At 42.8% G+C, this 57,671-nt stretch carries 47 protein-coding genes and 1 pseudogene (2 of these 48 cut by a window edge); 27 read left to right on the top strand and 21 right to left on the bottom strand.

The features are described 5' to 3' along the window. Positions 1 to 970 carry the 5' portion of a methyl-accepting chemotaxis protein gene (locus AC3CH4_RS08360; RefSeq protein ID WP_488542794.1) on the bottom strand. The gene continues 434 nt to the left of window position 1, outside the view, so only the first 970 of its 1,404 coding nucleotides appear in the window; its start codon is at positions 968 to 970; its stop codon lies off the left edge, out of view. Between the two features lie 88 nt (positions 971 to 1,058). Between AC3CH4_RS08360 and yccX the strand changes: the two genes are divergently transcribed. After that, positions 1,059 to 1,346 carry an acylphosphatase gene (gene yccX / locus AC3CH4_RS08355; RefSeq protein ID WP_171308305.1) on the top strand — a complete coding sequence of 96 codons (288 nt, stop codon included), beginning with the start codon at positions 1,059 to 1,061 and terminating at the stop codon, positions 1,344 to 1,346. Positions 1,347 to 1,404: 58 nt separating this feature from the next. Here yccX and AC3CH4_RS08350 read toward each other — a convergent pair whose 3' ends face one another. The 6 genes from AC3CH4_RS08350 to AC3CH4_RS08325 form a co-directional block, all read right to left on the bottom strand. Further along, the gene (locus AC3CH4_RS08350; RefSeq protein ID WP_004733621.1) at positions 1,405 to 1,734 is read right to left on the bottom strand and encodes a TusE/DsrC/DsvC family sulfur relay protein; all 330 of its coding nucleotides are present in this window, start codon (positions 1,732 to 1,734) and stop codon (positions 1,405 to 1,407) included. Between the two features lie 155 nt (positions 1,735 to 1,889). Then, entirely contained in the window at positions 1,890 to 2,555 is a 666-nt protein-coding gene (locus AC3CH4_RS08345; protein WP_016767698.1) for a Bax inhibitor-1/YccA family protein, read from the bottom strand. 295 nt (positions 2,556 to 2,850) lie between these two features. Beyond that, positions 2,851 to 3,615: an amino acid ABC transporter ATP-binding protein gene (locus AC3CH4_RS08340; RefSeq protein ID WP_004733637.1), complete on the bottom strand. Its 765-nt coding sequence runs from the start codon at positions 3,613 to 3,615 to the stop codon at positions 2,851 to 2,853. Positions 3,616 to 3,637: 22 nt separating this feature from the next. Next, a complete protein-coding gene (locus AC3CH4_RS08335) occupies positions 3,638 to 4,735 on the bottom strand; it encodes an amino acid ABC transporter permease (protein WP_004733636.1) in 1,098 nt (365 codons plus the stop codon). Between the two features lies 1 nt (position 4,736). Then, positions 4,737 to 5,942, bottom strand: coding sequence for an amino acid ABC transporter permease (locus AC3CH4_RS08330; RefSeq protein WP_004733635.1), 1,206 nt, complete (start codon positions 5,940 to 5,942; stop codon positions 4,737 to 4,739). A gap of 71 nt (positions 5,943 to 6,013) precedes the next feature. Continuing rightward, positions 6,014 to 7,042, bottom strand: coding sequence for an amino acid ABC transporter substrate-binding protein (locus AC3CH4_RS08325; protein WP_004733634.1), 1,029 nt, complete (start codon positions 7,040 to 7,042; stop codon positions 6,014 to 6,016). Between the two features lie 481 nt (positions 7,043 to 7,523). Between AC3CH4_RS08325 and AC3CH4_RS08320 the strand changes: the two genes are divergently transcribed. Next, complete coding sequence (locus AC3CH4_RS08320) at positions 7,524 to 8,465, top strand: precorrin-2 dehydrogenase/sirohydrochlorin ferrochelatase family protein (RefSeq protein WP_004733633.1); 942 nt, start codon at positions 7,524 to 7,526, stop codon at positions 8,463 to 8,465. A 181-nt stretch (positions 8,466 to 8,646) separates the two neighbouring features. Here the strand turns inward: AC3CH4_RS08320 and AC3CH4_RS08315 are convergent, their stop codons facing one another. Both AC3CH4_RS08315 and AC3CH4_RS08310 read right to left on the bottom strand, forming a co-directional pair. Beyond that, complete coding sequence (locus tag AC3CH4_RS08315) at positions 8,647 to 9,129, bottom strand: YajQ family cyclic di-GMP-binding protein (RefSeq protein ID WP_017074252.1); 483 nt, start codon at positions 9,127 to 9,129, stop codon at positions 8,647 to 8,649. A gap of 12 nt (positions 9,130 to 9,141) precedes the next feature. Then, positions 9,142 to 10,200, bottom strand: coding sequence for a 3-deoxy-7-phosphoheptulonate synthase (locus tag AC3CH4_RS08310; protein ID WP_488542793.1), 1,059 nt, complete (start codon positions 10,198 to 10,200; stop codon positions 9,142 to 9,144). Between the two features lie 207 nt (positions 10,201 to 10,407). Between AC3CH4_RS08310 and AC3CH4_RS08305 the strand changes: the two genes are divergently transcribed. Then, positions 10,408 to 11,295 (top strand): putative PEP-binding protein, encoded by an 888-nt coding sequence (locus AC3CH4_RS08305; RefSeq protein WP_171312409.1) that lies wholly within the window; start codon positions 10,408 to 10,410, stop codon positions 11,293 to 11,295. Positions 11,296 to 11,471: 176 nt separating this feature from the next. Continuing rightward, on the top strand, positions 11,472 to 11,957 hold the full coding sequence (locus tag AC3CH4_RS08300; protein WP_017082222.1) for a PaaI family thioesterase: 486 nt from the start codon (positions 11,472 to 11,474) through the stop codon (positions 11,955 to 11,957). A gap of 117 nt (positions 11,958 to 12,074) precedes the next feature. Here the strand turns inward: AC3CH4_RS08300 and AC3CH4_RS08295 are convergent, their stop codons facing one another. Continuing rightward, positions 12,075 to 13,430 (bottom strand): hypothetical protein, encoded by a 1,356-nt coding sequence (locus AC3CH4_RS08295; RefSeq protein WP_017077207.1) that lies wholly within the window; start codon positions 13,428 to 13,430, stop codon positions 12,075 to 12,077. A 28-nt stretch (positions 13,431 to 13,458) separates the two neighbouring features. Between AC3CH4_RS08295 and AC3CH4_RS08290 the strand changes: the two genes are divergently transcribed. After that, positions 13,459 to 14,367 carry a CvfB family protein gene (locus AC3CH4_RS08290; RefSeq protein ID WP_004733627.1) on the top strand — a complete coding sequence of 303 codons (909 nt, stop codon included), beginning with the start codon at positions 13,459 to 13,461 and terminating at the stop codon, positions 14,365 to 14,367. Positions 14,368 to 14,670: 303 nt separating this feature from the next. On the opposite strand, the gene rsmF is transcribed toward AC3CH4_RS08290, so the two are convergent. From rsmF to AC3CH4_RS08270, 4 genes are all read right to left on the bottom strand, one after another. Beyond that, complete coding sequence (gene rsmF, locus AC3CH4_RS08285; RefSeq protein ID WP_017086834.1) at positions 14,671 to 16,092, bottom strand: 16S rRNA (cytosine(1407)-C(5))-methyltransferase RsmF; 1,422 nt, start codon at positions 16,090 to 16,092, stop codon at positions 14,671 to 14,673. A gap of 169 nt (positions 16,093 to 16,261) precedes the next feature. Further along, the gene (locus AC3CH4_RS08280) at positions 16,262 to 18,919 is read right to left on the bottom strand and encodes an MlaD family protein (RefSeq protein WP_237290403.1); all 2,658 of its coding nucleotides are present in this window, start codon (positions 18,917 to 18,919) and stop codon (positions 16,262 to 16,264) included. Further along, on the bottom strand, positions 18,906 to 20,261 hold the full coding sequence (locus AC3CH4_RS08275) for a paraquat-inducible protein A (RefSeq protein WP_054547710.1): 1,356 nt from the start codon (positions 20,259 to 20,261) through the stop codon (positions 18,906 to 18,908). Before AC3CH4_RS08275 ends, AC3CH4_RS08280 begins: the two co-directional genes overlap by 14 nt. Before the next feature lie 78 nt (positions 20,262 to 20,339). After that, on the bottom strand, positions 20,340 to 22,136 hold the full coding sequence (locus AC3CH4_RS08270; RefSeq protein WP_114633583.1) for an ABC transporter ATP-binding protein: 1,797 nt from the start codon (positions 22,134 to 22,136) through the stop codon (positions 20,340 to 20,342). A gap of 89 nt (positions 22,137 to 22,225) precedes the next feature. On the opposite strand from AC3CH4_RS08270, the gene AC3CH4_RS08265 reads away from it, so the two are divergent. From AC3CH4_RS08265 to rmf, 14 genes are all read left to right on the top strand, one after another. After that, a complete protein-coding gene (locus AC3CH4_RS08265; protein WP_488542792.1) occupies positions 22,226 to 22,717 on the top strand; it encodes a GAF domain-containing protein in 492 nt (163 codons plus the stop codon). A gap of 97 nt (positions 22,718 to 22,814) precedes the next feature. Next, positions 22,815 to 23,438: an RNA chaperone ProQ gene (proQ, locus tag AC3CH4_RS08260; RefSeq protein WP_054547712.1), complete on the top strand. Its 624-nt coding sequence runs from the start codon at positions 22,815 to 22,817 to the stop codon at positions 23,436 to 23,438. A gap of 17 nt (positions 23,439 to 23,455) precedes the next feature. Beyond that, positions 23,456 to 25,450 (top strand): carboxy terminal-processing peptidase, encoded by a 1,995-nt coding sequence (gene prc / locus AC3CH4_RS08255; protein WP_065205174.1) that lies wholly within the window; start codon positions 23,456 to 23,458, stop codon positions 25,448 to 25,450. Positions 25,451 to 25,724: 274 nt separating this feature from the next. Then, positions 25,725 to 26,411 (top strand): hypothetical protein, encoded by a 687-nt coding sequence (locus AC3CH4_RS08250; RefSeq protein ID WP_054547714.1) that lies wholly within the window; start codon positions 25,725 to 25,727, stop codon positions 26,409 to 26,411. A 218-nt stretch (positions 26,412 to 26,629) separates the two neighbouring features. After that, positions 26,630 to 29,236, top strand: a complete 2,607-nt coding sequence (gene pepN / locus AC3CH4_RS08245) for an aminopeptidase N (protein ID WP_372244846.1) — start codon at positions 26,630 to 26,632, stop codon at positions 29,234 to 29,236. A gap of 221 nt (positions 29,237 to 29,457) precedes the next feature. Continuing rightward, complete coding sequence (locus AC3CH4_RS08240; protein WP_004733645.1) at positions 29,458 to 29,676, top strand: DUF2835 domain-containing protein; 219 nt, start codon at positions 29,458 to 29,460, stop codon at positions 29,674 to 29,676. 228 nt (positions 29,677 to 29,904) lie between these two features. After that, positions 29,905 to 34,746: an NAD-glutamate dehydrogenase gene (locus AC3CH4_RS08235; RefSeq protein WP_102492077.1), complete on the top strand. Its 4,842-nt coding sequence runs from the start codon at positions 29,905 to 29,907 to the stop codon at positions 34,744 to 34,746. 353 nt (positions 34,747 to 35,099) lie between these two features. Continuing rightward, complete coding sequence (gene pyrD / locus AC3CH4_RS08230) at positions 35,100 to 36,110, top strand: quinone-dependent dihydroorotate dehydrogenase (RefSeq protein WP_017077215.1); 1,011 nt, start codon at positions 35,100 to 35,102, stop codon at positions 36,108 to 36,110. A gap of 205 nt (positions 36,111 to 36,315) precedes the next feature. After that, positions 36,316 to 36,864 carry a cell division protein ZapC gene (locus AC3CH4_RS08225; protein ID WP_004733648.1) on the top strand — a complete coding sequence of 183 codons (549 nt, stop codon included), beginning with the start codon at positions 36,316 to 36,318 and terminating at the stop codon, positions 36,862 to 36,864. A gap of 547 nt (positions 36,865 to 37,411) precedes the next feature. After that, positions 37,412 to 39,532 (top strand): bifunctional 23S rRNA (guanine(2069)-N(7))-methyltransferase RlmK/23S rRNA (guanine(2445)-N(2))-methyltransferase RlmL, encoded by a 2,121-nt coding sequence (gene rlmKL / locus AC3CH4_RS08220; RefSeq protein WP_146454327.1) that lies wholly within the window; start codon positions 37,412 to 37,414, stop codon positions 39,530 to 39,532. A gap of 67 nt (positions 39,533 to 39,599) precedes the next feature. Then, positions 39,600 to 39,818, top strand: a complete 219-nt coding sequence (locus AC3CH4_RS08215; protein WP_004733650.1) for a glutaredoxin family protein — start codon at positions 39,600 to 39,602, stop codon at positions 39,816 to 39,818. Then, a complete protein-coding gene (locus AC3CH4_RS08210; RefSeq protein WP_488542791.1) occupies positions 39,796 to 41,712 on the top strand; it encodes an ABC transporter ATP-binding protein in 1,917 nt (638 codons plus the stop codon). The genes AC3CH4_RS08215 and AC3CH4_RS08210 overlap by 23 nt, the downstream gene beginning before the upstream one ends. Before the next feature lie 9 nt (positions 41,713 to 41,721). After that, entirely contained in the window at positions 41,722 to 43,482 is a 1,761-nt protein-coding gene (locus AC3CH4_RS08205) for a DUF3466 family protein (protein WP_237290406.1), read from the top strand. Positions 43,483 to 43,642: 160 nt separating this feature from the next. After that, positions 43,643 to 43,816 carry a ribosome modulation factor gene (rmf, locus tag AC3CH4_RS08200; protein WP_017074275.1) on the top strand — a complete coding sequence of 58 codons (174 nt, stop codon included), beginning with the start codon at positions 43,643 to 43,645 and terminating at the stop codon, positions 43,814 to 43,816. 249 nt (positions 43,817 to 44,065) lie between these two features. Here rmf and fabA read toward each other — a convergent pair whose 3' ends face one another. Together fabA and AC3CH4_RS08190 are read right to left on the bottom strand one after the other, a co-directional pair. Then, positions 44,066 to 44,581, bottom strand: coding sequence for a bifunctional 3-hydroxydecanoyl-ACP dehydratase/trans-2-decenoyl-ACP isomerase (gene fabA / locus AC3CH4_RS08195; RefSeq protein WP_010440782.1), 516 nt, complete (start codon positions 44,579 to 44,581; stop codon positions 44,066 to 44,068). 70 nt (positions 44,582 to 44,651) lie between these two features. After that, positions 44,652 to 46,304 carry an AAA family ATPase gene (locus tag AC3CH4_RS08190; protein ID WP_488542790.1) on the bottom strand — a complete coding sequence of 551 codons (1,653 nt, stop codon included), beginning with the start codon at positions 46,302 to 46,304 and terminating at the stop codon, positions 44,652 to 44,654. A gap of 188 nt (positions 46,305 to 46,492) precedes the next feature. Here AC3CH4_RS08190 and matP point away from each other — a divergent pair, with 188 nt between their 5' ends. The 4 genes from matP to AC3CH4_RS08170 all read left to right on the top strand — a co-directional run bounded on the left by matP (position 46,493) and on the right by AC3CH4_RS08170 (position 49,062). After that, positions 46,493 to 46,948 carry a macrodomain Ter protein MatP gene (matP, locus tag AC3CH4_RS08185; protein WP_004733655.1) on the top strand — a complete coding sequence of 152 codons (456 nt, stop codon included), beginning with the start codon at positions 46,493 to 46,495 and terminating at the stop codon, positions 46,946 to 46,948. A 23-nt stretch (positions 46,949 to 46,971) separates the two neighbouring features. Then, positions 46,972 to 47,280, top strand: coding sequence for a DUF3634 family protein (locus AC3CH4_RS08180; protein ID WP_488526386.1), 309 nt, complete (start codon positions 46,972 to 46,974; stop codon positions 47,278 to 47,280). A gap of 105 nt (positions 47,281 to 47,385) precedes the next feature. Next, positions 47,386 to 47,694 (top strand): hypothetical protein, encoded by a 309-nt coding sequence (locus AC3CH4_RS08175; RefSeq protein WP_488542789.1) that lies wholly within the window; start codon positions 47,386 to 47,388, stop codon positions 47,692 to 47,694. A 147-nt stretch (positions 47,695 to 47,841) separates the two neighbouring features. Continuing rightward, positions 47,842 to 49,062 carry a hypothetical protein gene (locus AC3CH4_RS08170; RefSeq protein ID WP_146454318.1) on the top strand — a complete coding sequence of 407 codons (1,221 nt, stop codon included), beginning with the start codon at positions 47,842 to 47,844 and terminating at the stop codon, positions 49,060 to 49,062. Positions 49,063 to 49,155: 93 nt separating this feature from the next. Here AC3CH4_RS08170 and AC3CH4_RS08165 read toward each other — a convergent pair whose 3' ends face one another. The 5 genes and pseudogenes from AC3CH4_RS08165 to AC3CH4_RS08145 all read right to left on the bottom strand — a co-directional run bounded on the left by AC3CH4_RS08165 (position 49,156) and on the right by AC3CH4_RS08145 (position 54,676). Continuing rightward, positions 49,156 to 49,758, bottom strand: a complete 603-nt coding sequence (locus AC3CH4_RS08165; RefSeq protein WP_146454316.1) for a DUF2971 domain-containing protein — start codon at positions 49,756 to 49,758, stop codon at positions 49,156 to 49,158. Positions 49,759 to 50,098: 340 nt separating this feature from the next. Further along, positions 50,099 to 51,004, bottom strand: a pseudogene (locus tag AC3CH4_RS08160) (ISNCY family transposase); the annotation flags it as partial. Between the two features lie 282 nt (positions 51,005 to 51,286). Continuing rightward, the gene (locus AC3CH4_RS08155) at positions 51,287 to 53,011 is read right to left on the bottom strand and encodes an ATP-binding protein (protein WP_488542788.1); all 1,725 of its coding nucleotides are present in this window, start codon (positions 53,009 to 53,011) and stop codon (positions 51,287 to 51,289) included. Further along, positions 53,011 to 54,195: an FIST signal transduction protein gene (locus AC3CH4_RS08150; RefSeq protein ID WP_488542787.1), complete on the bottom strand. Its 1,185-nt coding sequence runs from the start codon at positions 54,193 to 54,195 to the stop codon at positions 53,011 to 53,013. The genes AC3CH4_RS08155 and AC3CH4_RS08150 overlap by 1 nt, the downstream gene beginning before the upstream one ends. A 115-nt stretch (positions 54,196 to 54,310) precedes the next feature. Then, on the bottom strand, positions 54,311 to 54,676 hold the full coding sequence (locus AC3CH4_RS08145) for a hypothetical protein (RefSeq protein ID WP_488542786.1): 366 nt from the start codon (positions 54,674 to 54,676) through the stop codon (positions 54,311 to 54,313). A gap of 258 nt (positions 54,677 to 54,934) precedes the next feature. Between AC3CH4_RS08145 and ccoN the strand changes: the two genes are divergently transcribed. The 4 genes in view from ccoN to ccoP are tightly spaced (at most 11 nt apart) and all read left to right on the top strand, a layout consistent with a single transcriptional unit that may run on beyond the window. Continuing rightward, complete coding sequence (gene ccoN / locus AC3CH4_RS08140) at positions 54,935 to 56,362, top strand: cytochrome-c oxidase, cbb3-type subunit I (protein ID WP_032497766.1); 1,428 nt, start codon at positions 54,935 to 54,937, stop codon at positions 56,360 to 56,362. Positions 56,363 to 56,373: 11 nt separating this feature from the next. Beyond that, on the top strand, positions 56,374 to 56,994 hold the full coding sequence (ccoO, locus tag AC3CH4_RS08135) for a cytochrome-c oxidase, cbb3-type subunit II (protein ID WP_004733677.1): 621 nt from the start codon (positions 56,374 to 56,376) through the stop codon (positions 56,992 to 56,994). 9 nt (positions 56,995 to 57,003) lie between these two features. Beyond that, complete coding sequence (locus tag AC3CH4_RS08130) at positions 57,004 to 57,177, top strand: CcoQ/FixQ family Cbb3-type cytochrome c oxidase assembly chaperone (protein WP_004733679.1); 174 nt, start codon at positions 57,004 to 57,006, stop codon at positions 57,175 to 57,177. Next, positions 57,177 to 57,671, top strand: partial view of a cytochrome-c oxidase, cbb3-type subunit III gene (ccoP, locus tag AC3CH4_RS08125; protein ID WP_004733681.1) — the 5' portion only. Its footprint extends 480 nt past the window's final position; 495 of the gene's 975 nt are visible here — the first part of the coding sequence; its start codon is at positions 57,177 to 57,179; its stop codon lies beyond the right edge, outside the window. The genes AC3CH4_RS08130 and ccoP overlap by 1 nt, the downstream gene beginning before the upstream one ends.

The following is a 57,671-nucleotide window of genomic DNA, read 5'->3' as shown; positions in this document are numbered from 1 at the left end:
GTGCAGCCTCAATGGCAGCATTCAGGGCTAATAGGTTAGTTTGTTCAGAGATGCCATTGATGGTTGCGACCACTTCATCAATTTGCGCTGCGTTAGCATCAAGCTCTTCTACCGCTTGCGAAGCTGATTGAATTTCTTGAGATAGGCTTGAGATAGATTCTAATGTATTTGAAACTTTTACTTGGCCACTCTGTGCAACACCGCGAGCGTCCATAGTTTGAGAGCTAGACTCATGAGCAAGGGTAGCGACTTCACGAATCGTAGCTGCCATTTGTTCCGTTGCACTTGCTAAACTATTCAGGTGTTCTTGTTGGTTACCCGAGATGTCTGAGCTCTGTTGTGTCGACTGGTTTAAGTCAGAACTGATCTGCTGCATGAGTGCGACAGACTCTTGGATTGATAGAACCATGTTTTGTTCACGTTCTGCTACTTTATCAATAGTAATTGCGATTTCACTGAACTCATCACGAACAAGGAAGTAGTTCATACGGCAGGTGAGATCACCACTCGCTAGCGTGCTTAACGCTTTGTTCATAGAGAACATTGCGCCACCGATGAAAGTCATGATGTAGTAAACACCTAGCGCGATAAGCGTTAGGGTTACTGCGATAATTGAAACCTGAGTCGTAGATAGAGCTGACCATAAGTTTTGGTCATGGTTCGCAACCAAGCTGAATGCACCGTTCATAACTGAGACGGAACCAACACCATAGCCTAAAGAGATGGTTTCAGAATTACTGACAAGTTGAGCAACTTGATCTTTCGTCAGTTGACCCGCTTCGATAAGTCCTTTCATCAAGAGCATTTCTTCTTGATAAAGATGAGCAAGTAAAGAGTCTGCGGCGCTACCTAAAACAAGAGTTAATATAACCAGGGCGAGAAGAGGTAATAAGAAGAGTAGATAGAACTTTTCTTGGATTTTTAGGTGAATGAGATATTTGTCAATCCAACGAAATGGGATTTCTTTCATAATCGTTATACTCGAAGTAAGTCCACCAATAAGCGGTGAATGAATAGAGTCGCAACTATATCATTCATACAATTTATGAGGCAACGTTATGGAAAGTTCACAATATATTTTTGTCGTATCAGGCGTAGTTCAGTGTGTTGGTTTTCGCTATCACACCAGTAGGCAGGCACAAGCTCTGGGCATTTCAGGCTATGCAAAGAACCTAAATGATGGCCGAGTTGAAGTGTTAGCTGTCGGAAAGGGTAAGGAAATAGAGAAGTTCCACGCATGGCTCAATATTGGCCCTTCGAGTGCGACAGTAGACCAAGTAGTGATGCATCGAGTTAAAGAAAGTGAGCGACAGGATGTACGTATAGATGAGTTTAAAATACTGTAGCTAGCGCACTACAGTATTTGTCTTTTTACCTTGAGAGTAACCTAAAGCTGTTTAAGCTTTACAAGCATTTTGCTGGTTTAGGTAAACCCGCGAGCTTGGTTGCTTGTTTAGCGGGGCCTTTCTTGAACAATTTGAATAGGTACTTACTGTTACCTTTCTCTGGGCCGTGCGCTTTTTCCATCGCTTTAACGAGCATACGAACAGCCGGAGAGGTTTTGAACTCTTCGTAAAAGCTTCTTACAAAATGTACCACTTCTAAGTGCGCATCAGTCAGTTCAATCGCCTCGTCTTGAGCAAGAATCTCAATCATACCTTCTTCCCATTGTGTGTAGTCCAATAGGTAGCCTTGAGCGTCGGTTTCAATTTGTTTGCCATTATATTCAAACATGTTTAGTCCAGAATCAGTTTAACTCAGTAAATAGGGTACATGACCACGTTTGCCTTTCTCAAGAAATATCGTCGTTATCTCTAGGAATATTGCAACTATAGATACAAAAAAGCCCAAGAGACAGGCTCTTGGGCTCAATTTTGAATGAACTATGATTAGTCGTTGCTGTTCATAATACCTAAGATGCTTAGTAGGCTGATGAAGATGTTGTAGATAGAAACATACAAGCTAATCGTTGCTGAGATGTAGTTTGTTTCACCGCCGCGGATGATGCTTTGCGTTGTTAGCAAAATAACACCAGTCGAGAATAGGATGAACATACCGCTCATTGCTAAAGACAGTAGAGGCATTTGTAGGAAGATGTTTGCAACCATCCCTACTAGCAGAACAACAAAACCAGCCATTAGCATACCGTTAAGGAATGAAAGGTCACGTTTAGTCGTCAGTGCGTAAGCTGATGCACCCATAAATGCTAATGCTGTACCACCAAGTGCAGTAAGGATGACATCACCCATACCTGCGCCAACGTACATGTTTAAGATTGGACCAATGGTGTAGCCTAAGAAACCTGTAAATAGGAATGTGAAGACTAGACCCATGCTGTTGTCACGGTTCTTTTCTGTTAGGAACAGTAGGCCGTAGAAACCAACTAGCATAATGATAAGACCAGGGCGAGGAAGGTTCATCGCCATAGATACGCCTGCTACTACAGCAGACCAAAGTAGTGTCATAGACAGTAGTGCGTAGGTGTTACGCAACACTTTATTGGTTTGCAGAGCACTTTCTTGAGATGCTGTGCGTGAAAACATAGGGCTGTTCATAATCTTCCTCGTAAGGTGACTTCAATAGTTATTAGTACATTTATGGGGCTGAAAGTTCGAAAAATCAAGTCTTTCATTCCTTTTGTATACCTAAAATAATAATCAAAATAGTCGGTTAAGTGTTTCTTAAGGTGTAACAAAGTGTTTCTAATGACGTATAAAGTGTCGCTAATACTCGATGTTCAAATTTTTATAGTTACTGGCTAATGATTTATAACCTTTGAAAAACTATCTATAACCTTGAAAAATAAAGAGGCGACCTAAGCCGCCTCTATAACTTATGCATCATAACACATTAATGATGCAAGATTTGGCTCAAGAAGTTCTGCGTTCTGTCCGATTGTGGGTTTTCAAAGAAGTCGACAGGGTTGTTCTCTTCTATGATTTCACCTGCATCCATAAAGATAACGCGGTCGGCAACTTCTTTAGCAAAACCCATCTCGTGCGTTACACACAACATCGTCATGCCTTCTTCTGCAAGCTCAACCATAACGTCTAGTACTTCACGAACCATTTCCGGGTCGAGTGCCGATGTTGGTTCATCAAACAACATGACTTGAGGGTTCATGCATAAAGAACGAGCGATTGCTACACGTTGTTGTTGGCCACCTGAAAGCTGTCCTGGGAATTTATCCGCTTGCTCAGGGATTTTTACACGTTCGAGGAATTTCATTGCGATGGCTTCGGCTTCCTCTTTCGGCATCTTCTTCACCCAAATAGGGGCCAGAGTACAGTTTTCTAAAACCGTTAGGTGAGGGAATAGGTTGAAGTGTTGAAAACACATACCTACATCTCTGCGCACGGCTTCAATGTTCTTCAGATCTTCTGTCAGTTCATTACCTGAAACGAAGATATGACCTTTTTGGTGCTCTTCTAATCGGTTGATACAGCGAATCATCGTGGATTTACCTGAACCAGAAGGGCCACAAATTACAATTTTCTCGCCTTTTCTAACTTCTAAATTGATGTTTTTAAGAACGTGGAACTCACCGTACCACTTGTTCATGTCTTTTAACTCGATCATAAGACCTTGAGAGTTGTTTTCTGTTTGCTGCGTCATAATACGTCCTTGATCTTGTTAATTATCGTTTGTGACCGGTGTGAAGTCTGTTTTCTAGCCAAATCGAGTATCTCGACATGCCAAAACAAAACACCCAGAACACTAACGCGACAAATACATAACTTTCTGTTGAAAACCCAAGCCATTCAGGATCGGTATTCGCGGCTTGGCCAATTCCCAATACATCAAACATACCGATAATTAAAACCAGACTGGTATCTTTGAACAAACCAATAAAGGTATTCACAATTGAAGGAATCGTAATTTTAAGAGCTTGAGGTAGAATGATAAGCCCTGTTTTTTTCCAGTAGCTCAACCCTAAAGCATCAGCGGCTTCGTATTGACCTTTTGGTATTGCTTGCAAACCACCGCGGATTACCTCTGCCATATAAGCCGCACTAAATAGTACTACCCCAACCAATGCTCTGATCAGTTTATCGGTTTCCATCCCTTCTGATAAAAAGAGCGGAAGCATTACCGAGGCCATAAATAGAACCGTAATCAGCGGTACACCACGCCAAATTTCGATGTAAACAGTACACATACTGCGGATGATCGGCATCTCTGAACGACGCCCAAGTGCCAATGCAACGCCAATAGGAAGTGACACTACAATACCAACAAGTGCGATGATCAGCGTAACCAATAGACCGCCCCATTTATGGGTATCAACAACCTCTAGTCCAAATACACCACCGTATAGTAAGCCAGCAATGATAAACGGGTAGATGTTTACGAAGAACAACCAAATCCACGTGCGCTTAGGTGTTTTTTCGTAAGCTAACAAAACGACAAAAATAGCTAACGTTGCGTAGAAAAGGCGAGGGCGCCACAGTTCAGCTTCTGGATAGAAGCCGTACATGAATTGGTCCCAACGAACACTAATGAAAACCCAACATGCTCCATCACTTGTACAGGCATCTCGAGTTGTTCCTATCCAATCAGCATTAATGAATGCCCAATCTGCTATTGCCCACAATAAAGTGAAAGCAAAATAACCAAGGACCACAGTGACGACACTGTTAATTGGTCCATTAAATAGATTTTTTCTTAACCAACCGACAGGTCCAACAGTATTCGCTGGAGGCGGAAGATCAGGTTGAAATTGATGTGTACTCATCTTATCTCTCCACCAACGCTACTTTGCGGTTGTATATGTTCATTAGAGCGGATGTTAATAGGCTTAGAGTCAGGTAGACGCCCATTGTCATCGCGATTACTTCGATAGCTTGTCCAGTTTGGTTCAATGTTGTCCCTGCAAATACAGACACAAGATCGGGATAACCAATGGCCATCGCAAGTGATGAGTTTTTGGTCAGATTCAAATACTGACTGGTTAATGGTGGAATGATAATTCTTAATGCTTGTGGAATAATCACCAGCTTGAGGGTTCGTGTTCTTGGGAGACCTAGAGACATTGCAGCCTCTGTTTGCCCATGGTTTACCGCGTTAATACCTGAACGCACAATCTCGGCGATGAATGCTGCTGTGTAGATACTTAAAGCAAGCATCAACGCTGCTAGTTCAGGGATGATGCTAATGCCGCCTTTGAAGTTAAACCCTTTCAAAACTGGGTACTCCGCAGAGATAGGCATGCCCATAACAAAGTAAGTTACCAACGGTAAGCCCACAATCAGTGCCGCAGCAATTCGCAACATTGGTGTTTGTTGGCCGGTTAGCTTTTGTTTGTTATTAGCCCAGATGTTGATAACAAAAGTAGCGATTACACCAGTAATCAATGATGCGATCACAATGCTACTGCCTTGCTCTAACACTGGTGCAGGGAAGTACAAACCACGTACGTTCAAGAAAATGGCTTCACCAAGGCTCATGCTTTGACGAGCAGAAGGTAAGGCTTGTAGAACGGCGAAATACCAGAAAAAGATTTGCAACAGAAGAGGGATGTTTCGGAATATCTCAATATAGATAGCTGCAAATCGGCTAACTAACCAATTTGAAGAGAGCCTTGCAATACCCATACTAAAGCCCAGTACCGTGGCTAACATGATGCCGAGTACAGAAACCAAAGCGGTATTGAGAAGACCGATAAAGAAGGTACGACCGTATGAGAATGTTTCGTCGTATTCAATCAGTGTTAAGCCGATACCAAAACCAGCTTCTTGGGATAAAAAATCAAAACCAGTGGCGATACCACGGGAATCTAAGTTAGTGAGTGCATTATTTACAATCGTGTAAAAGAAAGCACAAAGCGCCCCGACGGCGAGAATTTGGAAAACAATTGAGCGAAAAGTGGGGTTGTAAAACAGGTTGGCACTTTTGGGCTGTGGCTTTGCCTGAGCTGGAGAAATAGTTTCATTAGGTTTCATACTGCTATAACCTCAAATCCATTTAATAAATAGGGCGGAAAAGTCCGCCCTAATTGATGCTTGTAAATTTATTAACGGATTGGTGGAGCGTACATAAAGCCGCCCGCATTCCATAGTGCGTTTACGCCACGAGAGATCTGTAGTGGTGAACCTGTACCAACAGTACGTTCGAAGCTCTCACCGTAGTTACCAACTTGTTTAATGACTTGGTAACCCCAATCGTCACGAATACCAAGGCCTTTACCTTTAGGACCGTCTACACCAAGAATACGTTTGATGTTTGGATCTTTTGACTTAAGCATTTCGTCAGCATTCTTAGAAGAGATACCGTACTCTTCCGCATTAATCATTGCTGAAAGTGTCCATTTAGCAACGTTGAACCACTTGTCATCATCTTGACGAACAACAGGGCCTAGTGGCTCTTTAGAGATGATTTCAGGAAGTACCTGTGCAGATTTAGGATCAGCTAAGTTTAGGCGAAGTGCGTATAGACCAGATTGGTCAGTCGTTAGCACATCACAACGACCCGCGTCGAAGCCTTTAGATGTTTGTGCTGCCGTATCGAATACCACTGGCTTGTAAGACATGCCACTGTTACGGAAGTAATCGGCTAGGTTAAGTTCAGTTGTTGTACCTGATTGAACACATACAGAAGCGCCATCAAGCTCTTGAGCACTTGTTAGACCAAGTTCTTTCTTAACCATGAAGCCTTGACCATCGTAGTAGTTAACGCCTACGAAGTTCAGACCTAGAGCAGTGTCACGATGTAGTGTCCATGTTGTGTTACGAGATAGTACGTCGATTTCGCCAGATTGAAGCGCGGTAAAACGTTCTTTAGCAGTAAGAGGTACATACTTCACTTTAGTTTTGTCACCGAGTACAGCCGCTGCAAGAGCTTGACAATACTCAACATCAATTCCTTCCCATTCACCTTTTGAGTTAGGGTTAGAGAACCCTGGAAGACCGGTACTTACACCACAAGTTAGAAAACCTTGAGATGTGACTTTGTCCAGAGTGCTTTCTGCCGCTGATGCTGATGTTGCCATCATCGCAGTTGATGCAGCTACTACTGAAGCAAGAAGTGTTAGTTTATTTGTCATTTGTATCCTTCCTTGTTAACCAGGTGACACCTGATACTCGTGCTCATTTGAGTTTTTCTATATGTGTTGCGTTTTCTATGACCTTGTTACTCAAATCAAACTGGTTGCATTTTGCAAATGAAACTGTGTGCGATTTAAACAACTATTTATAAGGTTAGGAAAGGATCCGTACTTTCACAAATGTATAATTTAAAAAGAATTTTGAATGAAATCACAAATCCGAACACAATTAGAATGACCAAATGTTAACTTAATGTAAATAGTGCAGCGCTTCACACTGTTGGTGCAACGAGATTTAGATTTTTATATTGACAATTGACTAGGTTAATATTCTGAATCAGTATCACAATGGTGAAACATTAAACTTCAGAAAGATTGAAATTTGGTGAATAAATATTTTTATTGCACTTGGATAGTTATTAATATGCTCCAAATTTGGTAGCATGGCTGAATAGTTATTGAAGTCACCTCAAGGAAGAACATGCGTTATTTCCCAATGTTTTTAGATGTAGAAAATAAGCCGATCTTAGTGGTGGGTGGGGGTGAGGTTGCTTGCCGAAAAGTCGATAGCTTGTTAAGAGCTGGGGCGGATGTCACGTTAGTGTCCCCAAAGGTAGAGCCTTACTTAAAGCAACTTGTCGATGAGAATAAATTACATTGGATTCAAAATTTTTACTCTTCACAACTTATCTCGAAAAACTACTTACAAGTGTGGGCAACAACAGACAACCCAAACCTAAATCATCAAGTACATAATGATGCAAAAAAAATGGGTATTCTTGTCAATGTGGTTGATGACTTACCCTATTGTGACTTCATCACTCCCTCAATGATAAATCGCGGAAGAATCCAAATTGCGATCTCAAGTGGGGGCGCATCACCTGTTTTGGTGAGAAATATTAGAGAAAAACTCGAAACGGTATTGCCACAAAACATAGGTTTGATTGCGGACTTTGGTGCATCAAAACGCAATTCGATTAAGGAGTCCTTTCCTACTGTTGATGAACGCCGCAAATTCTGGGAACGCTTTTTGTCATCCAGTTTTATCAATCAAGTGACGGATAGGGAGCAACTTGAATCGTATTATCAACAGTCGCTGACTGAGCAAGTTGATAGTGAAGGTCAGGTAACTTGGATCGAATTTGAGCAAGACGTTGAGTTATTGCCTATGAAGGCCCTACGTTTGATGCAAGAAGCAGAGTTAGTGCTTTCACCGAGCGATTGTCCATTTGAATTTGTTGACCTGTGCCGCCGAGACGCAGAAAGAGAAGGTTATGCTGACAGTGGAGAGCTGTCGACCAAGCTTGAGCAAGCGAGGGCCGAGAAATTGCGAGTGTGTGTCTTTATTCCACCAGCGAGTGTTGAGTTCAATTTACTGGCCGGCAAAGACCTTAAACTGTCTGTTGCCAAAGTGCTCAGTTGAGTTGATAGATTTTAGTTGAAGTGAGCGCTTTCTAGTTGTTTGAAATCGGCTAGAGACGCTGAATAAGACTGACCCGATAAATAAAAAGCCACTTCCCAAAGAAGTGGCTTTTTGATATTTCGAACACGACATTGTGCTGATGAATGAGCAACCCAAATAAGCGGTCGCTCAAACTCAAAAATTAGTCGCGGAAGTTGTCAAACTGGAAAGGTTGACCAAGCTCGCCGCTACGAACTAAAGCCATAACAGCTTGTAGATCGTCGCGCTTCTTACCCGTTACACGAACTTTTTCGCCTTGGATAGCAACTTGAACTTTCACTTTGTTATCTTTGATTAGCTTAACGATTTTCTTAGCAACATCCGCTTCGATGCCTTGCTTGAAAACAACCGTTTGGTGCCAAGTACGACCTGTTTGGTCAGCCGCTTTCGCTTCCATCGCATTCGGATCAACATTTCGCTTTGTTAGGTTGCTACGAAGGATGTCGCGCATCTGCTTCAGTTGGAAATCGTCTTGAGCACTCAGCTTTACTGATTCATCTTTGTAATCAAAGCTAGCGTCTACACCACGGAAATCGAAACGAGTCGAAAGTTCACGGTTAGCGTTGTCTACAGCGTTGCGTAGTTCTACTGATTCTACTTCAGAGATAATGTCAAATGATGGCATTGTGTTATGTCCTTAAGCTAAATTTCTATCTTTGATTGCCGTTGCAAGCATGTCTAACATTGTTGCAGTATCTTCCCAGCTTAAGCATGGGTCAGTGATAGACTTGCCGTACTCTAGGTTATTGATGTCTGTCATTGGCTGGTTACCTTCAACAATGAAGCTTTCCGCCATGATGCCTGCAATTTGATTTTTGTTAGATTTGATCTGTTCACAAATATCTTGTGCAACGTCTAACTGCTTACGGTGTTGTTTCTGACAGTTAGCGTGGCTAAAGTCGACAACTAAGCGCTCAGGAAGGTTAACTTCTGCCAGTTGCTTACATGCGTTTTCAACAGATTCAGCATCAAAGTTAGGGCCTTTATCACCACCACGTAGAATTACGTGACCGTATGGGTTGCCAGAAGTACGGTAAACCGTCATACGGCCGTTCTTATCTGGAGAGTAGAAGTAGTGTGATGCATGCGCAGCACGAATCGCATCAATAGCAATTTTGATGTTGCCGTTAGTTGCGTTCTTGAAACCAACTGGGCAAGACAGTGCAGAAGCCATTTCACGGTGAATCTGAGATTCAGTCGTACGAGCGCCAATTGCGCCCCAAGTGATAAGGTCTGCAATGTACTGACCGGTGATCATATCAAGGAATTCAGTCGCGGTAGCTAGGCCAAGCTTATTGATATCTAGTAGAAGTTTACGAGCTTTGTTCAAGCCTGTTTCAAGTGCATATGACCCATCAAGGTTAGGATCGGTAATCAAACCCTTCCAACCTACAACAGTACGAGGTTTCTCGAAGTAGGTTCTCATTACAACGAACAGTTCATCTTTGTACTGGTCTTGAATCTGACTTAGACGCTCAGCGTAATCAAGTGCCGCTTCTGTATCGTGAACAGAGCAAGGGCCTACGATAACTAATAGGCGGTTATCACGACCTGTTAGAATATCTTCGATTTGGCGGCGAGAATTTTTAATGCGCTCAGCAACGTCGTCAGTAATAGGATGTGCATTGCCTAGTTCGGCAGGAGTTGGCATAGGACCCAGAGCTTGGGTTCTCAACTCATCAGTTTTTAATGGCATGTGATGGCTTTTTTATTCTATTGCGAAGTGGTTAAGATAACGGAATTGAACAGAGGAATAAACTCTCTTAAGTCAAAGTTATCTCTGTTATTGCTAATATTCTTATTTTTATCAGCAGGCCAGCGTCAAATAAGGGATTTTCACTTGTATTAACAGGCAGCTATCGGTATTTTCGTTTGAACACAACATAAAAATGCTGGAGCAGCAATGACTCAAGAAAATCAAAGCACTTTGCACCCAGAACTAGTCTTAGGTGATGTGCTGCCTTCTTACAACGATAATAATAATTCTAACCACTTATACGTTTCATTATCTGAATTGGTTATGGATCGTATCTTCTATCACCCAAGTATTGAAAGTCACTTAGATACACTGACTGATATCGAAAAAACCTCTTTAGATGCGATCCTTGGCGATAAAACAGTCGATGAGCATTTTGTTTCGACCTTAGTGATTGCCATCCAAGCTGCCGTTCAGCCAAATCATACCTCTGTTCGTATCGCGTTAAGTAATGCTGACAGCTATGGCTTCCGTTCACTACTTGGTGGTAGTTGTGAAGCCGAAGAGATAAACCCGGCACTAGGTGTTCGAGGGGTTGCTCGTTATGCAACATCAGAGTACAGCAAAGCATTCGCTTTAGAGTGTCAGGTAATTAAAGCGTTGCGAGAGCAGGGTATTAACGTTGAAGTGGTTGTACCGTATGTACGAGCATTAAGCGATGCCGCTAAGATTATTGATTTGCTTGCAGAGCAAGGCTTACCGCGAGGCCTTAATGGTTTGAAAGTACTGTTCTCGTGCGATGTGCCGTCTGCAGTGCTACTGAGCGAAAGATTGCTGCATTACTTTGATGGTGTTGTAGTGAACGTTGATAGCTTAGCGTCTTTCACTTTAGGCGTAGACAAGCACAATGAAGCTCAGCAACATGCTTTTGATCCACAAAACGAGGCGGTTATTACCTTGTTGAGTATGATTGTTAAAGCAACGCTGAACGCGAAGAAGCCCGTCCTGCTTGTGACTCAAGGCTTGGTGGACTACCCGCGTCTACAAGGCTTTATCGCTGATCTTGACGGTGTTGAGACAGTCGTTACTGCATAGACCAGCTTATTGTCTAAATAAATCAACTTGCTGTATGAGTTTATTTAAAGCAATAAAGCTTTGAGAATGAAAGAGATATCATTATGCGATGATATCTCTTTTTTGTAACATTTTTTTGACATCTCGAGCGCTAATCGATTAACTGGTCTGATGACTTATTTGACTAGGTAACTCGAATGTTGACCCCTCTACAAAAAGCAAATTTCTACTTGAGCATGTTTGGCTTTTTCAAAGTGCCTCTGATCTGGCTATGCCGACCAAAACTGCTCGCGCTGGATAATCAACATGTTGAAGTGAAAATTCCTCTCAAAAGACGAACTAAGAACCACCTCAATAGCATGTACTTTGGTGTGTTAGCAGTAGGTGCTGATGTGGCGGGGGGCTTTCTTGCAATGAGTAAATCCCAGCAGCAAGGCGAAAAGATCTCGTTGGCATTTAAAGAGGTGACAGGTAACTTCTTGAAGCGCCCGGAAGGTGACGTACACTTCACTTGTAACGATGGTGAGCTGATCAACACTATGCTGGCTGAAACTATGTCTACTGGCGAGCGTGTGAATCAACCCGTGACCATAATCGCGACATGTCCGTCTTTGCATGGCGATGAACCAATGGCGGAGTTCACGCTAACGCTTTCGATTAAGAAAGTTCCTTCTAGAAAATAGCTCGGAAGTATAAGGTTGGTCGGAATCTAAATCTGAAGATCATAGTTCAACTGAAGGCATTCGTAGAACAAGTGGAAGAGCGGTATGTGAATCTAGTGTCCACATACCGTAACAACGCTATGACTCTTGGGTGATTTGCTCGATATCAACGATCTTTGAACGGTTCATTACGATTTTCCAACGGTAATAGGTCGGTTCAGTATCGTGATTGTTCTCTTTAATGATCAGGTTGAGCAGGTGACGCTTTTCGACAGACTCACGGCTTACTTGCCCTTCATTCAGGCGATATACGTTATTTGACCCCTTGTCCATCAAGCGTGTCAGCGCTCTCAGGCTGATCGATAACGTTTCACGAGTCTCCTCGTAACCACTCATGAATGTTGACGTCGACATCTCGGTATGTGAACGATAGTGCAAGACTTGCTCTTCACGCTGAACGACACGTTTCTTGCGTATTGATTGAATACGGTCAGCTAACTTGGAAAAGTTCGCATAGTCCAACCATTCAAGCTTGTGGCCGACAGATTTATTGGTTGTTGGGTCAAAGTAGCGACGCTTCCACTTGGGTTTGCCTTTACGAAGCCAACGCCAAAGGATGTCTCTCAAGTCATCTTTAAATATTTCACGCAGTGCGTAGATAAATGACATCGACACGATGAAAGAAGCGGTAATCTCTCCTAGAAAATCACGAGCCAATATGACGGTTGTCGTCACCACCACCATGACTAAGCCTGTCGCAATACCTTTAACGGCACGCTTAACGTTTTTACCCATGGAGGTGGTCCTCTCCTTGAGTACGATAGGGTGTTCTATCAAACGTCGCAGCAGTCGCATCTTGTTACTCAGGCGCGTTACGTCTTCACGAACTTTGGCTGAGTTATAGCGATTAAGTTTACGATGGGCTGTCTCTTTGTCACACAGCGTTAAGAGTCGCTCTTTTATCGTCGAGTACTCACTGCCACGCGGCATATGAGAGACCAGAGATAAGAATTTTTGCTCTGTGTACCAAGAAAGATAGTTATCAATGTTTGCGTAGTAGCGTTTGAGGTTTTCTTCATAAGGAATACTTCGGCGAAGCTTCTTCAAGATGTCTAACGCGAGCTCAATGACTTCATCAACCTCATCCGCTGTTACGTCGTCACTATCAGTCTTATTTAAACTGCTCACGGCTTTATCTAAAGCAATAACATATTGATATGCGAACAAACTCAAACTCACACGATACTGTGTCGTTGATAAGCGTCCACGTTTTGCCAAGCGACTGTGTACCAAAGGTAACAGTGTCTTGTCACTGTAGTAGGCGCGCTTTTGAGTAATTGAGCTGTAGAAAAAGGCACTTTCAGAAAGTACTTCGGGAGTGAGTCCGAGTTCACCGGGAATGAATAGATAAACGTCCATGTCGAGCTTTTTGGTCTTCGCCATTGCATGGTTAATTTTGAGTGTTATCGCATCTTGTTTATCAACGGTGATCAACGATGTCTCCTAGAATGTAAAAATATGAATGAAACTAGCGAAAGCATATCAGAGATCACGTATAATCACCGCCAAATTTAAAGTAGAGAAAATCTTGATGATTAATATTGGTCAAATAAACAACTTAGAAGTAGTAAAGCAAGCCGACTTCGGTGTATTCCTTGACGCTAGCGACTATGGAACCGTGTTGCTGCCAAAACGATTTACTCCTGAAGGTGTTGAAATTGGTCAAAAACTGGATGTTTTCTTATACATTGATTCTGACAACCAGATCGCTGCAACGACTGAAAAACCAATTGCTCAAGTGGGGCAGTTTGGCTTGATGACGGTTGAAGGCGTAAACAGCACCGGTGCATTCATGAGCTGGGGCGTGAAAGGTAAAGATCTTCTTGTTCCTTTCAGCGAGCAACGTGGCCGTTTAAACGAAGGTCAGTCAATCTTAGTATATGTGTATATTGATAAAGCATCTAGCCGCATTGTAGGTACAACAAAGTTCAACAAGTGGTTAGACAACACGCCTGCGACTTATAAGCAAAACGAGCAAGTGGATCTCATTATCGCTGAGCGCAGCCAGTTAGGTTACAAAGCGATCGTTAACGGTGAGCATTGGGGCATGATTTTCCCATCAGACATCATCGGTAAGCTGTTCATAGGTAAAGCGCTAAAAGGCTACATTAAAAACGTTCGTGAAGAAGACGGTAAGATTGACTTGTCTCTTCAGAAAATTGGTGTGGCTAAAATGGATGACCTAAGCACTAAGGTTCTCGATCTGCTTGAGAAGAAAGGTGGTTACTTACCTTTGAATGATAAATCTTCTCCGGAAGTTATTTTCTCTGCATTCAGAACCAGCAAAGGTACGTTCAAGAAGACAATTGGTGGTTTGTACAAGTCTGGCAAGATCACTATCGACAAAGAAGGCATCAGCCTAGTTAAATAAGCGAGCTTGTCGGTCAAAAAAAAGCCCAAACCTTCCTGTTTGGGCTTAGGGGAAAGGGCTCCGAAGAGCCTACGCTAATCGTTTTAATTCTTTGACTGTTAGACTGAAGTCTAGTTTAAATTCCCTAATAAGCGATTTTTGTTATTGGAAATAGCGACTTGAATTGATATTTGTGTAATTAAGTGTTGATTTTTCAGTGCTTCCCTTGAAATGAGCTAGCCGACAAGAATAGAAAAGCCCAAACAATGAAGGTTGTTTGGGCTTTTTGTTTTTCTCAGTACAGTGAGAGCTTTAATCGAACGACTAGAAAAGGTTTTTGTCGCGTACTAGCTCTCTCGGTAAGCCATTCTTCACTCGGTTACCTACCCATTTACCAAGGCCGATGATTGCGCCGTTGTATTTTACTAGCACTTCGCCTTTGCCTGACAAGCCTTCTGGGCGAACGTCTCGGCCCATGAACCATTCTCGAGCATCTTCGATGATGAGGTCTACAATGTTAGCTTCATTACCTGTCGCGAGCGTTGTCGCGACTTGGTGTTGCCATCGGTAACCTTTTTTATGGGTTTCAGCGATCTTGATGCCCATACGAGAGAAACGGAATGCACCGATCATAGGCTCAAGCGCCTCAGGGAATAGCCAAACGTCTTTATCTCGGATCCAAACTTGAGTATCACTTGGTAGTTCGATATCGAGAGCACTAAGAAGTTGTTCAGCGACTTCTTGCTGAGCTTTCTTTGACGCTTTTTCAAATGGGAACTTACCCATGCGTTTTTTAACTTCTGGTGGAGTCACAGACGCTAGTTTACGGATACGTGCAACAAAGAAACCTTCAGAGTCATACACCTGAGGGAAGATGTGAAGAAAGCCTTCTTCAGTCGTCGTTGCTTTTGCGTTGTCGAACAGTGATTCAAGAGATTCAAACTCAACCGCATCACCAAAGGTTTCTTTTAGGTGATGGCACACTTGTTGGTTCTCTTCAGTGCTTAACGTACATGTTGAGTAAACCAAAACACCATTAGGTTTAAGAGCATGGAATGCACTTTCAATCAGGTCTTTTTGCGTGTCGGCAATATCGACTACAGATTGATACGTCCAGTTCTTCATCGCATCAGCGTCTTTACGAATAGTACCTTCGCCAGAGCAGGGTGCGTCCAGCAAGACAGCATCAAACTGTTCTGGCAACCAACCACCGAAAACTCGACCATCGAAGTTACTGAGTGCGGCATTACGAACGCCACAACGTTCGATGTTGGCGTGAAGTACTTTCACGCGGCTTGCAGCGTATTCATTGGCAACCAACACGCCGCGATTATTCATTAGCGCAGCGATTTGCGTTGTTTTAGAACCGGGTGCAGCAGCAGTATCTAGCACGGCTTGGTAATCAGCTTCGCCTTGGAAAAGTGCAGAAGGTGGCATCATAGAACTGGCTTCTTGGATGTAGAAAAGACCAGACATGTGTTCTGCCGTATTACCTAGAGGCGCTTCACTTTCATCGGCTGTAATCCAAAAACCTGTTTCACACCAAGGTACAGGTTCCAGTTCCCAGCCTTTCTCTTTTGCTCGCACTAGGAAGTCTTCAACACTGATTTTCAGTGTGTTGACTCGAATACTTTTACGAAGTGGTTTTTGGCATGAGGCAACAAAAGAAGCCATATCTAGGTGACTAGGCATGATCGCTTCGATGTGCGTTAGGAATTCTTCAGGAATATATACGTTAGCGTGCAAAAGAGTATCTCGAATTATTGCATTAATGCGGGGAGTTTAAAGCAAAATGAGGTCGTCCTAAACCATATTTACGGCAAACAACAAAAATGCAGCCGAATGGCTGCATTTTGATGAAGAATTAATCTTCGTTAAGCTGTATTAATTTGCATGGAGCTTCTGAGGATTCACTCTATGGACGAGGAATCGCTGTTCTCCATGACTTCCACTCATCTTCTGCTTGTGGATATAGGTAGAAAGACTGATCTTCGCTTGCCACAGGCTGAAGTTCACTCGTCGGTGGCGTTGAGAAGGTAATTCCGCCTCTTAATAAACTGTCTACCGTTCCGGCTTTGATGTTTGCACCAGAGAGGCCGATAGAGACATCGACACCCGACACGTTCCAGAACACAGTGTTTGCGCGGATCAGATACGCGTAGTCAGGTTCTATTTGAATCGTAGAGATGATGCGATCAGCAAACTCGCCTAGTTGTACATCGATAACACTACCGATTTCTAGCTCACGGAATAGGATAGGTGTGCCTTCAGACACCGAGCCTCGCGTTTCGCTTTGTAGCTGGAATATCTTGCCTTCAGGCTGCACGGGTCCTTTGCTAAGCTTAAATTTCGTACTTCTGTCACCATTGCCCGGATCTACGTTGATGTGCTTAGAGAGAAGCGCAGAGACGTTTTTGATGCCATTAAGGCCGATCTCAGGTTCTGCCAACCAGAAGTGACTGTTCGCCACGGCAATCTTGCCAACGTACTCAGGTAAGATTCGCGCGGTAATTTCAATGCCGCCTTTATTGAAGTTAGGAATCACCAAAGTAACCTCACCAACAGTGACACCTTGGTATTTGATAGCCATACCCTTGCTGACTTCTTGATCGCCAGAAGAGGTAATCGTAATCGCGCGGCCAAACTTTCGAGCGGATTTAGAATCTTTGTACAGCTTCCACACATCACCAAGCTTATTGTCTATACCGGGAAGCGAATCAAAAGCAATACCACCTTGAATTAGCGTTTTAACGGGTGCCGCTTTAATACTAATACCCGATAGCGAAGCATCAATCTCAACGCCTGAGCGGTTCCAAAAAACGGTATGTTTATTGAGTAAGTGCGTGTAACGATTTTCGATCGTGACTTTGATTCTTACACCACCATCAGCAAGCTGAAAATCCGAAATACTACCCACTTGTAGGTTACGGTAGAGCAGTGGGCTGCCTTTAGAAATTGAAGGTAACTCACTAGCAAATAATGAAAGCGTTTTTGAGCCTGACTGATTAAACTTAGCGATTTCTGCTAACGATTTGCTTTGGAAAAGTTGGTAGTCAGTTCGAGCTTCAGGTTTACCTTCACTCACAAAGCTGATCGAGCCAGTAAGAAGCTGCTTTGCCGGTGGAACCGTAACACTTAAACCTGATTCGGTCAGCTCTGCGGTCGCACTGCCTGTCACAAAGAAACGGTTGTGACTTTTGATTAGGTGCGCATATTCGTTATCGATAAGCGCATCCATAAACACTTCGTGCTTGTCAGAGCCAGTGCCAACACCATCAACTAAGCCAACTTGAATGATAGAGCCAACGGCAATACCTTTGTAGAGCAGTTGTGTACCGACATCCAATCCGAATGAGTTGTTTGATGTTAAGCGAATCGCGACTGACTTTTCTTGTTCCTGACTGAACTCGTTTTTACGAATCGCAGTGAATCGACGTGCCTTTTCACCTTCGCCCGGTACCAAGGTTAAAAAGTTACCTGTCACTAAGTTGGCAATGTTTTTCATACCAGTGAGTGACAATTCAGCTTCTTCTAAAACGAATTTACTCCCGCTATTTAAAAAGTCGCTGAATGCCGGTTGGATAGCGGCAGATGCAACCACGTTTTCGCGACCTTCGCTTAAAGATAAATCAGTGATCTGACCGATTTCTATGCCTCGATACATGATCGGAGCGCCAGTTGCGCTGATCTTGTTGTCATCTGGCACAGCGATTTTGATAGAGATGCCACGACCGGCAGTTTTCAAATCTGGGTAGAGCTTGAACTTGGTGTTCATCTCGACGGGCTGACCTTCTCCGGGAGAGTCAACCGCAATTGAACCGCCAAGCAGCGCGCTTAGGCTTTCTAAGCGCACATCGACGCCTGAAAATCCAATACTGGCACCTAAGCCACTGACATTCCAAAAACGGCTTTGGTCGGTAATGATATGGCTGTATTCATCTTTAATCGACGCTTGGATCGTAACGGACTTCGCGTTGTCGTTTAATTGGTAGTTGTAAACCTCACCAATTGGAATTTTACGATAAACGATTTGAGAGCCAACAGACACACCGCCCAGATCTTTGGTCGTCAGTGAGATATTTAGACCTTCAGAGGCCAATAAATCAGAAGGGGAGGATTCTAGAGCTTGGAAAACGGTTTCTAGTTCTTCTTTGGTTTCGCTAGGATGAATAGCAATGTAGTTACCCGAAACAAGCGCGTCTAACCCTGAGATACCAGACAAACTCGCCGTTGGTTTTACGAGCCAGAAACGAGTGCCCTTTGAAAGTAGCTTCTTCGCTTCTGGGTAGATGTCAGCATCGACATAGATACTCGATAAATCTTTGGACAAGGTGATGTCGCGCACCATACCCACCTCTAAGCCTTGGTAACGAATTGTCGTTCGACCGGCGACTAAACCTGCGGCATCTGAGAAGTATATCTGCACACGTTGCCCTGCATCGTGTATCGATTTCATGACCAACCAACCGGCTAATGCGACGGTTAATATCGGCAGAATCCACAAAGGTGAAATGCCTTTGTTTTTCCTTACTTCTGGTGAATATGACGCTTGTGATTGGTTATCGTTGTTCATTCACTGACTCATCTTTAGAGGTGTAGTTATCCCAAATTAGCCTAGGATCTAAGCTTTCCGCTGCCAGCATCGTGAGAACAACAACGACACCAAAAGCGACTGCACCATAACCTGGTGTAAAGTTTAAAATCTGTCCACGGTCGACCAAGGTCATCATGATCGAAATAACGAACAGATCCATCACCGACCATTTTCCCACCCACTTCACAATGAAATAGATGGTCATGCGCTGCCTGTGGTAAACCGCGCGCTTCATCTTGATACAAATTAAGATGTACGTTAGGCCAAGTATTTTCGCAACAGGCACGACGATACTGGCAATAAAAATGATCGCTGCGATGCCATACATGTCGCTATTGATTAGCGAAGCGACACCAGAAATTATCGTGTCTTCTAGCCTTTGTCCGTTTGTAATAAGGATAGAAATAGGAATAACGTTGGCTGGTATGATAGCCACTGACGCAGCAAACAACAGAGCCCATGTCTTCTGTATAGAGTAGGGCTTACGGTGATATAAGTCATGGTGACAACGTACGCAAGTATGACCGTCAGGTTGAGAAAGATGGCAGTTGTGGCAGTGTACGTTCTTACTTTCTACAAAAGAGTAATCAGACTCTTGAGCCCAAGCTTCCCAATAGCGACGCACACTGATACGGCTTACCAGTAATACACTGAAAAGCTGCAGTAAAATCAATCCTACTAAACCAGGGCCGACAAAAATATCTGAGTAATCCTGCAGTTTGAAGCATGAGACAGCCAAACTTACCAGAAATACATCCAACATCATCCAATGCTTTAATGTTTGGATGATGGATAACGCATACCTAAATGGCGTGAAAATCTTAAAGCGCAGTGCTGCATGAGTGACGAGTACAGAGGTACAAACGAGTAACGGGGCGATCGAACTACAGAATAGGATGAGTAGGCCTAGTAGAGGGAAGCCTTCACCCATTAAAGTAAAGACACCTGATGGTAACGTCGCAGGTATCATGACGCCAATCAGACGAATACTGATAAATTCAAAAAAGTGTGAGGGGATAAATAGCAATAAGCAGGTAATCGCGATTGCTAGGTTTCCAGACAGGCTAGGTGTACCGCCTCGGTAAAGCTGAGTGCCACACCTTGGACAATATGCGGATTTCCCTAGAGGGATATCCATTTTATCAACGGGTAGTTCGCAGCCCTGACACAGACGTACAGAGCTGCTGTCGCACAGGTGCTTGGTTCTTAACGGAGACTTAGTTGCTAACGGAGACTTAGTTGTCAACGGAGACTCAGTTGACAACTGGTGCTGAGTCGATAAAGAGTTGGTTTCGGATGGGGAGGTCACGCGACCTCCCAAGTTGAAACACTAATCAAGCTGAAAACCTGATTTAAATGCCTAGAACTACACTGACTTAAATCTCTAGAACAATAAACATCAGGCGTGCGATTGCACACTGCCATAGAGTGTTTGATATAGTCCTTGTTGTTCAACCAATTCACCATGCGTTCCTGTCTGTGTGACTTGCCCATCTTCTAAAACATAGATTAGATCGGCCTGTTTCACCGCTGATAATCGATGAGCCACTATCAAAGTTGTGCGATCTTTCAAAAACTCGCTTAGTGCTTTATGCAGTGCTGACTCTGTTGCTGTATCCAAGGCAGATGTCGCTTCGTCAAGAATAACAAACTTAGGATTACTCAGCACCATGCGGGCGATCGCTAAGCGTTGTCGTTGACCGCCAGACAGTCGAACGCCATTCCTACCAATTTGCGTATCCAAGCCATTACTCAGCTGTTTGATTACATCTTGCATTTGAGAGACTTCAAGCGCGCGCCACAACGACATTTCATCGTATTCAGCACCAAGGGTCAGATTATGCCTTAATGTATCGTTAAAGAGTATAGGTTGTTGTAAAACAACGGCAATTTGACTGCGTATTATGTCAAAACTGATGTCGTCCGTTGTTTCACCATTAAAGCGTATACAACCAGAGTCCGCCTGATAAACCCCAATTAACAACTGGATCAACGTTGATTTACCACCACCGCTAGCACCCACTAGGGCGACTTTTTTTCCTGCTGGAATGTGTAGCGATAGCCTATTTAAAACAGTGTTTTCTAATGTGTAAGAGAATGTAACGTCTTCAATGTCGACTGTCACTTCTTTATGGTCATCAAAAGGGTTTACCTTGCTAACAGGGCGATGTTCTTCTTCTAGTTGCAGTAGGTCGTTAATACGTTGCAGCGCTGCTTTCGCGCTATACCAAGAGAATTGAATCCCTAGCAATTCTTGGACAGGGCCTAACATGAACCATAAATAGCCGAACACCGCAAAAATCTGACCTATCGTCAAGTCACTGAATAACACCATTAGCATTGCGACGGCACGGAATAGTTCAAAACCTAATAAGAACAGTAGAAACGAAACACGGCCGGCAGCTTCCGATTGCCAAGCGTATTTATCGGCATCAATTCTTACTTGGTTTGCTTGAACTTTAAGTTCATCAAGAAAGATACGCTCCTTATTAGCGGCGCGGAGTTGATAGATGCCATCCAAGGTTTCAACTAAGCGATTCTGAAAACGCTCAAAAGACTGGTTCTCATATTTTTTGAGGTGTTTAACTCGGCTGCCGAGTTTACGAGAAAAATAAATAACAACAGGATTGACGAGTAAAATAAATAGCCCAAGTCGCCACTCTAACCATAGTAGGACGATAGCGGTTCCGAATACCGTTAAGAAACTGATGATAAATTTAGAAAGGGTCGAGCCAATGAACTTATCAATGGTCTCTATGTCTGTAATTAGGTGGGCATTAATACCGCCGCTGCCCTTGGTCTCATATTGTCGGATGCTAATGCGGCCAAGTTTATCGATCATCTTGCTACGCATCTGGTAGGTGATCGTTTTGGAAACCAAAGTAAATTGGCGACCTTGTAGAATATTCAGCGCTTGGCTGGCCGAGCGCATTAAGATAACCAACAAGAGAGTAAGCGCAATATAACCAGTCGGCGTTTGCAATGAGACTGGAAGTAGCTGATTCATCATCTCTAACCCTGAAGCTGGCTTATCAAGCAAAACTTCATCGACCATGAGTGGCATAAGTAGAGGGATAGGGACGCTAATTAGGGTTGCAATAATGGCAACAAAGTTAGCAAACAGTAATTTGGACTTGTGTTTTTTTACTTGAGTTATCAACCAAGAACGGCTAATAGTGTCTTCTGAATTGTTCATTGTAATGAGAATAAGTCCTATTTAGTTTGATGACCGCATTTTACTGCGTTCTCTTGATAATGGAAGTCTCAATTTAATTGGAAGTTAATATGAAAATAGAACATTACCAACGCTTAACCAAACAAGCCGTTGCATTAATTGAATCTGAAACCGATCTAATTGCAAATCTTGCAAATATTAGTTCATTATTATTAATGGAATTGGATGAACTGAATTGGGCGGGTTTCTATTTAATCAAGCAAGATTTAGCTAAGGAAAAAGACGAACTAGTACTGGGCCCATTCCAAGGTCAACCTGCTTGTGTTCGAATTCCGGTAGGGCGTGGTGTGTGTGGAACTGCGGTTGCGACAAATACAGTTCAGCGTATTCATGATGTGCATGAGTTCGAAGGTCACATCGCTTGTGACGCTGCAAGTAACTCAGAAATCGTTATTCCATTCTCTATCGATGGCAAAGTTGTGGGTGTTCTTGATATCGATAGTCCAAATATTGGTCGTTTTTCTCAAATTGATGAAGACGGATTGACATTTTTTATGGCTGAAGTGGAAAAGGTGCTTAATTCGCACGCGAACAAGGCATAAATTATTCTCTTACTGTGGTTTTTCCCAAGCATCTCTCTATAATACGTAAAAATATTTTCTTAATGCTCGCGGAAAACCGCAAAAACCAGGAACCCACATGGAAAACACTGAAAAGTTAAAAAACAGCAAAGAAGTTATCGCATATATTGCTGAATGTTTCCCTAAATGCTTTACTCTAGAAGGTGAAGCAAAACCACTTAAAATTGGTATTTTTCAAGATCTTGCTGAACGTCTAAATGAAGACGAAAAAGTAAGTAAGACTCAGCTTCGTGCAGCGTTAAGACAGTACACATCATCATGGCGTTACCTGCACGGCGTAAAAGCTGGCGCAGATCGTGTTGACCTAGACGGCAACGCGTGTGGCACATTAGAAGAAGAGCACGTTGAGCACGCTAAGGCTACACTTGCAGAAAGCAAAGCGAAAGTTCAGGCTCGTCGTAAAGAACAAGCACAGAAAGCTCGTGAAGAAGGCAAAGCGAAAGCTAAGGCGAAGAAAGCTCAACAGCCTCGTCGTCAAGCGCCTAAAGCACCGAAAGTAGAAAAGCCTGTAGAAACACGCGCTTTGAACGCTGACGAATTCATCGCTGGCAAAGAAGTAAATGTGAACATGGGTACAGGAAACATGGCTGCGACCATTGTTGAAATCAATAAGGAAGATGTGCGTGTTCAGTTAGCAAACGGCCTACAAATGGTTGTTAAAGCGGAGCACTTGCGCGCTTAAAGGAGATACTCCTACGCATGAAATGCCGTTCAAAATTGACACTGATTGCTGCTAGCTTTTGTCTAGCAGCTTCAGCTCAGGCTCTTGAAGCCAAATTAGATCAGGACGATTTACCTTTACTCGTTCCTGAGGCCCAACACGAAACTGCTAGTAAACGTGTTACTTCTCGATTTACTCGTTCTCACTATAAACACTTCAATCTCAACGATGATTTCTCTCAAGCTATCTTTAATCGTTATTTAGAGATGCTGGATTATAATCGTAATATCTTCACTCAAGCTGATATTGACTCTTTCTCCTCATCATCTGTTCAAATTGATGATCAGCTGAAAGCGGGTAATAACCAGATTGCTTTCGATGTTTATAATCTTTCTATGCAGAAGCGTTTTGAACGTTTTCAGTATGCGCTGTCTTTGCTAGACACTGAGATTAAGTTTGATACCGATGAAAGTATTGAGCTCAATCGCAATGAAGCGAAATGGCCAAAAGATATCGCCGAAGTGAATGAGCTTTGGAGGAAGCGTGTTAAATACGATGCGTTGAACCTAAAACTTACTGGTAAAGAATGGCCAGAGATTCAAGAAGTTTTGGAAAAGCGTTACAACAATGCGATGAAGCGTATCACGCAGTCGCATAATGAAGATGCTTTCCAAATCTACATGAACGCATTTGCGCGTGAAGTTGATCCTCACACCAGCTACCTTTCTCCAAGAAATGCAGAGCAATTCCAATCAGAGATGAATCTATCTCTAGAAGGTATTGGTGCTGTACTTCAGATGACTGACGACTACACCGTTATTCGATCTCTCGTTGCTGGTGGCCCTGCGTCAAACAGCAAACAATTGAGCGACGGCGATCGTATTGTTGGTGTTGGTCAAGATGGCGAAGAGATTGTTGATGTTATCGGCTGGCGTCTAGACGATGTAGTGCAATTAATCAAAGGACCGAAAGGGACCAAAGTTAAGCTACAGATCTTGCCAGATGGTAAAGATGCAAAAAGTCACGTTGTCACAATTGTACGCGATAAGATTCGTTTAGAAGACCGCGCTGTTAAATCAGAAGTTATCGAGAAAGATGGCAAGAAGATTGGTGTACTCGAAGTACCAAGTTTCTATGTTGGTCTTTCTAAAGATACAGACAAACTGATCACTGAGCTTAAAGGGCAAGGTGTTGAAGGTATTATTGTTGATCTGAGAAACAACGGTGGTGGTGCACTCACTGAAGCAACTGAACTCTCTGGTTTGTTTATCAAAGAGGGACCCGTTGTTCAGGTGCGTGATAGCTACGGTCGTGTCAAAGTGAACAGTGATACTGATGGCGAAATTAGTTACCAAGGCCCACTAACGGTATTGGTCAATCGCTACAGTGCTTCAGCCTCTGAGATCTTTGCGGCAGCGATGCAAGATTACGGTCGTGCAATCATTCTTGGCGAAAACTCTTTCGGCAAAGGAACGGTGCAACAACATCGCTCTTTGAATCATATCTATGATTTATTCGATAAAGAGTTGGGCTATGTTCAATACACAATCCAGAAATTCTATCGAATCAATGGTGGCAGTACGCAAAACAAAGGTGTAGTACCTGATATTGCTTACCCAACGCCAATTGATCCTGCTGATACCGGTGAAAGTGTTGAAGATAATGCTCTGCCTTGGGACAGTATTGATAAAGCAAATTATTCAGTGTTACAGCGTAACGATGAAGAAATAATTGCTTTGACTGCCCAACATCAAGCTCGCATTGCTACTGACATGGAATTCGGCTTTATTGCGCAAGATATTGAAAAATATAAGGCAGATAAAGACGATAACGACCTTTCTTTGAATGAAAAGGTACGTCAGCAAGAGAGCGATGATGCGGATACGCTTCGTCTAGATCGTATTAACCAACGTCAAAAGGCCGCTAAATTAGAGGCATTTAAAACGTTAGATGATATTCCTAAAGACTATGAAGCCCCGGATGCTTATCTTGATGAGTCTGTTGCTATCATGCTGGATATGATCAAGAAATAGAGCAAATACCTGTTAAAGGTGATTGTTTAAAGATGCACAATTTAAAAAGCGAGCCTAGGCTCGCTTTTTTTGTGTCTATGATTTGACAGGAATACCTGATTGTAACCGTTGAGATTGTCGCAAAGAACACTCAATACTCAGGGTCATTTAGCTCTATTTTGCATCGAATAATGACACTTAAGTTACTTTGCACTTAAAATTTAGTGACTTGGATCATATTTTTTCGCTTTCTATTCATTACGTGCCTAAGCTTAAAGAAAACGAGGGGGCGCGTATGAAATGGATTCTACTATTTTTATCTTGTTTAAGTTTTGTTGCTTTTGGGAGTGAGGTAGCTGCTTCGAGCGATCAACAATCAAAAAGTGATAGCAATCTATCTCATTTTGACCTTCCTCTGTTGCTTGGTGATTGGTATTTGATGAACCCAGATCCTGAGCAAGGTACTGAAAACTTTAGAGCAATCAAACTCACTCTCGATTCAAACTACTCTTTCTCTATTGATATTCAGAAGAAAGACTATAGTGTCGACCATTGGGAAGGTTTGTATAACGCCAATGAAGACACGATTATTTTGGGTTTAAATACTTCTGAGCCTCAGGTTTACGCTTACAGCAGTAATCACAATATGCTGAATCTTAACGGTGTGATGTTCACCAAAGCCTTGCCCAACGCCCTGGCGGGAATATGGTCAAGCGCAGAACTTTCCGGGAGCGATTTGCGTGCCAGTAACATTCAAAAAATGGATTTAGTGCTTCAACCTGACTTTATCTTCATGTTCCGAGTGTCTGATGAAGAAGGGGGGGAAGTCATTCGTCGTGGAGTGTATTACACCGAAGGCGACCAATTAGTACTGCTGTATGAAAATGGCGAACACGGTACTCGTTACACACTGAACAGTGATGTGTTGACGCTTCAAGGTGAAGAAGGAGACATGTTTGCGGTGCTCAATCGCATTCGTTAAGCACTATATCTTGCTGTTAAGTCGGGCTCGTTGATAATATGGTTCACAGTTCATTTCTTAGCCGTTCCTGTCTGATTTGATTGATAAAATAGTAAAACATGGAGGCATTTTCCTACAATGCCTCCTTTTTTCAATATTCCCCTTGTTTTATTGGCGCTCAACCTTTAGATATATACAGTTAAAAAATAATTACGTATAACGATCAAAAGGAACCCGTCATGGCACATACACCTCAAGCCAAGTATCGTAAAGATTATCAATCACCATCTCACACTATTTCTGAAATCGATCTTACTTTCGATTTGTACGATTCGGCGTCCATTATTACCGCTGTTTCTAGTGTTAAGCAGGAGAAAGAAAGCTCGACATTAGTACTTGATGGTGAAGGCTTGAAGTTGGTGTCTGTTCTGGTTGAAGGTACGGAGTGGACGCAGTACGAACAGTCTGAAACTCTACTTACTTTGAATTACCTTCCGAAAGAATTTACGCTAACGATCGTGACTGAAGTCGACCCTGAAGGAAACAGTGCACTTGAAGGCTTGTACAAATCGGGTGGTGCGTTCTGTACTCAATGTGAAGCTGAAGGTTTCCGCCGTATTACATATTACATGGACCGCCCAGATGTATTGGCGAAATTCACGACAACGGTTATCGCAGACAGAGCCGAAAATCCATTCCTACTCAGTAACGGTAACCGTGTAGACGAAGGCGAAGCTGAAAATGGTCGTCACTGGGTGAAATGGCAAGACCCACATCCAAAACCTGCGTATCTGTTTGCTTTAGTTGCGGGTGACTTCGATGTACTTCGTGACGCATACACCACACAATCTGGTCGCAATGTCGATCTAGAAATCTTTGTCGACAAAGGCAACCTCGACCGCGCAAACCACGCGATGGTTTCTTTGATTAACTCAATGAAGTGGGACGAAGAGCGTTTCAATCTTGAGTATGACTTAGACATCTACATGATCGTAGCCGTTGATTTCTTCAACATGGGTGCGATGGAAAACAAAGGCCTGAACGTATTCAACTCTAAGTTCGTTTTAGCAAATGACCAAACAGCAACTGATACAGATTACCTAGGTATAGAAGCGGTTATCGGTCACGAATATTTCCATAACTGGACTGGCAACCGAGTAACGTGTCGCGATTGGTTCCAGTTAAGCTTGAAAGAAGGTTTAACGGTATTCCGTGACCAAGAGTTCTCTTCTGATCTTGGCTCTCGCGCAGTTAACCGTATCAACAATGTTCGCATTATCCGCGGGCCACAATTCGCTGAAGATGCGAGCCCAATGTCTCACCCAATTCGCCCTGAAAAAGTGATAGAAATGAACAACTTCTACACGTTGACAGTATACGAAAAGGGCAGTGAAGTGATCAGAATGATCCACACACTGTTGGGTGAGGAAGGTTTCCAAAAAGGCATGAAGCTGTACTTTGAACGTCACGATGGCACGGCTGCAACATGTGAAGACTTCGTAGCGGCAATGGAAGATGCATCGGGCGTTGACCTGTCTCAGTTCCGTTTATGGTACAGCCAATCTGGTACGCCGACGCTTTCTGTTGAAAGCCATTACGATGCAGAGAAAGAAGAGTACACGTTAACGACTCGCCAAGTAACAGCGCCAACTCATGAGCAAACTGAAAAGCAGGCTCTGCATATTCCTCTAGATATCGAGCTATACACAGCGTCAGGTGAAGTGATTGAGTTACAATGTAACGGTCAGCCAGTTCACAATGTATTAGACGTGAAAGAAGCGGAACAAACGTTCGTGTTTGAAAACGTTTCAGAGCAACCAGTTCCATCTCTGCTGCGTGAGTTTTCTGCGCCAGTGAAACTTGAATACAATTATTCAGACGAAGAGCTGATCTTCTTGATGGTGAATGCTCGTAACGAATTCTCTCGTTGGGATGCAGGGCAAATGCTGCTAGCGAAATACATCCGTAGCAACGTAGATAACGTTCAGCAAGGTCAAAAGTTTGCACTTTCTTCTGAAGTCGTTGATGCATTCCGTGGTGTATTACTCAGCGATTCGTTAGAACCTGCGTTTATTGCAGAGATGCTTTCTCTACCAAGTCATAATGAAGTGTCTGGTTGGTATGAGCGTGTCGATATCGATGCGGTTGCATCTGTATTGAAAGCGATGAAAGTGACGCTAGCGAAAGAGCTCGAAGATGAACTTGCTGCGGTTTACCACAGTCACGCATTAACAGAATACACGATTGACCATGATTCAATTGGTAAGCGAACTCTGCGTAAAGTTTGTCTAAGTTACTTGGCTCATACTGAAAAGGGTGATGACTTGGTTGTCGCTATGTACCAGCAAGCAAACAACATGACAGACACAATGGCAGCAATGGGCGCGGCGAACATTGCACAACTCCCATGTCGTGAAACTTTAATGGCGGATTACAGCGACAAGTGGAAACATGATGGTCTTGTCATGGACAAATGGTTTGCTCTTCAAGGAACAAACCCAAGTTCAAATGCACTTGAGGTGATCAAGGCGTCTATGTCACACCAAGCATTCAGTTTGAAGAACCCGAACCGTACTCGCAACTTGGTTGGTTCGTTCTTAAATATGAACCCGGTCCAATTCCACAACAAGTCAGGACAAGGTTATGCGTTTGCTGGCGAGATCCTACGTGAGCTGAATAGCAGCAACCCGCAAGTGGCTTCGCGCTTGATTGACCCGCTGCTTAAGTTCCGTAAATATGATGATGAACGCCAAGCTCTAATCAAGAAAGAACTTGAGACGCTGAAGAACATGGACAACCTAGCGAATGACTTATTCGAGAAAGTGGCAAAAGCACTAGAGGCTTAAGCTCGCGCTCATTCACGTAACTGTTTGTTAATAAGCGGCTTGCTAACAAACGGTTTACTAATAACAAAAAGTCATCAGTGGTAGATAATATCTGCCACTGATTTTTTTGTTTCTGGGTTATCGAATTTTCGATAAGCTAGAGCAGTTTCAAGCTCAGTTGTACAGTCAGACATCGTTAAGTGCCAAAAAGTACTGGTACTGTATATTTACACAGGTATTGTATGAATCGCTATATTTTCCAACTTAACATCTCATATCAGCAGTTTTTGGCCAGCTATTCTGGTGCGGCAAGTAAAGTCCAAGTGATAACGACTACTGGATTACGCCTACAGTTACCTGCAACTCGGTTCAGACCTTTTCTTACACAAATAGGGGTTAGAGGGCAGTTTAGACTGACAACTGACCAAAAAAATAAGTTTATTAAGTTGGAAGCTCTGTAAACCTTGGCGTGCCTAGTGAGTTAAAAGGAATCTTAATCACATAATCAAACATTTCACCTCTTACCACCTCCAAAACAATTAACTATTTATCAATAATGCTTTTACAATAAATGAATGCATTACCTTTGCTTAACTCGTTAGTAGGAAAGAGCTCAACGGCTCAATTCAAACACTAGCTTAAGTAAGCCCCCTAATAATAAAATATAATTCTAATTGTGGAGTGTGACTATGACCGCACGTGAAACTGTGGTTCCAGTTTTACTTGAAAAAGTGTACAAACTGATTCAAGACAAACTTGACCTTGCTCATCGACCTCTCGTAACTCAACTTGCTCAACACTTGTTTAGTAACGTTTCTCACGACGACCTGACTCAGAGAAACGAATCCGATTTATACGGTGCTGTAGTTAGTTTATGGCATCACATCAATGAAAAGAAAGCCGACGAAATCTCTGTCCGTGTTTTTAACCCGACAGTAAGTCGCCAAGGCTGGCAATCTACTCACACTATCGTCGAGATAGTGGTACCAGATAGCCCATTCCTCGTTGATTCTGTAAAAATGGCATTAACTCGCCTCGACCTCTCTTCTCATCTTATGCTTCACAACCCAACACAAATCTCCCGTTCTGATAAGGGAAGTGTTGTTGGTGTCAGTAACAATGAAGGTGCATTCCAATCGCTTTTCCATATTGAGGTTGACCGTCTTAGTAGCAAAGCTGAAATGACAGCGCTTAAAACCGAGCTGCTGGATATCTTTACCGATACTGGCCTTGTTGTTAATGACTGGCTACAAATGGTAGAAAGACTTGAAGAAGTAACCAATCAAGTTGAACAGCAAAAAGAGACGATCCCAGTTGATAGCCAGCGTTTTGATGAAACTCTGGCGTTCCTTCGTTGGTTAGGCGAGCACAACTTTACGTTTATGGGCTACAAGGAATATGACCTTGTTTCTGTAAATGGCGACACGGAACTACAACCTACCAAGGAGCAAGGCCTTGGTTTGTTCGCAAATTCAGATCGTGTACGCAACGTTAAGCTGTCTGAGTTTTCTGACTCGGCACGCTTAGAAGCAAAAAAACCGTATGTATTGATCGTAACCAAGGGCAACACGGCTTCACGCATTCACCGCCCAGCTTACAATGATTACATCGGTATCAAGAAGTTTGATAAAAACGGCAAGGTTATTGGTGAGCACCGCTTTACGGGTCTTTACACTTCTGCCGTTTATAACCAAACCGTTGAAACCATTCCTCTAGTTCGCGAGAAAGTTGAGCGTATCTTAGATGCAAGTGGTTACCGTAAGGGTTCATACTCTTACAAAGCTCTGCACAACATTCTTGAAAACTACCCACGTGATGAACTGCTTCAAGCTCGAGAAGAGGAGTTACTCGAAGTGGGTACGGGTGTAGTACAAATGCAAGATCGCGACCTTCTGCGTTTGTTCGTTCGAAAAGACCCGTTTGGCCGTTTCTTCAGCTGTATGGTTTACGTAACAAAAGATCGTTACAACACCGAGCTTCGTCGTCAAACCCAGCGCATCTTGAAGCAATACTTCGGTTGTGAAGAAGAAGTCGAATTCACGACATACTTCTCTGAAAGCCCACTGGCAAGAACGCACTATATTGTTCGTGTTGATAACAACAACATGGATGTGGACGTGAAAACAATTGAGCAAAATTTAATGGAAGTATCGTCTACGTGGGATGACCGCCTGTCTGAATCAATCGTTGCTAACTTCGGTGAGAGCAAAGGTCTTCCATTATCGAAAGAATACATGCGTGCATTCCCACGTTCGTACAAAGAAGACATGATGCCTGGTTCTGCTGTTGCAGACATCGAGCGTCTAGAAGCACTGAGTGAAGATAACAAACTTGGCATGCTTTTCTACCGTCCTCAAGAAGAGGCGGCAGACTCTAAAGCCGTTCGTTTGAAACTGTTCTACCACAGTGATGAGCCGATTCACCTGTCTGATGTTATGCCAATGCTTGAAAACTTTGGCCTGCGCGTTATTGGTGAATCACCTTATGAAGTGCGCAAGACCAATGGGGTGACTTATTGGATCCTTGATTTCTCGATGCTGCACAAGAGTGACAAGACGATTGATCTTCGTGAAGCTCGCGATCTATTCCAACAAGCCTTTGCTGCGATTTGGGCGGGTGAGTTAGACAGCGATGGTTTCAACCGTTTGGTATTGGGTGCAGGTCTTTCTGGACGTGAAATCTCAATCTTACGTGCGTATGCGCGTTACATGCGCCAAGTTGGTTTCCCATTCAGCCAACAATACATTGAAGACACACTGTCTCATTACCCAGATCTAGCGAAAGGATTAGTGAGCTTATTCGGCAAGCGTTTTGATCCTAAATTGAAGGGCAGCGCGAAAGGCCAACAAGATCTTATTAAGAAGATCACTGAACAGTTGGATCATGTAGAAAGCTTGGATGATGATCGTATCATTCGTCGCTACATGGAAATGATCACAGCAACGCTTCGTACTAACTACTATCAGTTAGACGACAACAAACAGTCTAAACCTTGGTTGGCTCTGAAAATGAGACCAAGCGAGATTCCAGATATTCCAGCGCCGGTTCCTGCGTTTGAGATCTTTGTTTACGCACCAGACATTGAAGGTGTGCATCTACGTGGCGGTAAAGTCGCTCGTGGTGGTTTACGTTGGTCAGATCGCCAAGAGGATTTCCGTACTGAGATTCTAGGCCTAGTTAAAGCACAACAAGTTAAGAACACTGTAATTGTACCGGTTGGTGCAAAGGGTGGTTTCGTTTGTAAGCGTCAGCACATGATGTCTGGCCGTGATGAAATCTTCGCTGAAGGTCAACGTTGTTACAAGCGTTTCATTCGTGCGCTACTAGATGTATCAGACAACATTATTGAAGGTGAGGTTATCCCACCGAAGAGTGTTGTTCGTCACGATGAAGATGATCCGTACTTGGTTGTTGCTGCCGATAAAGGTACAGCAACGTTCTCAGATCTCGCAAACTCAGTATCTGATGAGTACAACTTCTGGTTAGGCGATGCGTTTGCCTCTGGTGGTTCTAACGGTTACGACCATAAAGCCATGGGTATCACGGCGAAAGGTGGTTGGGAATCTGTTAAGCGTCACTTCCGTGAAATGGGCATCAACTGTCAAACAACGGACTTCACTGCTATTGGTGTAGGTGATATGGCGGGCGATGTGTTTGGTAACGGCATGCTGTTGTCTAAGCATATTCGTATGCAAGCTGCGTTTAACCACATGCATATCTTCATCGATCCGAATCCAGAATCTGCCTCTAGCTGGGTAGAGCGTGAGCGCTTGTTTAATCTACCTCGCTCAAGCTGGGAAGATTACAACAAAGACCTGATTTCTCAAGGTGGTGGCATCTTCTCTCGTCGAGCGAAGTCTATCTCTCTGACACCTGAAATTCAGAAAATGCTGGGTACTAAGAAAGCATCAATGGCACCGAATGACTTGATCAAAGCGATCTTGTCTATGCAGGTTGATCTTCTTTGGAATGGCGGTATTGGTACTTACGTTAAGTCTTCAAACGAGACTCATACTGATGTTGGTGACCGTGCAAATGACGTGCTTCGTATCGATGGCCGTGACCTGAAAGCTAAGGTTGTTGGTGAAGGCGGTAACTTGGGTATGACTCAACTGGGTCGTATCGAATACGCGCTAACGGGTGGCCGCGTTAATACCGACTTCGTTGATAACGTTGGTGGTGTTGACTGTTCGGATAACGAAGTAAACATTAAGATCTTCTTGAATGGTTTAGTTTCTAACGGTGATCTAACCGTTAAGCAACGTAACCAAGTGCTTGAATCGATGGAAGATGAAGTGGGCGAAATCGTACTAGACGACGCATATTGCCAAGCTGAGTCTATTTCGGTTACTGAGCATCAAGGTGTTGGCTTAGTCAAAGAGCAAATCCGCTTCATCCATACTATGGAAAAAGCAGGATACTTGGATCGTGGTTTGGAATACATCCCAGACGACGAAACATTGCTTGAGCGTGAAAAGCAGGGCCAAGGCCTAACAAGACCAGAGCTTTCTGTACTTGTTGCTTACGGAAAAATGGTGCTTAAAGAAGATCTTGTTAGTGATGATATCGCTAATGATGAATTCCATGCTCAACAGCTTATGCAATACTTCCCAACAGCGTTACGTCGTAACTATTCTCAGCACATGGATAACCATCCACTACGCTCTGAAATTATTGCGACGGCACTGGCTAACCAAATGGTTAACGAAATGGGTTGTAACTTTGTTACTCGTCTGCAAGAAGAGACGGGTGCAAATATCGTTGATATTGCAAATGCTTACGCGGCATCACGTGAAATCTACGGTCTTGGCCATGTTCTGAAGAGCATCCGTGAACTGGATAATGTTTCAAGTTCTGAAGCTCAATATGAATTGATTTACCATGTTCGCCGTACACTTCGTCGCTTGGCTCGTTGGTTGCTAAGAAACCGTACCGGTAAACAGTCAGTGAAAGCACTGATTGAACTTTACCAAGGTGATGTTCTAACTATCACAGAGAAACTGGATGAAAACCTAGTGGCTTCTGAAGTAGAAGAGCATAACGCAATGGCACAGCTATGGATTGACCAAGGCGTAAACGCTGAGTTGGCTAATTCAGTTGCACGTTTGTCTAGCTTGTACTCGGCACTGGATATATCCACAGTGGCTCGTGAAACAGGTAAAACAGTACAACAAGCGTCCAAGCTTTACTTCAACCTTGGTGACCGCTTGTCTTTGCACTGGTTCTTGAAGCAAATCAATGGCCAAGCAGTAGACAACAACTGGCAAGCATTGGCACGTGCCGCATTCAGAGAAGATCTGGATTGGCAGCAACGTCAGTTAACTGGCCAAGTACTTAACTGCGGTTGTGCTTCAGATATTGATGTGATTAAAGCGCTTGATGATTGGATGGAAAGCAACTCGGTTTCTCTGCATCGTTGGGAAAGCATCTTGAACGAATTCAAAGTAGGTTCGGTTCATGAGTTTGCTAAGTTCTCAGTAGCACTACGTGAATTGATGCTACTGAATCTAAATTGCATGTCGACAGACTAGCGATTAGATAAAAACTAAAAGAAACAAGGGCAGGCCATTAGGTCTGCCTTTTTTGTTTGGCAGAACAGTGTTATTTGGCTGAATAGTCAATGACGTGTCCAATTATTTCGTTGAGTCACTTATACTCGGTCAAGTTAGCTTCTAATTGGTCGAGCTGGCTGATGCTCGTTACATAAATGATAGTCAAATGGACCATCCGTTGGAGGATACGGTAACGTTTGCTTAATAATAAACCTCTTTCGTTAGCAAACTCGATTATCTTACCCTTACAGACAGTAATAGATTGAATAGTTGGGTAAATAAGTAAATAATATCGCCCCGTTTACACGGCGCTTTTTTCTATCGGAGGCACAATGCTTTACCGTCTAGCCAGAACTGGCTTTTTCCAACTTGATGCCGAAAAGGCTCATGATCTTGCAATTCAAAATTTCAAACGCTTCACTGGCACACCTATTGATCTTTTGTATCGCCAACAATTACCTCACCGACCTGTAGAGTGCATGGGTCTTACTTTTAAAAACCCAGTTGGCCTTGCTGCCGGCCTAGACAAAAACGGCGAATGTATTGATGCATTTGGCGCAATGGGTTTTGGCTTTGTAGAAGTAGGGACTGTGACTCCTCGTCCACAAGCAGGTAATGACAAACCACGTTTGTTCCGTCTTGTTGAAGCCGAAGGTATTATCAATCGTATGGGTTTTAACAACCTAGGCGTAGATAACCTAATTGAGAATGTTAAGAAGTCGAACTATGACGGCATCTTAGGCATCAATATTGGTAAGAACAAAGACACGCCAATTGAAAAGGGCGCAGAAGATTACATTATCTGTATGGAGAAGGTTTACCAATACGCGGGTTACATTGCGGTAAATATCTCTTCACCAAATACTCCAGGACTTCGTTCGCTACAATATGGCGAAGCACTTGATGATCTGTTGTCTGAACTAAAAACCAAGCAATCTGAATTAGAAGCGAAGCATGGCAAATATGTCCCGCTTGCTCTTAAGATCGCGCCGGATCTAAGTGATGACGAAATCAGTCAGATTTGCGAATCATTGATCAAAAATAAGATCGACGGTGTGATCGCAACAAACACAACATTAGATCGCAGCATTGTTGAAGGCATGAAGCATTGCGATGAAGCGGGTGGCCTTAGTGGACGTCCGGTTCAATCTCGCAGTACTGAAGTTGTTCGTAAACTTCACGAAGAGCTGGGTGACCAATTACCGATCATCGGGGTAGGCGGTGTTGACTCTTACGTTGCTGCAAAAGAGAAAATGATGGCGGGCGCGAAGCTTGTACAAGTTTACTCTGGTTTCATCTACAAAGGTCCAGGCCTTGTAGGCGACATCGTCAAAAATCTATAGTTCGTAAAAACGATCTTAGTCCAAAGACTACAATCCGGCCTCGTCTTAATAAAAGAGACACTGTAACTCACTGAGTTGTAGAGAAAAGCAATAAGAAAGAGGAATTCATTTCCTCTTTTTTTTTGCCTATCGCACAGTAAAATTACTGTAATTGAAGGTAATTTTGCGTTTTACCTAATGGAATGGTTCAACAGTGTGAGACGAAATGATGCTTAAACCTAGCGATACATGGAGTTGGTATTACGATGAGCAGCAATGTTCATTGATGCTAAACCTCGGAGAGGATATGATTTTTAAAACGAATCTGGTCCGCAATAAGCTGGTGGACTGCGCTTTTAAAGATAATGAATTCACTGTTGATGATGCATCTTCCTACCAAACCTTCAAAGAACAAATTTCTGGCTTAGAACTGTCTGAGCCACGACAAGCTGAGCTTGCACTTTATTGTGTGGCTGCAAAGCGTTTCCATAAGCCTGTGCAGCCTAAAAGCTGGTTCTTCGACTCACAAGGCGCTGGCCATGAATATCCTCAAGAAGGGGATATTGTACAAATGAATAACGAGCATAGTCTTGGTTACTTCATTGTATTAGAAGTAGGAGAGTGTGCGAGCTTATGTGCATTTGTAGACTTAGAAGAGTTCCTGTTAACGCCTTCAAAAGGGTTACGCTTTGGAGACTCGATTAAAGTCATGCACGATAGAATGACTGACGCAAATGCCATCCTTCATCAAACGCATATTGCGATGGTGGGTTAATCTCTAATCTCTAACCTAGAGCATCACTAGAGCATTATTTCACCCAACCATCGCTACGAATAAACCTGTAATACCTTCCCCATAATCGGCTTAATAGCCGATTTTTTTGTGCCTAAAAAAGCCTATCTCAATAAATACGACGTAGTTCATTCATTTGAATGACGTTGTTCACTTATTTAATTTGTAAAAAACGTATCTTTTTTAACCTCAATTTCGACCGATTCTCTTATTATCGATGGTGGATTTCCTCTGTTTATTCCCTGTTTGGGGTCTTTTGTTGCTAAATTTCAACTTAAATTTACCTCTGGTATATACCAGATTTGGGGTGAATATAAATGCACTTAATGATTTAAGCCTATCGATGAGTGTTATTTCTGTGAGATTGAGAGTTGTTGTGTTGTAAGGGGATGCGAGTAAGCGATCGCTTCATGACTGACCATTTGCTAAGCAGTTAGTAGAAAGATTCAATGAAAAGACGAGTTTAGTGTGATGCTCTAATAGCAAATTCAGGTATAATCGAGCTCATTTTTATCAATAAAAGAACACTATGAATCAATATCTAGCGGTTACCTCAAATGGCCTTGAGAATTTATTAGTTGAAGAACTAACCCAACTAGGGATTACAAACGCAAAACCTGTTCAAGCAGGTGTTAAATTCAAAGCCACCAATGAGCAAATTTATCGTTGTTGTTTGTGGAGCCGTTTGGCTTCTCGATTTGTACGTGTCCTTTCAGAATTCACTTGTATGGATGACATGGATCTTTACCTATCGACCACTGCGGTTAACTGGGTAAATCAATTCCATAGCACCAAGCGTTTCGTTGTTGACTTCAATGGTACGAACAACGAAATCCGTAATAGCCAATACGGTGCGATGAAAGTAAAAGATGCCGTTGTAGATTGCTTCGAGAAGAAGTCTTTACCGCGCCCATCTATTAGCAAAGAAAATCCAGATATTCGTATTCACGTTCGTCTGCATCGTGACAAGGCGATCCTTGGTGTAGATATGGTAGGCAGTGGCCTTCATCAACGTGGCTACCGTCCAGAATCCGGTCGCGCACCATTGCGTGAAACTCTTGCTGCAGCGATTCTTCTTCGTAGTGGCTGGGATGCAACCAAACCTTTCCTAGATCCTATGTGTGGTTCAGGTACGTTAGTAATTGAAGCTGCGATGATGGCTGCAAACATGGCACCTGGTGTGAAACGTCAGAAATGGTGTTTTGAATCACTAGAAGATTTCGAACCTGAGCTTTGGGCTGAAGTTAAAGCTGAAGCGAACGTTCAAGGCCGTCGTGGCGTTAAGAAAGTAGGATGTAAGTTCTTCGGTTATGATAATGACGAACGCATGATCAAAACGGCGCGTGACAATGCACGTCGTGCTGGCGTTGAAGAGTTGATTGAATTCGAAGTAGGTGACGCTGCAAAGCTTAAACGTCCTACAGAGTTCAATGATGGTGTGATTGTGTCAAACCCGCCTTATGGTGAGCGTTTAGGTACAGAGCCTGGCTTAATTGCACTGTACACAGCATTTGGTGCTCAACTGAAGGCTGAGTTTGGCGGTTGCAACGCTTCTATCTTCTCAAGTTCTGATGAATTACTTAGCTGCTTGCGTATGCGTGCAGACAAACAGTTCAAACTGAACAACGGTGCGTTACCGTGTCACCAGAAGAACTACTCAATTTCAGACCGTCCTATGTCTGAACGTCCAACTGGCGAACAAGAACAACTGATTGCACCTGATTTCGCGAACCGTCTTAAAAAGAACATCGGCAAAATCGGTAAGTGGGCTAAGAAAGAGCAGCTAGATTGCTACCGTATCTACGATGCTGACTTACCAGAATACAATGTAGCGATTGACGTATATCCGGGTCACCTTGTGATTCAAGAATACGCAGCACCTAAAGATGTGCCGGAAGACAAAGCTAAGCGTCGCTTAACCGATATCATCCGTGCTTCTATCCAAGTGACTGGCGTTGAAGCGAACAACGTCGTGCTTAAGGTTCGTCAGAAGCAGAAAGGCCGTTCTCAATACCAGAAGATGGCTCAAGACTCTTCGAACCTAGAAGTAAACGAATATGGCGTTAAGCTGATTGTTAACCTTCATGACTACCTAGATACAGGCTTGTTCTTAGATCATAAGATCACTCGTCGTCGTATTGGTGAGATGGCTGGTGGTAAAGACTTCTTGAACCTGTTTGCTTACACAGGCAGTGCTTCTGTTCATGCTGCAGTCGGTGGCGCTCGCTCTACAACGACTGTAGATATGTCGAACACGTATCTTGAGTGGGCAAAAGAGAACATGGAGCTGAACGGCCGTGTTGGTCGTCAACATCAATTCGTTCAAGCTGACTGCTTACAATGGTTGGCGAAAGAGCAAGGATCTTACGACTTGATCTTTATTGATCCACCGACGTTCTCAAACTCTAAGCGTATGGATCAATCTTTTGATGTTCAACGTGACCACATCCAGTTGATGGAAGATTTAAAGCGTCTTCTAAGAGAAGAAGGCACGATTGTATTCTCTAACAACAAGCGTCATTTCAAGATGGATATGGAAGGGCTGGAAGAACTGGGTCTTAAAGCTCAGAATATCTCGTCTAAGACGTTGCCTCTGGATTTCTCTCGCAACAAGCACATTCATAACTGCTGGTTGATTACTCATAAGTAATTAAGAGATTGTATAAGGATATATAGTGCTGACTCTCTACAGTACAGAAGGGTGCCATCTATGTGAGATGGCATTCAAACTCACGGAACAGCTGAATATAAGTCATCAGATCAATGTGGTGGATATCGCATTGGATGATGAGCTCTTCTCCCGTTACGGGGTCACTATTCCGGTACTCAAATTTGAAAGCTCTGACTTGTCTAAACACTCAGAGCTTAACTGGCCTTTTGGCTTGTTAGAACTTAACGATTGGTTAAAGAAGAATGGCATTACTTACAATTCATAATGGGCAATTAGCGTTTGGTGATCACCCATTATTAGATGGTGCGGATTTCGCACTGCAAGAAAACGAACGTGTGTGTTTGGTTGGCCGTAATGGTGCAGGTAAATCAACGTTGATGAAGATCTTGTCTGGTAACATCATCATGGATGACGGAAAGATGCAGATCACACAAGATGTGGTTGTATCTCGTCTAGAGCAAGATCCACCGCGTAATGAGCAAGGTTCTGTTTACGAATACGTCTCGGGTGGTTTGGCTGAGGTAGGTGAGTTGCTTAAGGAATACCACAACTTACTTGATGTGATTGCAGAAGATCCTAGCGAGAAGAATTTAAATCGCCTTACTCGCGTTCAAGAAAAATTGGATCATGCAAATGCTTGGCGTTTTGAAGATCGCGTAAGTAATGTTCTTGCTGCACTTAAACTCACAGCAAATACTAAACTGACGGAACTGTCAGGTGGTTGGCAACGTAAAGCCGCACTTGCACGTGCGCTTGTATGTGACCCAGATGTATTACTGCTTGATGAGCCTACCAACCACTTAGACGTAGCAACGATCGAATGGTTAGAAGCTTTCTTAAAAGACTTCCGTGGTTCAATCATCTTTATCTCGCATGACCGTGCTTTCATCAAATCAATGGCAACACGCATTGTTGATCTTGACCGTGGCAAGCTAAGTTCTTTCCCTGGTGATTACGACAACTACTTGCTAGAGAAAGAAGAAGCACTACGTGTTGAAGAGATGCAAAACGCAGAATTTGACAAAAAGCTAGCGCAAGAAGAAGTTTGGATTCGTCAAGGCATCAAAGCGCGTCGTACGCGTAATGAAGGCCGTGTTCGTGCCCTTAAAAAGCTTCGCGAAGAGCGTCAAGATCGTCGTGAAGTACAAGGTAAAGCGAATATCCAAATCGATACGTCTGCACGTTCAGGTAAAATCGTATTTGAAGCTGAGAACCTTAACTTTGCATTTGAAGGCAAAGAGATCGTTACAGACTTTAGCTTCAACATCATGCGTGGCGACCGTATCGCCCTTATCGGGCCAAATGGCTGTGGTAAGAGTACGGTGCTTAAACTGCTTCTTGATCAACTTAAACCCGATTCAGGTCGTTTGCATTGTGGTACTAAGCTTGAAGTGGCTTACTTTGACCAATACCGCGAAATTCTAGACCCTGAGAAGTCGGTGATTGATAACCTGGCTGATGGTAAGCAAGAAGTAACAGTAGGCGGACGTGAGCGTCATGCACTGAGCTACTTACAAGATTTCTTGTTCTCTCCTAAACGTGCTCGTACCCCTGTTAAAGCACTGTCTGGTGGTGAGAAAAACCGATTGTTATTGGCTCGTATCTTCCTTAAATCGAATAACTTGTTGATTCTCGATGAGCCTACCAATGATTTAGATATCGAAACATTGGAACTTTTAGAAGATTTGCTTGCCAACTATGAGGGTACGTTGCTTCTCGTGAGCCACGATCGTCAGTTCGTTGATAATACGGTAATGACGAGTTGGATATTTGAAGGTAACGGTGTAGTTGAAGAGTTTGTTGGTGGTTACCACGATGCTCAGAAACAAAGAGCACAAGCACTGGAGTATCGTCAGGCTGAAAAGCCAGCAAAGGCGGAGAAAGTTGTTGAGGAAACTCCCAAAACTGCGCCAGTTAAAGCTAAACCTAAGAAGTTATCGTATAAGCTACAACGAGAACTAGAAGCGCTACCAATGCGTTTAGAAGAATTGGAAACCGAAATTGAAACTCTGCAGCAAGAAGTTAATGATCCAGACTTCTTCTCAAAATCTGTAGAGCAGACACAACCAGTTTTAGATAAGCTATCTGCAGTAGAGCAGGAGCTTGAAGTTGCTTTTGAGCGCTGGGAAGAGCTCGAGGCACTACAACAGGAAAGTTAAGAAGTAATAATGACTTGTACTAAATTTAAATTAACAACAGTTGCAGCATTAGTATTTGCTGCAACTAACGCGAATGCTGCGCTTTACAAGGTAGTTGAAGTAACGCCTTCTTTTGCTGATGAACCTGAAATATCTGAGATATTTGGTGTTGCAATTCAGCCAGGTAAAGCTGTCAACGTTAACGCAGTATTGCCAGCATTACCTGATGATGAGTTACTTCTAGGTTGTTTTGATTCTAATGCAACTAACTGTGCCGATAGTACATTTAAACTCGCAGGCGAGACACGTAACACCGTTGAAGCAATTAGCTACCGGGAAGAAGTTCCATTCGCAATGGATGCTCGATTTCAATACATCCAAGAGCGCGATGATTTCGAAAACTATTGTGATCGAGAGCTGCGATACTCTACGTGTGAAAGTTGGGCATCCATCCGCTGGTATGACACTTGGAATAATGAACGAAATGACCTAAGTTATGTAAATGCAAAAGCATTTGTAGAAGGTGGTGATACTTTTGAAGCTCGCAATACGGTAATCAACTCCCTAGATGATAATGCTAAACCAGTGGGGGTTAAATCTGAAGGTGACATTCGCAATAATGCATTGTTTACGACGACAGCTGCGCCTGCCGGAAGTTCAGAAACTCGTGTATGGAAAGCTATAACAGCAAGTAACGGTACTGTTTATAACGTAGGTAGTGTATCTACGAAAGGCCCTAAAACAGACACTTCAAATACAACGTTTAGTTCAAAAGCAGCAATCTGGGATGGAACTAATACAGAAGAAATTGATTGGGTCAGAGGTGGCAACGCCCAACAAGGTGATTACTTTGCCCAAGGCAGCATGCGCTCAATTACCGAGTCAAACTCTCTTTTTTACGGTGTAGGCTATAACACTGTAGATGGTAATGGCGATTTACAAGACATGAATGCCAGTGTTTTTGTGAGTGACTCATTAGATCTGACTAGTGCCAAATGGACTACTACACAGGTTAGTGGTGCACAGGTGAATTCTGGCTCATCTAATGATGATGCTAGATACAGTAATTCTGTAGTTACAGATATAAACAAGAACTTGTTGGCTATAGGTTACGCGAAGCGAAATGGATATGTTCCTGAAAGTGGAAGTGCAGCCAACAAAGCTTTCTTTGTTAAAGATGCTTCTAATCCTAGTGCAACATTCTTATCCGGTGGTATTTTCTTTACTGGATCTGGTGGTGAAGCAAAAGCGGTAAACAACTTTAATGAATTTGTCGGGCAGATTGATGCTGAGCCGATTCGAGAAGTAGATGGCAGTGAGCGTCGACACCGTGGTTTTATTTATCCCTATAAATCTGATGATGTCTCAGGTACGTTGACGGAACGTTACAGTGGGGTTTTTCGCAGCAAATCGTGGTGGTTAGATGACTTAACTAATGGTGCTAATACTGATGGTCAGGATTATTCTAACGCTAATAATTATTTCCGTGTGATCGATGCGACAGACATTAATGATGCAGGTGTTATATCGGGAACTGCCATTAAGTGTACTGTAAATGGCACAGCGCAACCTTATGACACAACTGCACATAACTCCTACTGTGGCGGAGCTGCTTCCAACGCAGTTGAAGAGGTTGTCGCGGTTAAGTTGATTCCTATTAGCGGTGCTACTGAAGAAGATATCCAGACTCGCAGCACAGACACAGAAAAAGTTGACCGCCAAGGTGCAGGCTTAGGTTGGTTAGGTTTGACTGTACTTGGCTTGTTAGGGTTCCGTAGAAAATTTAAATAATTTTATCTCTTGAGCCCGAGTTCACAATTTTGAACTCGGGCTTTTTTTCACCTTGAGAAAAGTGAAAAGTTGATCGATTCTTAAAGTTGGAGTCACAAAAACTCCGCTAAGTTGTAATCATTGTATGTTAGTAAATTAACACCCGTATGAGGACTGCACTATGAAGAGACAAAAGCGTGATCGCCTAGAACGAGCACAATCTCAAGGTTACAAAGCTGGTTTAAACGGCAGGTCACAAGAAGCTTGCCCATACAGCCAAATGGATTCTAAATCGTATTGGTTAGGTGGTTGGCGTGATGCCAAAGATGATAAGCATTCAGGTCTCTATAAGTAGATAGGGCGAACATATTCAAAGGTCAAGGCTCCATGCTGTATAACAGCTGGAGCCTTGTTAGTATCTGAGAATTATACAAGGCCTTATAAACCGAGAACTGGCTGATTAGAAAGTGATTTAAGGTTGTTTCGCTGGTGGACATATAATTGATGACGGTTACTTAGTTACATCTTAGTGCACTATAACTAAATATGTTGGAATAAAAATAAAGCAACCATTAGCTGCTTTATTAAAAATCTAACTATTAGACTAGAATGCTGATGTGTCTTGGAAAAGACCAACTTTCAAATCTTTAGCAACATAGATCTCTTTACCATCAACAAGAACGCGACCGTCTGCAAGGCCCATTACTAGGCGACGGTTAACAACACGCTTCATGTGAATTTCGTAAGTTACTTTTTTAGCCGTAGGTAAGATTTGGCCAGTGAATTTAACTTCACCAACACCTAGAGCACGGCCTTTGCCTTTGCCGCCAACCCAACCAAGGTAGAAGCCAACAAGCTGCCACATTGCATCAAGGCCTAGACAACCAGGCATTACTGGGTCGCCAGGGAAGTGACAGTCGAAGAACCATAGGTCAGGAGTAATATCCAGTTCAGCAAGAATCAAACCTTTACCGAAATCACCTTCAGTCTCAGACATTTTAGTGATGCGATCCATCATCAACATGTTCGGTGCTGGTAGTTGAGGACCTTCTGGCCATAGCTCGCCTTGGCTTGATGCTAGAAGATCTTCGCGAGTGTAAGAATCACGTTTGTTTTGCATTATCAATTACTCCGATTTTTGATAGGTGCATATTAGTGAACAGGTGTACGCTAAACAAGTCCGATCAGTACTAGACAAACCAGTTTTTAATGCGTCCAACGATTCCAATAGGGTGCTCATGTCTTTCAAAATGTTCAATACGTTCCGCGATTTTACTCAGAACGCTTTCTTGTTCTTCGTCCCTAAATGGTGCGTTCATAATAAGAGGAATCGCTTCATCTACATTAGACACAGACCAGATATGGAACTCTTTGTTTTTGATGCTTTCAATTAGGTCTGGCTTCAGAGCAAGGTGTCTTAAGTTAGATCTTGGAAGGATCACACCTTGTTCGCCAGTTAGCCCGTTGTGTTTACACACATGGTAGAAGCCTTCGATTTTCTCGTTTAGCCCACCAACGGCTTGTACACGGCCGAATTGGTCAACTGCGCCTGTTACCGCTATTTGTTGATTGATAGGGTATTCCGACAAAGCACTTACCAGAGAGCAAAGCTCAGCAAGAGAAGCACTATCGCCATCAACTTCGCAGTATGATTGCTCAAACACAACAGAAGCAGCATATGGCAACGGATCTTCAAGGTTTAGCGCGCTACTTACAAACGCTTGCATGATCATCATGCCTTTAGCGTGAAGGTTGCCACCAAGCTCTGCTTTTCTTTCTACATCGGTAATGTCACCATCGCCAAAGTGAATAACACAGGAAATACGAGCTGGTTCACCATAAGAAATAGGGTGTCCAGGAACGTCAATAACCGTCAGGCCGTTAACTTGTCCTACTTGCTCACCCTCTGTTTCGATGATGACTTGGCCATCTCGAATATCATCGAGAGCACGTTCAGGAAGGTAAGACTCGCGGTTGTATTTGTGTTGTTGAGCTTGCTGAATATGGTGAATATCAATGTCACCATTGTCCGCTTCAACCAAAGCTTCGCTCAATAGCGCATTGTGCCAAATAGGGCATAAAGGGATATAGCTCTGATCTTCAGTCTCACGCGCGCCAGCGGTAAGAATCCCAATTAGTGCTTGTTGCGTAATATATGGGAGGTTATAACGTTGCTGAAGCCATCTTAGATACCCAAGATATTGGGTCAAAGTATCGTGTGAAAGCTTAATATCTTGTTCTATTTCACTGAATAGGCAAAACCCTGTTTGAATATCGCCATCTAGATAATCCAGATCACCAAGTTGAGCGCGGTCTCCGACAACAATCAACTTAATGTTGTATGTCAGTGCAGCGATAGGCGTTTGATTTAGATGCTCTGGAAAACTGCTAATTGGTTCGACTGCTTCACCGAGAAGTGCGGATTTCAATAACAACCAACTTCCTGGATTTGCAAGAATCATATTCGCTGAGACAACGAGGTAACCATTGTTCGCTCTAGAAAGTAGACCTGGCTTTGTCGCTACAATTTCACCATTTTTAGACTGAACTTGGTCAAATAAAGCGGCTGCATTTAAAGATTCGGTTTTTATAACAGGCTGAGCATCGTCTTTTAACTCTGTCGTCAAAGATTCAACGATAAGTTGACGATAGATTGAGTTGTCAGGCGCATTAACAAGTAGAACTCGTGAAAGATTGGATAGGCGTACAAAACGGGTTAGCGCATCTCTAAATCTATGTTGAATATCTGAGAATGTGAAAGGAGATATGTCAGGGAATTGCTCTAGTTGAGCGCTATATTCATCGTACTGAGGCGTAACATGTCGCCAATCTACTTGAGTCATTTAAATGTCTGATTATGATAATAAGGTAGGGAGTATATAGAAAAACCGAGGACTCATATAGGTCTATGTTGTAGTTACTAAACACTAAGCTAATATAAGTATGATCTTGGTCTATTCTTTCAAGACAATAATTGTTAAGTGACCTATTATGGGTTACGCTGTCACTAGGTTAACTCTCGAGATTAGACATGAAATATCAGCAGCTTGAAAATTTAGAATGTGGTTGGAAATGGAACTACTTGGTAAAAAAATGGAAAGAAGGTGATTCGATCACTTGCCATATTGATTCAAGTGAAGCTGATGTTGCCGTGAAAGCTTTGTTGGAGCTAGAACACCAACCTACAGGGGTTCTTGAGTGGATCTCAAATAACATGTCGCCTGAGCTTGATAACAAGCTCAAGCAAGCGATCAGAGCCAAACGTAAGCGCCATTTCAACGCTGAGCAAGTTCATACTAAAAAGAAGTCTATCGATCTTGATTATCGAGTCTGGGAGAAGTTATCTCAACGAGCAAACGAACTCGGTTGTACGTTATCTGATGCGATAGAGTATTTGGTTAGCGAAGCGTCTCGAAGTGAGCAGGCCAGCAAGACGGTTACTAGTCTTAAAGAAGATTTGAGTAAGCTCCTTTCTGACGATAAATAACCGTCAACAGTAGTGGTGACATTATGATGTATGTAATCTTAATTGGTGCAGCGTTGGTTTTTTGGTTAGTCGCAGTTGATCGGCCGGTATTGAAAATCAAGTTTAGTGACGGGGCGATCGAACAAGTTAAAGGTCATCTTCCACCGAGCTTTAAGCACAACCTTCAAGAAATTGGCCACAATAATTCCTTCAAGGGCGAACTGAAAGTGTATGCTAAACGCTCTGGTTACAATCTCAAGTTCACTAAAGATGTGCCTAAAAGCGTTCAACAACGTATTCGTAACGTATTTCCGCATAATGGATTTAAATCCACAGGTTCAAAGAAAGCGTAACTGTCGAGAATTACGCGTTATCTGGTAAAACGTCATACTTAGTTAATTCTTCATCCCCCTTAACTGTAAGCATACTGTTCCCACCCCCAATAAAGAGAGAGCAGTATGAGATATCTAATATTCTTGTCGTGTTTTTTATCCCCATTCGTTTTTGCCGACGATGCATTGGTTAACCCCGTAGCCAAAAAAATTAAAGCCACAGTGCTGAAAGGGCTCAACAAGAGTAATATTGATTTTGATGGTTATTGCGACCTGATGATAGAAATGAAACACTCTAAAGGTTATGCCAGAATTAAAAAGGTTAGGGCATCTGGCGATAGCAAAGCATGCAAACAAGTTAAAAAGCACTTACCGAGGAAGAAAAAGTTCAAATACAGCTTTCCTGAAAAGTACATCCGCCTCCATATCACATAATAATCCGATTTCATGCACTATAACTAAATAACCTTAATTTTATTGAAACAATCACGTGAACCAATCTCTAATTTCTATTAATATTAGTTTTATTATAAAGGCAGGATATGCCGGCAAAAGAGCATTTAGGGCAAAGGAAAGTCACGGTTGTTGTTAGCACATAAAAATTACCCCCCTGAAGTGATTGAGATATCTAGAAAAGTCTCAATCAATGTTGAGGCTCGCTTTAATCGGTGGCTGATCTCACCGGAATATAAACTCGAGCAATCTACGGTAGATACATTGCTGAGTTTGGAAAATAGATACTGTGATAGCGTTATATTTGATGAATCTGACCGCATATCTCACAATCAACGTATTCTATTGCGTTGTGAACAAGATAGAGTTAACGCTCATCGTGAGAAAGTTGTCGCGAAGCAACAAACATTGCGCTACGTGATTGAAGATGTCAGTAATGCTGCCACTGCGCTTATGCTTGAGAAGCTTCAAGGAACCTTAATAAGCACATTGTTTTCAGAGCTACCAGACTACAACCAGTTTGCTAGTGTTGTGTATACGCCATCCTTAAACTTTTCTAAGATCCATCAGATTTTAGATACGAGCAGATTGTTGAGTTCAAATTTAATAGAGTTTGTTTCCAATCCGGAGTTTTCTGAGAAATACGGTAGAAAGTCTAAAATGATTCTCGACCCTAAGGTTGCAGCACAGCAGATAGGTATAGACAACTGTCGTTTATTGTTTCCATTACTAATGAGCCAGAAACTAATTAAATGGAGTGATGGCAACATCAAGCACATTACTCCTAAGGTTTGGCAACATTTAGTCGTAACTTCTAATGCGACTCGGATTCGACTTCAAGACACGTCGATAAAGGATCCTAACGTCGGTATTCTACTGGGTGTTTTGAGGGTTCTGCCTTTGTTTTTGATTTGTAACCATTTTTCTTCAATATTTGAAGATGCATTGGTAAAAACGATGCTTGGCTATCGTGAAGCAAGTGACAAGCATGATGAGTATTATGCTTGTACTGAAATCCTCCCAAACACACAGTTTCTCGAGACCATGATAGATCAATTGGATCTTAAGCTACTCAAAAATTTTGTTGAGTTTATAGATTGGAGCCCGGGTAACCAATTTATAAAGGAGGCGCTTCTAGAGGAAGTGAATGATATCCCCGTGCTTGAGCGAACAGTTTATGGTGCAGCTCTCGCTCAGGGAAGAAAATTTTCTATTTTTGAAGCGTTAGATAACAGCGAATTGTTTAACTTTAAGCATCGCCCTTATTGGTTTTCCACAGTTCAAATGTCTATAACGACAATTGAACAAATGCAGGATAGAGTGCCTGGAAAACTGACAACGAACATGTAAATAAGAAAAGGGAGCCACATTAAACCTGGCTCCTTTGTTACACCGTAATCTTGGGTGGTTACTATTATTTCCAATAAAAATCAGTTGGTTATATTAGCTGACGACTTCGAATGTAAACGACTCTTGTTTGGCTGTTGCGTGTTTAACAGGAATACCAAGACGTTGGCAAGTCATCAGAACTTTCAGCTTCCTGTCGGCAGGAGCGTGTTCAGAGAGGATCACAGAGCTTAGGCATTCTCTATTAAGGTACAGCTTATTGCCGAGCATCTCCTCATCAGGCAACACCCAGCGATATTCCTTTTCGTAACGCCAGTTAGAATGCTTTATCTTGAATATTTTTGCTTCCAATTCAGATGGTTGGAATTCCCCCAACGATTCTAAGCGGAACATACTTAGGTCGTCTTCATACTGGACTTCAAAGCAATCGAGCTTGGCCTCACCATTATAACAATTGAGATCATACTCGATGCACATGCCTTTAAAGTTGTCGCCATACTGAGACCATAGTATTGGGTGGTCACTCGACTGAGAAAAACACATAACCTTGAAGTCGTTTTGAAGTTCTTTATCGAGCAGATGGTTAGACTCAAATGGGTTATTAAATGTCTTAGCGTAATCAAACCACAACGAACATTCGGCAATAGATTGTATGTTTCTGTCGTGGAGCGATCTGAACTTATAAAGTTTAGGCAACATATCAAACACCTAGTTTACAACATTGCTTGATGTTAACACTTTAATTCATAACTCATACCCGAATGCATAGCATTTGATTGCTCAATCACCAAATTTATTGGCACAACTGTTTGATAGATCAAAATTTAAACACGAAATAGTGACCGGTTTAAGTGGTTTGTTTTGCAGTAGAGCAATAGCGAACTAAAGTAGGTTAGTTGCAAATAAGATACAACGTAACTTTTTTGCTTAGACTAAATAGCTTAGGCTTAGTATTTGAGAATCGTAAGGTTAATCTAATAAAGGAAGTGTTCTAGTTGACTCTTGAGGGTTTAATATCGTCGAGTTCTTGCTTGGATTATCGAACCTGACGATGCATGTCTTTCGGGTATTGAGCGGGCTTAGCAAAGCGATGGTTAAAATCGGCGGTGAAGTAGGGAAGCCAGGCGTTGGCTTGTTCGATGGTGTCGATACCTTGTAAGCGCATCTCTTTAACCAGCCGGTCTTGCAGCGTGAGGTTGGCTCTCTCAACGCGGCCTTTGGCTTGGGAGCTGTTGGCACAGATGAGTTCTATGGCCAGTTCTTTCAGCACGCGCCCGTATTGAGTTTGGCCAACTTGTTTGTGTTTCTCCTGATTCACTCGAAAAATTGAGTGCTTGTCACTGTAAAATGCGATGGGTTTACCGTGCTCATTGAGGTATTCACGCGTGGTCAACATGTAGTCAAATGCGGATTCTGTCTCGCTGAATCTTAGGTTCATCAAACGGCCAGTCGCATCATCAATGAACACCAATAGGCAACATTTGTCGCTGCGGCCTTCAAACCAGTCATGATGGGAGCCGTCAATTTGGATAAGTTCGCCCAAGCAATCACGACGGTAACGAGGCTGATAGACTCGAGGTTTGCGTTGTGAATGTGGAAGCCACAGTCCGCCGGCGATCATCCATTGACGGAGTGTTTCTTTAGAGACGGATAGATTGTGTCGTTCAGTCAGTTTTTCCAGAGCGAACGTTGGTGAGAAGTCAGAGTAATGCTCACGGATAAGTTTCAGTATTTCAATTCTGAAATGTTCTGAGTAGCGTCGATTACTTGGGCGTCCACGCGCTGCGTGTGTAAGACTTTGAGCGCCAAGAGAGACCAGTTTGTTTACCAAACGTCGGATATGACGCGCAGACAGATTCAAAATGATAGCAGCGTCAACTTGGCGTAGTCGTTTTTCACGTACGTCAGTAAGCACCTTGAATCGATGAATATCTTTTTCACTCATAGTAATAAGCATCCGGATAACTCCTAAGCAGACCAATATAGGTAAGCTTAGGAGGACATTTTAAAATGGCTCAAACCGGACATTACTAAATTGCTCTAACAATCTAAGTGCGTATTATGTATATTATGTTAAATTGTATTTGGTGTTTATAAGGCAGGTATCTTTGTGTGATGCCCTGCCTCTTGTTTATCTACCAAATTGGCTCTCTATTTAACAGTAAGGCTATTTACCATAAAATACCTAATAAACATATATCCTAATCTTCGATTAAGAATACGTTTATTAGATTTCAAGCATTAATCGATCGATAGCCTCTGTGATCTCTTTGGTTCTTACTGGTTTGGTGACGAAATCATTCATGCCTACATCTAAGCAGGAATATTTATCTTCTAGTGATGTGTGTGCTGTTAGCGCGACGATTGGCGTTTTGATGTTCGCGTCTCTCATGTATTTAGTTGTCGTTAGGCCATCCATTACGGGCATCGACACATCCATCAAGATAATATCTATCGAGTCGTTTCCTCTTTCAACAAATCCAATTGCTTCTTCACCGTTACTTGCGATAAAAACTTCGTGGCCTTGTCGCGTTAGAATCAATTTAATCACCATTTGATTTGTAGGATTGTCTTCGACAACTAAAACTGAATAGCGACTTCTGAGTTCTCTTGAAGATTTGTCCTCTTCACTGTGAGCTAGATTGTTCGTGACTCTGGTAAGCACTGGTAACTGCACTTCGAATTTAGAACCTTTTCCGGGTTCACTCTCTACAGATATGCGTCCTCGCATCAGTTCTACCAGTCGCTTGGTTATCGCAAGGCCTAAACCGGTGCCACCAAATCTGCGTGTGATTGTACTATCAGCTTGCACGAATGGGCTGAATAGCGACGAAAGTTGTTGTGAGCTAATGCCAATCCCGGTGTCTTCTACTGTTATATAGAATGAGCTCTGCAGGTATTTGATAGAAACATGAACATGCCCGCGTTCAGTGAATTTTATCGCGTTACCGATCAAATTAAATAGGATTTGTGCTAAGCGACTTGGGTCGATGTAATGAAGTTCACCTTCAGGGATATCGCTAGCTACCGTTAGCGCCAACCCTTTATAGTCTGCTGTCTTCTTTTGTTCAGACAATACAAACGTTACAGTGTCTCTTACGTTGCTCCATTGAGGTGCTAGTGAGAAACATCCAGATTCAATCTTAGAAAAATCCAATACGTCACTGATAATTGCCAATAAAAGCTCTGATGATGCGCTCATATTAAGCAGTATAGACTGTTGCTCTTCGTTCAGTGATGTGGATTTTAGGGCGTCTATCAAGCCAATGATGGCATTTAGCGGTGTTCTTAATTCATGACTCATCATTGCGAGGAATTCAGACTTGGCCTTGTTGGCTCTTTCTGCGTCTTTTCTTGCTGTAACAAGCTCTGCTGTACGCTCTCGAACGGTTGCTTCAAGCTTTTCTTTGTTTTCAATATCGAAAACAGCACGCTCAATTAGTGGTCTAAAGCGGTTTAGGGTTGCTTTTGTTTCAACACTAAAGTGCTTGGTATTGGAGTGGATAAAGATGATTACGGATTGTGTTAGTCCGCTATCGATACCAGTAATTAGAACAGAGTTGATTTGATCGAGGATAATGGGATGTAAGGAATTGAATTCACCCAGAGACTTGGGTTCAAAAAGGATGGCGCATTCTCCATTGATCACTCGAGATAGCTTGCCACAATCACTCCAATTCATTTGTTCGAAGACTTTGTTATTGGTTAGAAGGGTTTTGAAATTGCCTTCGTTCCCTACCCTAGATATTACGATAAAGTCATCAAATTTAATGTATTTTTTGAGCACAAATTCAAGGCTATAAAATATCTCAGATATGTTACTTGCCTTACTGATCGCAGAGATGGTTGATAAAATCACCCTGTTCTCTTCAGCCAGTTTTCGCTCACGGGCTTTTAGTTTTTGTAGTTCAATACGAGCTTCTTGTAGCGCTTCTTGACCTTCAGAACCCATTACTTTTTCAACCTATAAAACGTTGCAGACGATACCATTAAATTTCCGTGCGCGCTCTCACCGCCAGATAATCTTCCTTGCTCGCCAAAGGTGAATGGGCATATGTATGGGAGTCCGTTAAGTGCTTGATTTATTTGATCGCATACTTCGTCCATATCTTGCTTAAGGTTCAACATTGGACCTGCGCAGAAGATATTGATCGCACCTAGTTTCTCTTCTAAATCCATATCGTTGTAGTAAGAAGAGTGAATAATATTGGCGGCACGGCTTATCAATTGCTGTTTAGATCCTTGCATCAAATAAATGGTGTCGCCTTCACTGATGTCTGTGAATAACTCGATTCCATTGCACTCTGTTTCTCTGATTGAGTGGGACAATTTGAAATATGGGTAGTCGTATGAAGAGCCAACTTTTCTTCCTAGCGGATACACGGACGACTTTTCGAATATATAACCATCATCACTGCCACCTAGATGGAAATTGGTCCACTCGTTATAAACGGTGACGGCTGGTCTATGGTCAATCTCCAACAATATTCGGTTTCTTACTTTGGTCACGGTCCCAGAATAGCGAGTGGGCGTATGGCCTGCACTAAAAGACGAATAGATGGACTGAGACGCAAATACCACAGTTAAAGATACGCCATTGATAGAGAGTGACTCTTCGGTAAAGATGCTCCAGTTTCCACAAACCTGATTGTCCGCCGCGCTGCCACCAATAACAGGTACCTCAGTACCAAACTTCTTATCGATAGCCGCCATTACCTTCTCTTCATTGCCAGGAGTGGAATGCAGTAAGATAAGATCAGGGATTTCACCTTCTCGGTTGGCGTTCTTAAGTGCTTTATCGATGGCGCTGAAGGTGCTTTGGTTTATGGAGTCGCTAAAGTGCTCGATACCCGTACCATAGGCGTTGATCCCAGAGTCATAGATAATGAGTACGCCTATCACTGGGCCGGAGTGGAACCCAGTTTCGGTCATAATGCCGTGACAAGTGGTGCAGCCATGTATTGGGGTGTTAGGGAGAGCATCTACGAAATATCTCTGCACAGCGAGTGTTGAGTACTCTTCTGTGCAGTAGCATATAAGACAGGCAATATCGTCAGGGTTTTCTACCCCATTTAGCAACTCATCTACTGCGATTTTATCGTCTAGGGAATAAGAGACTTTTGATAGAAATTTCATAGATTCCGGGAAACTTTATTAATGTCCTCTTTATAACACTTTAATGCATGGTGTTTCACTGATTTGGTACATATTTCTATCAAAAGAACCGAGGCGTGACTCAGTTTTCCCTCTATTACTCTTTAGAAAGGTTTACGGAAAACGTGCTTATCTGTTGTGGAAATGTAACTGTTATTGAGGAGGTCTTATCATTAGTTTGTAACAGCCAATTCGATGGCCCTTTTTCTTCTAGAATTCCACTCTCATTGTAGCTAATGATAAATTTGCCAGTTTTAGATGTTTCGATTGAATACCCTGATCTATCGCCCGAAATTAAAACATTATGATTATCAATACCAAATTCACACGGTTTTGAAATTATACAGCTTACTGTTTTGTTATTGTCGTATGTTACTGTTCTCCAAGTAAATGCCGCTATTAAAATAACCAACATGCCGATAATTTGTACGAGCCTGCCCTTTGTTAGCTTTTGTGCCGCCATTATAATCTTTACTCCTTGTTACAAAGTTCAAAGTTTTTAAATAAAAATCCAATTCCAGACCAAGCGTAAGGTTACTACTCTGTCATTGATTTGTTAATTCAAGTATAGTGTCGCGTTGAAAATGCCACTTTTTTTCAAAATCAGCAAGTGGAAATAAAGCCCTGAATAGGCTGAATTTCCTTTTCTAATTTGGGTGGCATTACGACGTGAGTCGTGTTGGAAGTAAAGTGTAGTAAATAAGAAATTGGAAGCATGCAAATGAGCCAAGAAAAGCAGCTTGAACAAAACTACAACTATACGGTCGTCCGTCAATTTACCCTCGTTACAATTTTGTGGGGTATTGTCGGTATGGGCGTTGGTGTTTTGATTGCCGCTCAATTAGTTTGGCCACAGCTAAACTTTGATACGCCGTGGTTGACGTACAGTCGTTTACGTCCCCTGCATACTAATGCGGTTATTTTTGCGTTCGGTACAAGTGCGCTGTTTGCAACATCATATTATGTTGTGCAACGTACCTGTCAGACGCGTCTCTTTGGTGGCCCTCTCGTAGCCTTTACCTTTTGGGGTTGGCAAGCGATTATCCTGTCCGCTGCAATTACTTTACCGTTAGGTTTAACCTCTGGTAAAGAATATGCAGAACTTGAATGGCCAATCGATATTGCTATTACTCTTGTGTGGGTAGCTTACGCAGTCGTGTTCTTTGGAACCATGATTAAACGTAGGACATCGCACATTTATGTAGCAAACTGGTTCTTCGGAGCCTTCATCATCACGGTTGCCGTGTTGCACATAGTTAACAGCTTAGCTGTTCCTGTATCTGCGTTTAAATCTTACTCGATTTATGCAGGTGCAATTGATGCAATGGTGCAATGGTGGTACGGACACAATGCGGTAGGCTTCCTATTGACAGCTGGTTTCCTAGGTATGATGTATTACTTCGTTCCTAAACAAGCTGGTCGCCCTGTTTACTCTTACCGTTTGTCGATTGTTCACTTCTGGGCTCTTGTGTCACTGTATATCTGGGCTGGTCCTCACCACCTACACTACACTGCACTTCCAGACTGGACTCAGTCTCTAGGTATGGTTATGTCTTTGGTTCTGTTTGCTCCATCTTGGGGTGGCATGATTAACGGTATTATGACTCTATCTGGTGCGTGGCATAAGCTACGTTACGACCCAATCCTACGTTTCCTTATCGTTTCTCTATCATTCTACGGCATGTCGACTTTCGAAGGCCCTATGATGGCAATTAAAACGGTTAACGCGCTATCTCACTACACGGACTGGACTATCGGTCACGTTCACTCTGGTGCGTTAGGTTGGGTTGCTATGGTTTCTATCGGTTCGGTTTACCACTTAGTTCCTAAACTATTTGGTCAAGAGCGTATGTACTCTGTATCCCTAATCAATGTTCACTTCTGGTTAGCAACGATTGGTACGGTTTTCTACATTGTTGCAATGTGGATCTCTGGTGTGATGCAAGGTCTGATGTGGCGTGCAGTTAACTCTGACGGTACATTGACTTACAGCTTCGTAGAGTCTGTAGAAGCTTCTTACCCGTTCTACTTTGTACGTTTCTTAGGTGGTCTTATCTTCCTATCTGGTATGTTCTTACTGGCATACAACACGTACAAAACTGTTTCTGCACCTAAAGATAGCCTTAAAGCTATCCCTCAACCGGCTTAAGGAGATTTAGAATGAGCTCAAATTCAAATAATCGCCATGAGTTGGTCGAGAAAAATGTTGGTCTACTCGCGATCTTAATTGTTATCGCAATCAGCTTTGGTGCTTTAGTAGAAATCACCCCACTTATTTTCCAAAAGCAAACGACTGAACCTGTAGAAAACCTACGCGTTTACTCTGCTCTGGAAATGGAAGGTCGTGATATTTACATTCGTGAAGGTTGTAACGTATGTCACAGCCAAATGATTCGTCCTTTCCGCTCTGAAACTGAACGTTACGGTCACTACTCTGTAGCTGGCGAAAGTGTTTGGGAACATCCATTCCTATGGGGTTCTAAGCGTACTGGCCCAGATCTAGCGCGTGTTGGTGATCGTTACTCTGATGAGTGGCACCGTGTTCACCTTCTCGACCCTCGCGAACTTGTTCCTGAATCAAACATGCCTGGTTTCCCATGGCTTGCTGAGAATGTACTTGATGGCAAATTGACTAAGCAGAAGCTTGAAATCTTCCGTAATCAATTTGGTGTTCCTTACACAGACGAACAAATTGCTAACGCTAAACAAGATGTTGAAGGAAAAACAGAGATGGATGCAATCATCGCTTACCTTCAATCGCTTGGCCACGCAATGAAATAAGGAATAATTATGGACATTATTACATTTCAAAGTGTTTGGACTGTTACTGTTTTTGCTTGTTTCATCGGCATCGTTTGGTGGGCTTTCGGTAAAAATCGTAAGTCGCGCTTCGACGAAGATGCAAACCTAGTGTTCGCTGATGAAGCACCTGCGAAAGATAAAAATCAAGGAGTGACGAAGTAATGAGTACATTCTGGAGTATTTGGGTAACAGTCATCACAATCGGTACGCTGATTGGCTGTGCAGCCTTACTTCGTTGGTGTTCCAACGATAAAACAGGTGTAGAAGAAGGTCATGACATGGGCCATGAATACGATGGTATTCGTGAGCTTAATAACCCACTACCTAAATGGTGGACATACCTTTTCGTTAGCACAATTGTGTTTGCAGCTGTTTATCTTGCTCTATACCCAGGCCTTGGCAACTTTAAAGGTCTACTAGGTTGGACGAGTTCAAACCAAACAGTTCGTAGCGTAGAAGAGTCTCGCTCTGCAATCGCTGCAGCTCAAGCTAACAAACAGTTAGATGAGTATGCAAAAGAGCTTGATGACGCGAACACTTACTTTGGCGAAGCATTTAAGAAGCTAGCTCATGATGAGAACGGTCTTCGTTCTGTTCCTGACATTGCATCAGATGCTGACGCAATCAAAGTTGGTCAACGCTTGTTCCTGCAAAAC

Source organism: Vibrio sp. QJM3NY_26 (genome assembly GCF_057786005.1).
This window is presented reverse-complemented; position numbering and strand designations above follow the sequence as displayed.

Excerpts from the sequence above, each read along its gene's own strand:
- yccX (WP_171308305.1), top strand. The coding sequence starts at position 1,059 with ATGGAAAGTTCACAATATATTTTTGTCGTATCAGGCGTAGTTCAGTGT.
- AC3CH4_RS08350 (WP_004733621.1), bottom strand. The coding sequence starts at position 1,734 with ATGTTTGAATATAATGGCAAACAAATTGAAACCGACGCTCAAGGCTAC.
- AC3CH4_RS08345 (WP_016767698.1), bottom strand. The coding sequence starts at position 2,555 with ATGAACAGCCCTATGTTTTCACGCACAGCATCTCAAGAAAGTGCTCTG.
- AC3CH4_RS08340 (WP_004733637.1), bottom strand. The coding sequence starts at position 3,615 with ATGACGCAGCAAACAGAAAACAACTCTCAAGGTCTTATGATCGAGTTA.
- AC3CH4_RS08335 (WP_004733636.1), bottom strand. The coding sequence starts at position 4,735 with ATGAGTACACATCAATTTCAACCTGATCTTCCGCCTCCAGCGAATACT.
- AC3CH4_RS08330 (WP_004733635.1), bottom strand. The coding sequence starts at position 5,942 with ATGAAACCTAATGAAACTATTTCTCCAGCTCAGGCAAAGCCACAGCCC.
- AC3CH4_RS08325 (WP_004733634.1), bottom strand. The coding sequence starts at position 7,042 with ATGACAAATAAACTAACACTTCTTGCTTCAGTAGTAGCTGCATCAACT.
- AC3CH4_RS08320 (WP_004733633.1), top strand. The coding sequence starts at position 7,524 with ATGCGTTATTTCCCAATGTTTTTAGATGTAGAAAATAAGCCGATCTTA.
- AC3CH4_RS08315 (WP_017074252.1), bottom strand. The coding sequence starts at position 9,129 with ATGCCATCATTTGACATTATCTCTGAAGTAGAATCAGTAGAACTACGC.
- AC3CH4_RS08310 (WP_488542793.1), bottom strand. The coding sequence starts at position 10,200 with ATGCCATTAAAAACTGATGAGTTGAGAACCCAAGCTCTGGGTCCTATG.
- AC3CH4_RS08305 (WP_171312409.1), top strand. The coding sequence starts at position 10,408 with ATGACTCAAGAAAATCAAAGCACTTTGCACCCAGAACTAGTCTTAGGT.
- AC3CH4_RS08300 (WP_017082222.1), top strand. The coding sequence starts at position 11,472 with ATGTTGACCCCTCTACAAAAAGCAAATTTCTACTTGAGCATGTTTGGC.
- AC3CH4_RS08290 (WP_004733627.1), top strand. The coding sequence starts at position 13,459 with ATGAAACTAGCGAAAGCATATCAGAGATCACGTATAATCACCGCCAAA.
- AC3CH4_RS08280 (WP_237290403.1), bottom strand. The coding sequence starts at position 18,919 with ATGAACAACGATAACCAATCACAAGCGTCATATTCACCAGAAGTAAGG.
- AC3CH4_RS08270 (WP_114633583.1), bottom strand. The coding sequence starts at position 22,136 with ATGAACAATTCAGAAGACACTATTAGCCGTTCTTGGTTGATAACTCAA.
- AC3CH4_RS08265 (WP_488542792.1), top strand. The coding sequence starts at position 22,226 with ATGAAAATAGAACATTACCAACGCTTAACCAAACAAGCCGTTGCATTA.
- proQ (WP_054547712.1), top strand. The coding sequence starts at position 22,815 with ATGGAAAACACTGAAAAGTTAAAAAACAGCAAAGAAGTTATCGCATAT.
- prc (WP_065205174.1), top strand. The coding sequence starts at position 23,456 with ATGAAATGCCGTTCAAAATTGACACTGATTGCTGCTAGCTTTTGTCTA.
- AC3CH4_RS08250 (WP_054547714.1), top strand. The coding sequence starts at position 25,725 with ATGAAATGGATTCTACTATTTTTATCTTGTTTAAGTTTTGTTGCTTTT.
- pepN (WP_372244846.1), top strand. The coding sequence starts at position 26,630 with ATGGCACATACACCTCAAGCCAAGTATCGTAAAGATTATCAATCACCA.
- AC3CH4_RS08240 (WP_004733645.1), top strand. The coding sequence starts at position 29,458 with ATGAATCGCTATATTTTCCAACTTAACATCTCATATCAGCAGTTTTTG.
- AC3CH4_RS08235 (WP_102492077.1), top strand. The coding sequence starts at position 29,905 with ATGACCGCACGTGAAACTGTGGTTCCAGTTTTACTTGAAAAAGTGTAC.
- pyrD (WP_017077215.1), top strand. The coding sequence starts at position 35,100 with ATGCTTTACCGTCTAGCCAGAACTGGCTTTTTCCAACTTGATGCCGAA.
- AC3CH4_RS08225 (WP_004733648.1), top strand. The coding sequence starts at position 36,316 with ATGATGCTTAAACCTAGCGATACATGGAGTTGGTATTACGATGAGCAG.
- rlmKL (WP_146454327.1), top strand. The coding sequence starts at position 37,412 with ATGAATCAATATCTAGCGGTTACCTCAAATGGCCTTGAGAATTTATTA.
- AC3CH4_RS08215 (WP_004733650.1), top strand. The coding sequence starts at position 39,600 with ATGGCATTCAAACTCACGGAACAGCTGAATATAAGTCATCAGATCAAT.
- AC3CH4_RS08210 (WP_488542791.1), top strand. The coding sequence starts at position 39,796 with ATGGCATTACTTACAATTCATAATGGGCAATTAGCGTTTGGTGATCAC.
- AC3CH4_RS08205 (WP_237290406.1), top strand. The coding sequence starts at position 41,722 with ATGACTTGTACTAAATTTAAATTAACAACAGTTGCAGCATTAGTATTT.
- rmf (WP_017074275.1), top strand. The coding sequence starts at position 43,643 with ATGAAGAGACAAAAGCGTGATCGCCTAGAACGAGCACAATCTCAAGGT.
- fabA (WP_010440782.1), bottom strand. The coding sequence starts at position 44,581 with ATGCAAAACAAACGTGATTCTTACACTCGCGAAGATCTTCTAGCATCA.
- AC3CH4_RS08190 (WP_488542790.1), bottom strand. The coding sequence starts at position 46,304 with ATGACTCAAGTAGATTGGCGACATGTTACGCCTCAGTACGATGAATAT.
- matP (WP_004733655.1), top strand. The coding sequence starts at position 46,493 with ATGAAATATCAGCAGCTTGAAAATTTAGAATGTGGTTGGAAATGGAAC.
- AC3CH4_RS08180 (WP_488526386.1), top strand. The coding sequence starts at position 46,972 with ATGATGTATGTAATCTTAATTGGTGCAGCGTTGGTTTTTTGGTTAGTC.
- AC3CH4_RS08175 (WP_488542789.1), top strand. The coding sequence starts at position 47,386 with ATGAGATATCTAATATTCTTGTCGTGTTTTTTATCCCCATTCGTTTTT.
- AC3CH4_RS08165 (WP_146454316.1), bottom strand. The coding sequence starts at position 49,758 with ATGTTGCCTAAACTTTATAAGTTCAGATCGCTCCACGACAGAAACATA.
- AC3CH4_RS08155 (WP_488542788.1), bottom strand. The coding sequence starts at position 53,011 with ATGGGTTCTGAAGGTCAAGAAGCGCTACAAGAAGCTCGTATTGAACTA.
- AC3CH4_RS08150 (WP_488542787.1), bottom strand. The coding sequence starts at position 54,195 with ATGAAATTTCTATCAAAAGTCTCTTATTCCCTAGACGATAAAATCGCA.
- AC3CH4_RS08145 (WP_488542786.1), bottom strand. The coding sequence starts at position 54,676 with ATGGCGGCACAAAAGCTAACAAAGGGCAGGCTCGTACAAATTATCGGC.
- ccoN (WP_032497766.1), top strand. The coding sequence starts at position 54,935 with ATGAGCCAAGAAAAGCAGCTTGAACAAAACTACAACTATACGGTCGTC.
- ccoO (WP_004733677.1), top strand. The coding sequence starts at position 56,374 with ATGAGCTCAAATTCAAATAATCGCCATGAGTTGGTCGAGAAAAATGTT.
- AC3CH4_RS08130 (WP_004733679.1), top strand. The coding sequence starts at position 57,004 with ATGGACATTATTACATTTCAAAGTGTTTGGACTGTTACTGTTTTTGCT.